Here is a 46,907-nt window from a genome sequence, read left to right on the forward strand (position 1 = left end):
ATCAGAATGTCATCGAACACCGCGCGTTCGACCTGATAGGTGGTGCCCCAGCCCGGCGAGTGCTTGTCGCGGAAGTCGAACGCCGACGACTGATCGCGATACACGAAATGCGCGCCGTTCTTGTACTGGAAGCCGGCTTCGACCACGGCCTGCAGCATGCCGGCCTCTTCGAGGTAAGCCATGCTTTGCGGCAGCAGGCTCTCGCCAATGGAGAAGCGCGGAAAATGCTGGCGCTCCAGCACCAGCACGGAGCGCCCGGCCTTGCGCAGCAACGCCGCCGCGACCGCGCCTGCCGGTCCGGCACCGATGATCACGACATCGACCGTCGTACGCTTTGACGAATGTGTACTCAAATTTGCCTCAATCGTTTGGCTTGCCCGGAGCAGCGATTCGCTGCATCCTTACATCTCGTTGCAATTACACTCTGACAACAAAAACACTATTTCGCCGGGGAGCCCAGCGTGTCGCCATCTGAATCATCCCGTGTCCCTTACGTGCCGGAAACGGCTTTCGGGAACTGGTTCCTGCGTACCTACACCTGGGAACACCATGTACTGCGGGTCGCGATCAACGACCTCAAACGTCTCATCGACACGCCCTCGCCCGAGGCGCCGGTAATCGTCGACGCCGGTTGCGGCCAGGGTCTGTCCTTCCGTCTGCTCGCCGACGCGTTCGCGCCGCGCCGCATCGTGGGCATCGACTTCCACGAGCCTTCGCTGACGCTCGCCGCGCACGCGGCCCGCGCCTGCCGCGACAAACTGGCCAATATCGAACTGCTGCATGGCGACTGCGCGAAGCTGCCGTTGCCCGACGCGAGCGCCGATATCGTGTTCTGCCATCAGACTTTCCATCATCTCGTCGAGCAGGAGCGCGCGCTCGCCGAGTTCCGCCGTGTGCTCAAACCCGGCGGCATTCTGCTGTTCGCCGAATCCACGGATGCGTACATCAAATCGTGGGTGATCCGGCTACTGTTCCGTCATCCCATGCAGGTGCAAAAAAGCGCTGACGGTTACCTCGACATGATCCGCCGCGGCGGCTTCAACTTTAGCGAGCGTAACGTCTCGCTGCCCTATCTCTGGTGGAGCCGCGCGAAAGACTTCGGTCTACTCGAACGGCTCGGCCTGTATCGTCCGCAACCCGGCAAGCGTCGTGAAACGCTGGTCAATGTCGCGGCGATCAAAGCCGGCTAAGCCTTACAACGCACCCGGCAGTTATGCAGCAAGGCACGAGCCCGGTGCTTTAAAACAGCGCGGAGCGGCGGCAACTGCGCCGCCTTCCCGCTTTTTCTCGCTACCTCTCGCGTGAGTTCATGCTGATGCGCACGGATCCGCGCTTACTTGCGCAACGTCACCACCTCACCCGTCAACGCCACGCCGGCGATCACCGCGCCCGCGCCACAGGTGTACTCGGTCGCGCTCTCACGCAATTCGTTCTTGTAATTGCTCTTGATGTTGATCACCGCATTGCCGCCTTCCTTGCGCGCGCGTTCCTGCAATTCGATCACCGCCGAGAGGAAAACGTGCTGGCACGCTTGCAAGTCGCTCTTGCCGAACGCGTTGGTCTTCTTGTTGGTGGCGAACTCGCCCATCGTCTTCGAGACGGCCGGATGGTGCTGACCCGCGAAATACAGCGCGATGTCGTCGCTCACCTTGCCGGGTTCGCTTTGCAAGGCCTGATCGAGCGGATAGTAGTTGACCGTGTCGCGAGCAAAAGCCGGCGCGGCACTCAACGTGGCAAACGATGCGAACAATGCGGCAAACAGCACATGGCGTTTCATTCAGACTCCCTGGTCGTTGTTGTTGCTCTGGTGAGTTTTATTGCGTTCTATCCGGATTCGGCTCAGTTCGCTTCCAGCACGACGAGTTGCCCCTTCACCGCAATCGCAGCCGCGCTAGGACTGACCCCGCAGGTGAAGTCGGTCGACGAATTGCTCTCGCTGCTATGGAAGCGTGTCGACACGTCGATCACGGCATTGGCGTGGCGTTCGTTTGCCGCCGCGCGCAGCTTCCGCACGGCTTCGGCGAGCGCTTCATGGCAGGCGTCGTCGGGACCGGCGACCTTGCGCGCGATCCGCACCGAGTACGACACGTCGCCCAATTGCGTCCTGACCGCCGGGTGAGGCTGCTGGCCGAAATACACCGGCACGTTGCCGCGCGATTCACCGCCGGCCGCCGCGAGCGGCAGCGACTTCACTTGCGTGGCGCATCCCGCCTGCGTCAACATCACCACTGCCAGCGCACCCAATACAGCTGTTCTTTTCATTTTTCTTGCCCTCGTTTTTTTAAAGTCGCGGCCGTCTCAGCCGCCCTGCCATGCTTCGAACATCAAGCTCGCGCAACTGCCGCCGAACCCGAATGAAACCGACATCGCCGTGCCGATGCGCGCCTCGCGCGTCGCACGCACGAGCGGCATGTCGGCGACTGCCGGCTCCGGCGTGTCGACTTCCGCCGTGCCCGCGATAAAGCCATCGCGCATCATCAGCAGCGTGTAGATCGCCTCGTGGGCGCCGCTCGCGCCGAGCGGATGCCCGGTCATGCCCTTCGTCGACGAAAACGCCGGCACGCCACGCTCGAACGCCGCGCCGAACACCTCGTTCAACGCGCGCAGCTCCTCGAGGTCGCCAAGCGGAGTAGACGGTGCGTGCGTGTTGACGTAGTCGGGCCGCTTGCCCGCTTCGTTCAGCGCGCCGCTCATGGCGCGGGCGATCCCCGCCGCGCGCGGCGCGACCATGCCCGCGCTATCCGTGCAGTCGCCGAATCCGGTGAGTTCCGCGTAGATGCGCGCGCCGCGTGCTAGTGCGTGATCGAGCGCTTCGAGCACCAGCACGCCGCCGCCCGAGGCGATCACGAAACCGTCGCGCTCCGTGTCATAGGGACGTGACGCGCGCTGGGGCGTGTCGTTGAAGCGGCGCGACAGCGCGCCCATTGCGTCGAACATCAACGTCGTGTTGTCGTGCAGCGACTCGCTGCCGCCGGCCAGTACGATCTGCTGGCGGCCGGTCTGAATCAGTTGCATCGCCTGGCCGATCGCGAGCGCCGACGTTGTGCACGCCGACGACGGCGAATAGCTGACCCCTTCGAGCCCGAACACCTGCGCGACATTGGCCGACGCGGTGCTGCTCATAACATGCGGCACCGTGTACGGCGGCACCTTGTCGACGCCGCGAGCTTGCGCGATCGCCACGGCCGCGTCGTAACTGGACATCGTGCCGACGCCCGAACCAATCACCGCGCCGGCGCGCGGCGAGCGCAATGCCGCGGCATCGAGCCCGGCGTCGCTGATCGCTTTGCGCGCGGCATGGCAGGCGAACCGCGCGGTCTCGCCCATGAAGCGTTCGAGCTTGCGCTCGAACAGGGGCTCGCGCGCAACCGACGCCACGCCCGCCACCTGCGAGGCAAAACCACGTTCACGCCATGCATCGATCCGCTCGATACGCGAGCGACCTGCGCGCAGCGCAGCGGACACTTCGTCGAGCGTATTGCCGAGACACGACACGATCCCCATGCCGGTCACGACCACGCGTTGCAGCGCCACGCTCATCGAACGCGCCTGAAAATCAGCGACGTGTTGATGCCGCCGAATGCGAAATTGTTGCTCATCACATGCTCGGCATCGATCTCCCGACCCGTGCCGACGATGTAATCCAGCGGTGCGCAAGCCGGATCGACGTTCGTCAGATTCAAGGTCGGCGCATACCAGTTGCGCTTCATCATCTCGATGGTCCACCACGCTTCGAGCGCGCCGCACGCGCCGAGCGTGTGGCCGACATAGCTCTTGAGCGAACTGATCGGCATGCGCGCGCCGAAGGTTTGCGCGGTCGCATGGCTTTCGGCGATATCGCCGCGATCCGTCGAGGTGCCATGCGCATTCACGTACGCGATCGCTTCCGGCGGCAGTTGGGCGTCCTTGAGCGCGAGTTGCATCGCGAGCGCCATGGTTTCCGCGGTGGGCTGCGTCATATGCGCGCCGTCCGAGTTGCAGCCGAAGCCGACAATCTCCGCGTGAATGCGCGCCCCACGCGCCACCGCATGCTCGTATTCTTCGAGCACCAGCGTGGCCGCGCCTTCGCCGACCACGAGGCCGTCGCGCGCGGCGTCGAACGGACGCGGCGTGAGATGCGGCTCGTCGTTGCGCGTGCTGGTGGCGTATAGCGTGTCGAACACGGCGACCGCCGGGCCCGACAGTTCCTCCGCGCCGCCCGCCAGCATCAGCGTCTGCTTGCCGGTCTGGATCGCTTCATACGCGTAGCCGATGGCCTGGCTGCCCGACGCGCACGCGCACGAGGTCGGAATGATTCGCCCCTTCAGATCCCAGAACAGGCTCACATTGACCGCGGTGGTGTGCGGCATCATCTGCACGTAGCTGTTCGACGTGACGTCGCCCATCGAGCCGGTTTCGAGCATCGTGCCGAACGCGCGGATCGGCTGCACCGAGCCCGACGACGAACCATAGGCGACACCCATGCGGCCGTCACTGATGAGCGCATTGTCGGCGAGGCCGGCGTCGGCGAGCGCCAGTTCGCTCGCGCGCACCGAGTACATCGAGACCGGGCCCATCGAGCGGGTCTTCTTGCGCGGATAGTGCGCGGGCGTCGTAAAGTCCGGCAGCGGGCACGCGAGGCGCGTATGCAGCGACTCGAAGTAATCCCACTCGGGCATGCGCCGCACGGCGTTCACGCCGCTCCTCAAACGCGTTTCGATGACGTCCCAGCTATCGCCCAACGCCGTGACGCCGCCCATGCCGGTAATGACGACGCGCTTCATCAGATCATCCCGCCGTTGACGCCGATCACCTGACGCGTGACATACGAGGCCGCATCCGACATCAGGAAGCTGACCACGGACGCCACCTCGGCAGGCTGGCCGACGCGGTTCATCGGCACCGTCTTCAACGCCTGTTCGAGCGGCATGTCGTCGAGCATGCCGGTTTCGATCAGACCCGGCGCGACGCAATTGACGGTGATGCTGCGCGACGCCAGTTCGACGGCGAGCGCCTTGGTCGCGCCGATCAGGCCGGCTTTCGCCGCGCTGTAGTTGACCTGGCCGCGATTGCCCATCACGCCGGACACCGAAGCGATCGTGACGATGCGGCCGCCCTTGCGGGCACGCACCATCGGCATGGTCAACGGATGGACGACGTTATAGAACGAATCGAGACCGGTTTCGATCACGATGTCCCAGTCTTCTTCCGTGAGCGCGGGGAACGCGGCATCGCGGGTCACGCCCGCGCTGCACACGATGCCGTAGTAAGGACCCTGTGCCGCGACGTCCGCTTCGAGCACTTCGCGGCATACGGCGCGCTCGCGCACATCGAATTGCAGCACGCGCGCCGTGCCGCCCTGCGCGGCGATGCCCGTCGCAACCGCGTCGGCTTCGGTGCGTCCCGTGCGGCAATGCACGGAGACCGCGAAGCCGTCGGCGGCCAACTTGTACGCAATCGCGCGGCCAATGCCGCGGCTTGCGCCGGTAACGAGAACACGCCGGCTCATGAACTGAAACTCCCTTCAATGAATGACTGAAAATCGGGCGGTTGAAAAACCTTGATGACCGCTTCGGCGCAATCCATGTCGCCGTGGCGGATCGTGCATTCGTATGCGCCGTGGCCTTCTTCGCTGCGCAGCAGTTCCGTGACGTGGATCGACAGGTGCGCGCCGGCCGCGAACGCCGGTTGCAATGCCTTGTAGCTGCGCGAGCCGAGCAGTACACCGGGACGCGCTCGGCCGCCGCCGCGCATGGCCAGCAATGCGACGTGCGCGGCGATGGCCTGCGCCATCAGCTCGATGCCGATCCACGCGGGCATCGCGCCGTCGGCATCGGCATACCACGCGTCGGCGCGGACCGTGGCGCGCGCGCTCAGCGTTTCTGCGCTGAACGTGTCCACGGCGTCGATCAGCAACATGGTGCCGCGATGCGGGATGATCGCTTCGATCGGCTGCTGGAGCAGTTCGTCAACGGTGGGCGGCGGATTCATCGCGTGACTCATCGGGCAACTCATCGGGCAAGAACGAGGCTGACGTTGCTGCCGCCGAAAGCAAATGAATTGCTCATCACGTATTGCGCGCCGCTTCGCGGCAGGAAACGTTCGCTCTCGACCAGATCCAGCAGCGGTAATAACGGATCGGCTTCGCCATCCCACAGATGCCGCGGCAACGCCACGTTCTCACGCGCCAGCGTCAGCCACGCGAAGCCGAGTTCGGTGGCGCCCGCCGCGCCGAGTTGGTGGCCGGTCAACGGCTTGGTGCCGCTCGTCGCCACGCCGCCGGGAAAAACGCGCGACATCAGGTTGGCTTCCATCTCGTCGTTCTTGCGCGTGGCAGTGGCATGCAGATTCACGTAGCCGATCGCCGACGCTTCGACGCCCGCCTCGGCAAGCGCCGCGCGCAGCGCGATCTCGCCGCCCACGCCCTGCGGGTCCGGGGAGGAAATGTGATGCGCGTCGCTCGATTCGCCCACGCCCGCGAGGCGCACTGCCGCTTCATCGCGGCTCATGAGGAACACCGCCGCGCCTTCGCCGACATTGATCCCGCAACGATTGCGGCTCATCGGATTGGTGCGCGTGGCGCTGGTCGATTCAAGCGAGGCGAAACCCTGCACCGTCAACTCGCACAGCGAATCGACTCCGCCCACCACGACGGCGTCGCACAGGTGCAATTGCAACAGCCGGCGCGCCGACGCAAACGCCTTCGCGCTCGACGTGCACGCGGTCGAAATGGTGAACGCCGGACCTCGCAGGCCGAGCGCGGCGGCGGCGAATGGCGCGGCCGTGCCGATCTCCATTTGCCGGTAGTTGAAGTTGGCCGGCAGATCGCCTGCCTGCGCCTGATAGACGAACGCGGCCTCGGCCGCTTCGATGCCCGACGTGCTGGTGCCGAGCACCACGCCGACGCGGTGCGCGCCGTAGCGCTCGCGGGCCGCGTCGATGGCCGGTGCGATCTGCGCCAGCGCGGCGAGCAGCAGGCGGTTATTGCGGCAGTCGTAGCGGGCGAGTTCGGCGCGCGGCGCCATCTCCAGCGGCGTGAACACGCTACCGACGAACGCCTCGCCGATTCCCGTATGCGCATTCGCCATACCCGGCGAATGACCGGCGGCGAGCGCCGGCACGATGCTGTCGAGGTCGCCGCCGAGCGCGTTGATCATGCCGAGCGCGTGCAAATAAACTGATGGCGCCTTCATGCGGCCCTCCTTGATTCCGATGGCATGCCTATCGGCGCGAGCAGCACCGAGACCGCGATGCCGAGCGCGAGCGTCGCGCCGAAACTCTTCAGCGCGGGCATCGCGCTCATGCCGAGCATGCCGAACGACAACAGCGTGGTGGCCGCAGACAACAACACCCCCGTCCACACCGCGCCGAGATCGGCGTCCGCGCGCTGGCAGCCTTCGCGCAGGAACACCGCATAGTTTGCACCCACGCCGAGCACGAGCATCAGCGCGAGCCAGTTGAACAGATTGAGCGGTACGCGCGCATAGCCGAATACGGCGAGCGTGACGCCCACGGCAAGCAGCACCGGCAAAGTCACGGCGATGCCGCCGCGCACGCGATAGCGCAGCATCAACAGAACGAGCACGAGAGCTAGCGCGCCGCCGAGCCACCAACCGCTATCCACGCGATACGCGCCGAACAGTTTCGACACGCTGGCGGCCTTGTCGACGAACACGATGCCGGGCAAGCTCTGCGCCGTCGCGATCAGCGCGGGTTCGTTCTGCGGCGTCACGCCTTGCGGAATGACAACAGCGGCATAGGCTTTCGTCGACGAGTCGACTTCGCCGAGCCAAAGGTGTTTGTACGGTTGCGACCACGGTGCCGCGAGCCACGTATCGACCGTCAGCGGGGCTTGCGGTTTCGCATACGCAGCGAGCCACGCGTCGGCAACTTCGTCCTTGAAGCCTGCTTGCAGGAGTGTGGCGCGCAATGCGGCGCGCTCGTCGAACACGTGTTGCGCGAGCAACGCGCGGTCTTCATTCTGCCGTTTCGCGGACGGCACGAATTGCGCGACCGACTGATAGCGGCCGACCTTGTTCGCCGTGCCGTTCAGCGCATCCAGTTTCGTGCCCAACGCTTCGGCGCGCTGCAGCACGAGCTCCGGCGTCTCGCCGCGCACCACGAAAAACTGCGCGCTGTTATCCACGCCGACCGCCGCGCGCACCTTGTCTTCCTGCGCGACGAGCGCCGGGTCGCGCTGGATCAGCAGATGGATATCGTCGTCGCTGGTTAGACGCAGCCAGCCGGGAATCGCCAGCAACAGCAGCAGCGCCGCCACTAACCACGCCCGCTTGCCGCCGATCGTGCGATGCCACACCGTCAGCACACGCGCCGCGCCCGCGAACACGCGCTTGGGGCTGCGTCTGGGCGCGCGAGTGAGCAGCGCGGGCAGCAACCACAGCACGGACGCGAAGGCCGTCGTGATGCCCGCCATCGCGAAACAGGCAATCTGCTTGAGCGCGGGAAACGGCACCCAGGCGAGGATCGCGTAGCCGAGCAGGCTTGTCGCGAGCGCCACGCTCAACGCGGGACGCACGGCGCGCGCGCCGCGCCGCGCGTCCCAATCGCGTTGCGCGCCGAGATACACCACGAAGTACTGGATCGAATAGTCGACGGCCTCACCAATCAGGCTCGCGCCGAACACCAGCGTCAACAGATGCAGTTTGCCGAACACCAGCATCGTCACCGCCAGCGCGCAGACAATGCCGAGCGCGGTCGAGACGAAGCCGAGCAGCAGCAGACGTGGCGAGCGGAACACCCACATCATCAGGAGTGCGACGCCGCACAGCGAAGCAATGCCGATCAGATGCACTTCATGTTCCGATGCACTGCGCGCCGCTTCCGCGTAAAACACGGCGCCGGTCCGCGCCACCGAGACGTCGGGGAACGACGGCTTCAACGCGCTTTCGCCCTGGGCCAGCGCCGCGAGCACGGCGTGCTGCGTCTTCGTTTCGTAGGCGGAACCCGGCAGCGTCGCGACGATCAGCACGCTGGTGGCGGCGCCCTGATGCGCGACCAGCATGTTGTCTTCGAGTTCGAGATTCGAGGTGGCGAGCGGCAGGCCACCGAGCCAGTGTTCGAGCCAGCCGAACGGATCGTCGGCGAGCGGTGTGGTCAGTCCGCCGCGCAGCGGGCTATAGATGCGCTGGGCGAGCGTGTCGCGCAATGTGGCGCCCGCCGCGCCACCGGCCAATGCCGCGCGGTCCGTCGGCGCCAGCAAGCCGAATCGATACGGCATATACAGCGCCGCGATCTGCGACAGATCGAACGGCGGCAACTCCGCCGTCACCGAACCGAACGCGCCGCTCTTTTGCAACGCCGCGCCCAGTTGTTTCGCCGCGGCTTTCGCGTGCGCGTCGTTGTTGCTGGTGACGAGAAAAACGGTGCGGTCGCCGAGCGCGCTCGCGAGCGTATCGACCGCCTTTTCCGCGACGGGATCGGCCTCGGTCGCGGGCAATAGCGCAAGCAGATTGGTTTGCAGCGGCGACGGTCCGGCGAACCGCCAACCGCAATACAGCGCCGCGACGAGCGCGAGCAGCAGCCACGCGGCGCGCATGCCCCACGCCTGTTTCGTGGACCGCTGTTGCAGCATGTCCATTAAGGCGCCCCGAGCAAGCCGCGTTCAGCCGCGGTGAGGTCGCTCACGGCCGCGCTCTTCGTGAAGTCGAGCTGGGTGATGTCGCCGTTCGCCAGCGTGATGCGCAAGCTCTGCAGATAGTCGCCGCCGCTCATCGCCAGACCTTTGATCGACTGGGCGATCTGCGGCTGGTTCGGCGTCAGTTGCATGCGCCACTGCGCGGCGCTGCCTTGGGCCTCTACGTCGAATTGCGAGTAGAGCGCCGACAGATCGCCGCCGAGCATGGCGCGCATCATCTTCGAAACTTGCGCGACGCCGCGCGTGCCCTGTGCGCTGTGAGTCGTGACGCGCTGGCCGTTGGCGTCGACTTCGGCGACGCCGGCATCGGTGATGACATAGGTGGCTTTGTAGGGCTTGTCGATCTGCCAGATCACGCCGCGCTCGCGGAAAAATAGCAGCGAGCCGGTGCTGACGAGCGGCTGCTTCATCGCGGCGAGCGTTTGCGTCTGCGTGAATTGCGCGCGCACGCCCTTGGCTTGCGCGAGATGCGCGGCGATCTGCGAAACGAGTGCGGGGTTGCCCGCGGCAGGCGCGGCCTGGGTCGTCGATGCTGCCAAGGCCGGCTGCGTCCACGCGCTCACAGCGAACAGGCAGAGGACGCCCGTCACGCTCAATGCGCTCAATGCTCCGACGAGCACGGCGCGCAATTTCATCGTCCCCATACGCGCTCCAGTTTCTCGAATACGACCGGCGGCGAGACGAACTGCAACTCCTGCGTGGCGGCGTCGACCGCGACCTGGATCGTGTAGCCCTTGGTCAATCGCGTGCCAGACACGCAATCGACGATTTCATAGCCTATTTTCAGGCGGTTTTCGTGTTCGAGCAGTTGCGTGCGCACTTCGATCTGCTGCCCGTAAGTGGCCGGCCGTACGTACTTCAGATGCGCTTCCACGATCGGCCACAAATAGCCCGAAGCCTGCATCTCGCGATAGTCGTAATCGAACGCGCGCAGAAGCGCCGCGCGGCCGATTTCGAAGTACTTCAGATAATGCCCGTGCCAGCACACGTTCATCGCGTCGACGTCATGGAACGGCACTTCCACCGTCGCGCTCGCACTCAGCACTTTGCCGGAAACGCTCATGCGTTCGATCCTCCGCGATAGTCCTGCAGCAGATCGCACGCGGCAATGCGCGCGGTCAGCGCGCGCAGCTCGTGTTCCAGTGCGCGATCTTCGTCGACGAATGGCGACTGCGCGCTCACGCTGTCCATAAACGTTCGCAGCGGCGAGGGGACCGGCGTTCCGCTGTCGATCTTCAAGCGCAACCGGGCGGCTTGCACCGTTGCGAGCGTATGCGCGGCGGCGACCTGCTCGGTCAACTCCAGCACGCGCAAACAATCGCGCGCGGCAATCGTGCCCATGCTGACCTTGTCCTGGTTGTGCGCCTCGGTGGAGCGCGAGAACACGCTCGCGGGCATGGTGTTTTTCAACGCTTCAGCGGTCCATGCGGACGACGAAATCTGCACCGCCTTGAACCCGTGATTGATCGGGGCGCGCGCGGAGGTGGCGCCCGACAGATTGCGCGGCAAGCCGTTATTGAAATTGACGTCGACGAGGAGCGCGAGTTGCCGGTCCATCAGATCGGCGAGATTGGCAACCGCAACCTTCAGCGAATCCATCGCGAACGCAATATGGCCGCCGTAGAAGTTGCCGCCGTGCAGCACGCGTTCATTGTCCGGGTCGATCAGCGGGTTGTCGTTCGCGCTGTTCAGTTCGTTCTCGACATCGCGGCGCACCCACGAGAGCGCGTCGCGCGCCACGCCGATCACATGCGGCGCGCAGCGAATCGAATAGCGATCCTGCAGACGGTGACCCGGCGTGTCGTCGCGCCCGGACAGATCGTCGCGGATCCATGCCGCCGCTTCGGCCTGGCCGGCGTGCGGCTTCACTTCGAAGAGCATCGCGTCGAAATGCGCGGCACGGCCGTCGAGTGCGACCGTGCACAGCGCCGTCAGCCGCGCGGTCAGCCGCGTGAGATGATCGGCGCGCGCAAACGCGAGACAGGCGAGACCGGTCATCACGGCGGTGCCGTTCATCAGCGCGAGCCCTTCTTTTGGCGCGAGCGTGAGCGGCGTGTGGCCGAGTTCGCTCCACACCTCGCGCACATTGCGCAACTGCCCTTCGAACATCACGTCGCGTTCGCCCGCGAGCGCGGCGGCCAAATACGAGAGCGGCGTGAGATCGCCGCTCGCGCCGACCGAGCCTTCCGACGGAATGCGCGGCAACACACGATGATTGACCAGATCGGCCAGACGTTCGAGCAACACCGGACGCACGCCGGAAAAACCATAAGCAAGCGAGTTGAGCCGCGCGGCGATCACCGCGAGCGTTTGCGCGTCGTCGAGATACTGGCCCATCCCGCAGCCGTGATAACGCGTGAGTTGCAGCGGCAACGCTTCGACCAGCTCCATCGGCACGTCGACCACGCAGGCGTCGCCGTAACCGGTGTTCACGCCGTACACGGTCGCGCCCGCGGCCAGATGCCGGCGCAGAAAATCCGCGCCGCGCTGGATGCGCGCGCGCCACGCCGGATCGGCGCTCAACGCAACCGGCGTGCGATGCTGCGCGATCGCGACGACCTCTTCGATCGTCAGCTTGCGACCGCCTATGACGACCGCCGCCTTGTTCACGTTGGCGCCCGCATTCGGCACATCGATCAGATCATGTTCGGCCATTTGCGCCTCGCTTGGGGCTGGCCCAGAAATCGAAGAAGTTGAACCATTGATAAGGTGCCTTGCGGCAATAATGTTCGAGCCGCACGGCATAGCGCTGCGCCCACGCGGCGAGATGCTGCGCGCGTTCGCGGCGCGGCAGCTCGATACGCTCGGCGAACGGTTCGAAATACAGGCGGTAACCGTCGTGCTCTTTCAGACAGAAGAACAGATAGACCGGGCAACCCAACGCATGCGCGAGCACATAGGGCCCTTGCGCGAACGGCGCGGTCGAGCCGAGAAATTGCGCCTCCGTCGTGCGGCCCGCTTCGTGCGCGGGCACGCGGTCGCCGACGATCACCAGCAATTCACCGGCGTCGACGCGCTCCTGCATCATCATCGCGGTCTCGGGTCCGAAGTCGCTGACTTCGAGCAGATGTTTCGCGAACTCGCTATTGGCCGAGGCCAGCACGCTATTGAAGCGGCGCGCGTGCTCCGTATAGACGACCGCCGTGACCTTCGCATAGGCGCCCTGCGCGGCGAGCGCGCGGGTCATCTCCAGATTGCCGAGATGCGCGCCGATCACGAGCGCGCCCTTGCCGCTCTTCACCAATGCTTCGAACGCCGAAGGATCTTCGAACTTGACGTCTGCATTGTTGACGCGGCCCGACCACGCGGCGAGCTTGTCGAAGCCCGATTGCGCGAACGCCAGCATATGGCGGTACGCGGACAACCAGCCGGGACGCGGCGTGTCGCCCTGCGGCGCGGTCTTGCCGAGATGCCTGAAGTAGTTGCTGGAGGCCTCGCGCGCGGCGCGGCCCGTCAGCAGAAAATACGCGACGATCGGGTGCAGCCAGAGCGCGGTGAAACGTCGGCCGAAGAGCTTGCAACTGAGCGCGAGCAACGACATGCCCAGATGGCTGCCGCGTTCGGCGATACGCCACCAGTCCTGGTCATTTTCTTTGCACTGCCCATCCGCAAGTGCCGCGCGACGCGGCATCAGCTTGTGCGCGAGCAGCACCGGCAGACGCCACAGCATGCCGCACACGAGCCGCGTATGGCTGCGGCTGATGCGCACGTTGTCCCACAGCACGTCGAAATGCGAGACGCCGTCGCTCGCGTAGGTGACGCGCGTCGGAATCGAACGGAACGCGGCGCGCCGCCAGTACAGACGCACGAGGATCTCGATGTCGAAGTCCATGCGCGTGGGCAGCCGCACGCTGTCGATCAGATTGCAGGCCAGCGCCAGCGGATAGAGCCGAAAGCCGCACATCGAATCGCGGATGGTCAGCGAAAGCGTTTCGATCCACACCCACACATGCGTGAGATAACGGCCGTAGAGACGCGCTTTCGGCACGCTCTCGTCATAGATTGGCCGGCCGAGAATCACCGCGCCCGGATCGGCGCGCGCAGCCTCGATGAAACGGGGCACGTCGGTCGCGTCGTGCTGGCCGTCGGCGTCGATCTGCAGCGCGTGCGTGTAGCCGGCCTCGCGCGCGGCGCGCAGCCCCGCCATCACCGCCGCGCCCTTGCCGCCGTTGACCGGCAGCCGCAGCAGCGTGAACCGCCCCGCGTATTGCTGCGCGAGCGCGGCGAGCACTTGCTGGGTGGCCTCGTCGCTACCGTCGTCGACGACGAAAAACGGCAGGCCGTGAACCGCGAGATGAGCGACGGTCGCGCCGATCGCGTCCTTATGGTTGTAGATCGGAATGACGATGCATGGGGAGAAGGTCATCACGCCGGCGCCCCGTAGACGATCACACCAGACGCGCATTCGCGACCGTTCGCGCGGTATGCAAACTGCAGGCGCCGACGAGCCGCGTCGTGAGCGAGCGTGAGCGCGAGCACAGCGCCTGGAGAAACCGGCGCCATGAACTTCAGACGGTCGATCGATGCCACCGCCCGCACGGCCGGCAAGTGGTCGGCGGCGAGGCGCACGGCCCAGTCGACCTGAACGACGCCGGGCAGAATCGGCAGGCCGGGAAAGTGGCCGGCGAAATGCGCGAGCGTGGGCGGCACGCGCAACTCGTAATGCAGTGTGTCGCCGCTGCGCGCTTCGGCCAGCACCTCGACGCCTTCGCTACGCGGTTCGAACGCGGCCGCCACGGCGGCCACCGGCAGTTTGCCGCGCGCGTCGAACGGCAGCGTGACCCGAAAACGCCAGTGGCGCGGCAGCACCACCACGTCGAAGTATTCGGCGAGATGTCGGCGCAGGATCTTGGCGAGCGCCACGCGGCCTTCGTCGCGCAGCGCCGCACCGCCCGCTTCCGTCAGCGCTACGACGGCGCCGACGCGCTCGCGCGAGGCGCCGGCGAGCGGCACGATCGCCGCTTGCGCCACATACGGATGCAGCGCGAGGCGCGCTTCCAGTTCCGGCAACGACACGCGCTTGCCGTCGAGCTTGAGCACGCGGTCGAGCCGGCCTTGCAGACGGAAACGGCCATCGGCGTCGAAGGCGATCCTGTCGTCGGTACGATGCCAGCCGGCGTGATCGAGATGCGGTGAGCGGACGTTCAGCGCACCGTCTTCGTCGCGGCGCACTGCGATGCCGGCTAGCGGTTGCCAGGCATCTGTCTGATCCTGGCGCCGCCACGCTATGCCACCGGTTTCCGTGCTGCCGTAGACTTCGAGCGGCGCGGCGCCATAAGCCGCGGCATATTCCTGCGCGGCTTCAAACGCCAGCGGGCCGCCCGATGAAAAGACCGCGCGCGGCGCCGGCGTCAAGTCCGCGAAGCCAGGCAAGGCGGGCCAGCGAGACAATTGCGCCGGTGTCGAGACGATCACCGCCGCGCCGCATTGTTCGATCTGCGTTTGCAGATGCAACGGCTCGATGCTGATCGCACGGTCGAACGCGCGGCCGGCAGCAAGCGGCCACAACACGCGAAATAGCAAACCGTAAATGTGGTGATGGGGCACGCTCGCGAGCATCGTCGCGTCGCCGATCAACGCGCCCCACTGCTGTTCCAGCGTGTGCACTTCGGCGTTGAACTGCGCGAGCGTCTTGCGGATCGGCTTGGGGCGGCCGCTGCTGCCGGAGGTGTAGAGCGTGAGCGGGGCTTGCGGGTCGATCGTGAGAGCGGCGCGAGACGTGTGCGCCGAGGCTGCCTGGGCGTTTGCAGTGCCGGTAGCGGCTGCGGCGTGCTCTGAGGCTGCCTGGGCGTTTCCAATGCCAGTGTCAGTGGCGACTCCGGCGTGCTCCGCCGCGGCTGCATTGACGCGGGCCAACGTATCGAGGTCGGTGTCGACTTCAGCTTCGGCGTTGACACCGAGGTTGGCTCCGGCCAAAAGCTCGAACAGCGGCAAATCCGCGTCCGTCAGCACCACGTCGTACGCATCGGCGAGATCGGCGAGATAGCCTGGCGTCGAGTTGGCCGGAATCACCGGCTCCTTGCCGCACGCGAGCAGCGCGAAAAGCGCGCAGGCGAAATCGAACGGATCGTCGATACAGAGTGCGTAGCGTTGCGCGCCCTGCGTTTGCACGAGCGCGATCAACACGGCGACGCGCGCGCGAAACGCCGCGCGATCGAAAACCTTGGCGCCATCGCGGCATACGGGCACCTGCAACGCGGCGCTCTCATGAACCACCGACAACAGATCATGCAACGCGATCATGCCGCCTCCGAACGCGCGGCACGCGGCAGCACGACCAGGTAACGCCAGATCACCTCGGCCACCAGCAGCACGCCGATCAGCCCATAAGCAATCGCTCCGTTATACAGCGACCAGTTCGCACGGCTCCAATACAGCGCGGTATAGGCGGAAAACACGCCGTTCAGCACGAAGAACGCACACCACACCTGTGTCACGCGCCGCGTATGGTGCACCGCGCCCGGTGGCAGATCCGGATTGCCGAGGCGCGCGAATTTTTCGATCATGGACGGCCCGCGCACGAGCGTCGCGCCAAACGCGATCAACAGGCCCAGATTGACGAGCGACGGATACAGACGCAACAGCAATTCGCTATTGGTCAGCACGATCGCCGCCGACGCACAGCTCAGCAGACCGACCACGCTCCAGTCGATCGTGGAGAGCCGCCGCAGCGAAGTCGCGACCGGGCCGCTACCGGCCCAGCGCTGCAGCCAGAGAATCGCAAACAGCATGCAGCCGACGTAGCGCGGCGTGTCCCAGCGCCACGCGCACAGGATCAGCGCGGGGTACGCGAGCTTCAACAGCACCTGCACGACGGTTTTGCCGAAGTGGCGCCCGGCGCCGGGCGAGGCTTCGTCGGCCCGCCGCGCCGCCGCTTGCGTTCGCGAGCGCGCGACGGACATCAGCCTTGTGCCGCGAGCAGGGACTCGACCGCGCCGATCACGTCGCCGACGGTGCGCACCGACTTGAACTCTTCCGGCTTGATGCGGCGTCCGGTCATTTCCTGCAGTTTGATCGCGAGGTCGACAGCGTCGATGCTGTCGAGATCGAGGTCCTCGAACAGATGCGCTTCGGGCGTGACACGCTCGGGCTCGATCGCGAAGTTCTCTTTGAAGATAGCGCGGATGCGCTCCAGAATCTCTGCCTCGGACACGATTTACTCCCCCTTTCTGGTTGTTTCGTTCACAGCGTGCGTCGCTTCGCGTTGGCTCGCCACCAGCGCGGCCAGCGTGCTGATCGAGCGGAAGTGTTCGCGCGTGCGTTCGTCGTTCGCTGCGATGGTCAGTTGGTATTGTTTGCGCAGCACGATGCCGATTTCGAGCGCGTCGATCGAATCGAGACCGATGCCGTCGGTATCGAACAACGGTGCATCGTCGTCGATATCGGCCGGGCTCAGGTCTTCCAGATCGAGCGCTTCGATCAGAAGCTGTTTAATTTCCAGTTTTAAAGAATCCATAATCGAACAGGTGCTGAGTAATGTGTGCTTCGACGGCGCTCGTCACGCTGCGCGCCGCGAGAGCCGGTGGAGTGTCATGGGCCGCGAGCTGATCGAGGCCGAGCGGCTCGAGCACGTTCACGCGCATTCTGAACGCGCGTGCCGGCACGTCGTACCAGCGCATCTGCTTGGTGAATGCGGGCGGGTCGCAATCCATCAGCACCGGGACGATGGGAGCGCCGACTTTCAGCGCCATGTGCGCGAAACCGCGCGAAAAAGCGTGCAGCCGGTTCGGCCCGGGACTGCGCGTGCCTTCCGGGAAAATGATCATCGTATAGCCTGCGGCCAGCTGCTTCGCGCCGGCCTCGACGAGCTCCGCGGGGTCGGCATTGCTGACGTACTCCGCCGAACGCACGATGCCCCAGAAACACGGGTTGCTCCAGTGCGCGTTTTTCACCACGCAGCAGGCATGCGGCGTGAGCGACAGGAGCACCATCACGTCGAGATAAGTCGGGTGGTTGGCGACCACGATCGCCGGCCCCTCTGCGCGCAACGCCTGCACGCCCGACACTTCGAGTTCCATCACGCCGATGCGCTGCAACACCGCGACCAGCGCGCGGAAAAACCAGTGAATCACGCTCGTCACCGCGAACTGGCGCGATGCACGGTGCGGCCACACCCACGCAAGCGGAAACACCACCACCGAGAACAGCACGCCGCATACGCCGAACATCACGAAGGCCATGCCGGTCGCGCAGAATCGCCAGCAATAATCAAGCCGCGCGATCATGCCAACTCCAATGCCACGTGGCGCAGGCGCCTTGCCACGCGGCGGGCAGGCCGGTTTCCAGACAGTGCTGCACGGCCTGGCTCTGGGTCGCGAAAACGGTCGGCGAGTTGCCCTCGCTTGCCGCAGGTTCGCTCGCCGGCGCGGATTCCCGCTCGCCCACTCGGCCTTCGGCCGCGGTGGTTTGACTCACCGGCGGGGATTCCCGCAGATCAGCGCGGGAAACGACACACGCCAATTCGCCCGTCACCGTTTCGCTATCGAGCAGGATCGCGATCGCGCCGCCCGGCACTTCGTCTTCGATCGTGCCGTAAGCCGGGTCGGCCGGTTCGTCCGCATAGACCAGCAGCATCGGCGAATCCGGCTGGGTGGCGTACTGTGCGTGCGCTTCCAGCAGCGCGTAACCGAGCGTTTCCGCGCCGGCCGAAATCGCACTCGCTGCCGACCGGTCGCCACGCGCAATACCGAACACGCCGGTCATGGCATTGAGCACCGACAGGCTGAAAGCGGTAGGCGACACCGGCTCGCCCGCACTAATGGCGCGCAGGATATCCGTGGTGCGACGCAGTTCGCCGTGGCGCGACGCGAAAACGACCCGCGCAGCGTTCTGGGCGACACAGTCGTGCGCCACCTTCAGCGCCACTCTGGACAGAGTGCTCAGACGGCGCCGCACGATCGGCTCGATGAAGCCGATATCGGGTGCGGCAGATGCGGCAGCAGGCCAGCTAGACCAGCGAGCGACCGGAACGGTCCAGTGCAGATCGGGCATATCGGTGTTCGCGCGTAGAAGCGAGGAGAGGCTGAAGCGCCTGACGGAATACGGCACCGTCACAGCGTGTACGCGCCGCGCGGACCGGCAATCTCCAGCCGGGGTCGATCCAATCGTCTGATCTTATATAGGGTTCAGCGATTTAACGGCACATGGCCCCGTTTATTTAGGCACCCTCGCCGATTTGTCTGGAGGATGGCCTCAGGCGCCCTAAGGTCGCCGAATCATACTGAATATTCTGGGATAAATCAGCCACAAAAGACGTATCCATCTGTATCCGTATCTATCGAGCGACGCCCCGCCAAAAACCCGTTGCGCGCGCCTGCGGCGCGATTTCCGGTTGCGCGGCCAGGTGCAAAAGCCGCTCGCGACACGGGTTGCGGTCGACACGAGCACAGAAGCATTTCGCGGAATTACATCATTACTTTCAACTAACTTTCTTAAACAATGTTTCAGATTGGAAGGTTTCCGTGTCGGCAACTGCCGACCTTATAACCGGTCGACGACGCCTGCCCTATCTCAAGCCCGCCATTTGGGAGATGCAATGGCGTCCGCGGCTGACGGAGTCGATTATCGGCTGGCGCCATGCCTGTTATACTCCGTCCCTCATTGGGGAGTAGCCGCCTCGCGGCACGTGCGCACCGCTGTCATCGGGTGCGTCGCACGTGTGGTTCGCGGGGGCGCCTGTCAACAGACTTGGCCTGCACGGCCATGGCAGCCGCAGCCTCTGGCCTGGCGAGACCGATGATCCACACACCGCCGCAACAGGGCCCGGCGTGTCGTGGGTCGTCGCTCGTTCATCTCTCGGCCCGGGGAATCGACACAACGTGGATCACGCTTTTCTCATTTCGACCGGAGCAGTCGCGCTCGCCGAGATCGGCGACAAGACGCAATTGCTTTCGCTCGTCCTCGCGGCACGCTATCGCAAGCCGCTGCCGATCATTCTCGGCGTGCTCGTCGCCACGCTCGTCAATCATGCCTGCGCGGGCGCACTCGGCGCCTGGCTCGGCTCTCTGCTCACGCCGACCATCATGCGCTGGGCACTGGCCGTATCGTTCATCGGCATGGGGCTGTGGATTCTCGTTCCGGACAAGCTCGACGACGACGAGGCCAATACCAGCCGCACGCACTTCGGCGTGTTCGGCGCGACCGTGGTGACGTTCTTTCTCGCGGAAATGGGCGACAAGACGCAGATCGCCACGGTGGCCCTCGCCGCGCGTTTTCACGACTTCTTCGGCGTGGTGGCGGGCACCACGCTCGGCATGATGATCGCCAACGTGCCCGCGATCCTGCTCGGCGACCGTTTCGCGCATCGGCTGCCGACCAAACTCGTGCACGGCATCGCGGCGGTGATGTTCGTGATTCTCGGGACGATGGCGCTGTTCGGCGTGGGCGTTTAGGTCGGCGCTTAGGTCGGCGCTTAGGTCGGCGTTCAGTCGGCGCCTGGTCGGTGTTCGTGGTGCGGCCGGCTGGCAGTTCCTGGCGCTTGGCGGGCGCTTCGCGCTTCGCAATTGGCTTGGCTTGGCATCAGCCAAACAAACGGCCCGGCAGGATGACCTGCCGGGCCGTTTGTCTTGTTCACTGCCGGCCTTCGCGCCGCCGCGCGCCGCCACTCGGCATGAACTACTGAATGACTTTCGCGCCAGACGCCGGAGCCGGCGCGGCCGCGGGCGCGGCGCCGGTAGCGGCGATTTCGTTCGATGCGCCGCCGTTCTTGTCGAGCGGAATCTTCACCGTGTGGACGGCGCCGTTACCGAGCGGAAAATCGGCCAGCGCGCTACGCGCCAGATACGGCATGGCCCGCACGAGCGACGACTCGCCTCCCGAATTGCGCGCCGTCACGTTGTACACCTCTTTGCCGGTTGCCCGCTCGGTGATCCGTATGCCCAGCAGATGCGTGAAGATCGGATAGCTCTGGTTCACATACGTAGTGGGAAACGGTCCCCACGGACCCCAAGGATCGAATGGCCGGCCCCAATACGGCGCGGGCCAGGGGTTGTAATACACCGGCTCCGCGACCGTCACCATATCCGAACGGATGCCGTACGACAGTCCGACCAGATAACGCGCCTGGCCGCTATCGACCTGGCGGAAAGCATGCGTGGCGAGTTCATTCGCGACAAACCGCTCGTAGGTGCTCAGTTCGAGATTGTTCTGCTGGTCCGCGGCGCGCGTGAATGCATAGGTGCGGGTGGCGTCGTTGCCGCTCCAGTCGGAGAAGGCCGTGACCTGAGTGGTCACGTAGGTCGTGCAGCCGGAAAGCAGCACCGTCAGCGCGGCTAGCAGCAGCGCGACGCGGCGGGTCCATCGATCGAATTTCATGGTCTACCTCGTGAAGCTTCTCAATGTCTCTGTATTGTCCGTCATGACCGGCCCCGTAGGCGCGCAGGCTTTTTCATCACGCGGGCGCCCGATAATACGCTGACCAGTAGATTCGGTAAAAAGTTCGCTCCGCACAATTTGCCGAGGCTTTGTACAATGGCTCGACATGCCCGGCTCGCACGCCAGAAGCGCGCCTGCCGACTCGAGTTCCAACACTACAGAACGCCATGGCCGATACCGCAACGCCCAATGTGATTCGCCGCGCCGACTACGCGCCGCCCGCCTTCCTGATCGACACCGTCGCACTGGAGTTCGATCTGGTTCCCGAACGCACGGTTGTCCGGAACACGATGCGCGTGCGTCGCAATCCGGAGGCGTCGCGCGCCGCGCATCTGGAACTGATGGGCGAACAGCTGGAGTTCGTCAGCGCCGCGATCGACGGCCAGCCGTTCACCAATGCGCACGCGCACGAACACGGCCTGCTGCTCGACAATGTGCCGGACCAATTCGAACTCACGCTCACCAGCATTTGCAATCCGGCTGAGAACACCACGCTGTCGGGCCTCTACGTGTCGGGCGGCAACTTCTTCACGCAGTGCGAGGCCGAGGGCTTCCGCCGCATCACTTACTTCCTCGACCGCCCGGACGTCATGGCGACCTTCACGGTCACGCTGCGCGCCAGCAAGGCCGATTATCCGGTGTTGCTGTCGAACGGCAACCTGCTCGAAGAAGGCGATTTGCCGGACGGCCGCCACTTCGCGCGCTGGGAAGATCCGTTCAGAAAGCCGAGTTACCTGTTCGCGCTGGTCGCCGGCAAGCTCGTCGCGCTGGAAGAACGCGTGAAGAGCGGCTCGGGCAAGGAAAAGCTGCTGCAGGTGTGGGTCGAGCCGCACGACCTGGACAAGACCCGTCACGCCATGGATTCGCTGATCCATTCGATCCGCTGGGACGAGGAACGCTTCGGGCTCGAACTCGATCTGGACCGCTTCATGATCGTCGCGGTGAGCGACTTCAACATGGGCGCGATGGAGAACAAGGGGCTCAACATCTTCAACACGAAGTACGTGCTGGCGAATCCCGAAACGGCAACCGACACCGACTTCGCGAACATCGAGGCCGTGGTCGGCCACGAGTATTTCCACAACTGGACCGGCAACCGCGTGACGTGCCGTGACTGGTTCCAGTTGAGCCTGAAAGAAGGCCTCACGGTATTCCGCGACCAGGAGTTCTCGGCCGACATGGCGGGCGGCGCAACGGACGAAGCCGCGCGCGCCACCAAGCGCATCGAAGACGTGCGCGTGCTGCGTCAGATGCAGTTCGCCGAAGACGCGGGCCCGATGGCGCACCCGGTGCGCCCGGAAAGCTACGTCGAGATCAACAACTTCTACACGATGACCGTCTACGAGAAAGGCTCGGAAGTCGTGCGGATGTATCAGACCCTGTTCGGCCGCGACGGCTTCCGCAAGGGCATGGATCTGTACTTCAAGCGCCATGATGGCCAGGCCGTGACCTGCGACGATTTCCGTCACGCGCTCGCCGACGCGAACGGCCGCGATCTCGCGCAATTCGAGCGCTGGTATAGCCAGGCCGGCACACCGCGCGTGTCCGTGCGCACGCAGTACGACGCCGCGCAGAAACGTTACAGCGTGACGCTCACGCAAGGCTACGGCGAAGGTGCGCCGGCCGCGCGCGAAACGCAAAAGGGTCCGCTGCTGATTCCGTTCGCGATCGGTTTGATCGGCAAGGACGGCCGCGACCTGCCGCTGCAACTGGAAGGCGAAGCGCAGGCCGGCCACGCGACCACGCGCGTGCTCGAATTCACGCAGACCGAACAGACCTTCACGTTCGTCAACGTGGCGCAAGAGCCGCTGCCCTCGCTGCTGCGCAATTTCTCTGCACCGGTGATCGTCGAATACGACTATTCGGCGGAACAGCTGGCGTTCCTGCTGGCGCACGACAGCGATCCGTTCAACCGTTGGGAAGCCGGCCAGCGGCTCGCCACGCGCGAACTGCTCACACTCGCCGGACGCGCCGCCACGGGCGTGCCGCTGCAACTCGACGATTCCGTGGTCGCCGCGTTCGCACGCGTGCTGACCGACGAAACGCTCTCGCCGTCGTTCCGCGAATTGGCATTGATGCTGCCTTCGGAAGCGTATCTGGCCGAACAGATGGCCGAATCGAATCCGGCCGCTGTGCATGCCGCGCGGCAGTTCGTGCGCAAGCGTCTCGCCACTGCGCTCAAGAGCGACTGGCTCAAGGTGTACGAGCAGCATCGCACGCCGGGCGCATACGAGGCCACGCCGGAAGCGTCCGGTCATCGCGCGTTGAAGAACCTCGCGCTCTCGTATCTCGCCGAACTCGACGATCCGGCCGAAGCCGTGCGTCTCGCGTCCGCGCAGTACGACTCGGCGAACAACATGACCGACCGTGCGGCGGCATTGTCCGCGTTGCTCAATGCGTCGGCGGCCAATGGCGGCAGCGCCGAGGCGCAGCAGGCGCTGGACGACTTCTATCGGCGCTTCGAAAAGGAACCGCTCGTGATCGACAAGTGGTTCGCGTTGCAGGCCACGCAGCGCGGCAGCGCGCAACGTCCGGTGATCGACATCGTGCGCAAGCTGATGGCCCACCCGGCCTTCAACCTGAAGAACCCGAATCGCGCGCGCTCGCTGATTTTCAGCTTCTGCGCGGCGAACCCGGCGCAGTTCCATGCCGAAGACGGTTCGGGCTATGCGTTCTGGGCCGATCAGGTGATCGCGCTCGACGCCATCAATCCGCAAGTGGCCGCCCGCCTCGCCCGCTCGCTGGAATTGTGGCGCCGCTTCACGCCGACGCTGCGCGACGGCATGCGTGCGGCACTGGAGAAAGTGGCCGCGCAGGTGAAATCGCGCGACGTGCGCGAGATCGTGGAGAAAGCGTTGGCATGATGCGCGCCTGAGCGCTGTTGTCGCTTCGAAAAGCCGGCACGTGTTGCCGGCTTTTTTTTCACCTTGCGCTCGCCGGCAAGGAGGCGCGTGGCTGCAACGTTGGCCATCCGGACGACTGGCCGGCTCGCGCCGGCGGGGTGAAAGTAAACGTATTCACTTAACGGTTTACGTTTAACGCATCGCGTTATATCATCCCATGATCACGACATTCGGCGACAAAGCTACGGCGAGAATTTTTCAGGGCAAGTTCGTGTACTCACTGCCGCTTCACATGCAAACGCTCGCCTACCGCAAGCTGCTCATGATCGACGCCGCAGAGTCCGTCCGCGACCTGCACGCGCCGCCGGGCAACCGGCTGGAAGCGCTGCAAGGCCAGCGCAGCGGGCAATGGAGTATCCGGATCAATGCGCAATGGCGCATCTGTTTTCATTTCGTCGACGGGGAGGCGCTCAATGTCGAGATTGTCGACTATCACTGACTATTGGGAGACCGGCATGGTCATCAAACGCTCCGATCTGGATAACATCGATTTCTCGGATATCGACACTGGCAAGAGCATCCCGGAAATCCATCCGGGCAAGATTCTGTACAGCGAGTTCCTCGAACCGCTCGGCATGTCCGTCAATGCGCTTGCGCTGGCGCTGCGCGTACCGGCGCCGCGCATCAACGACGTGGTGCGCGGCAGGCGCGCCGTCTCGGCCGACACGGCGCTGCGGCTCGAACGCTACTTCGGCGCCAGCGCGCAGTTCTGGCTCAACCTGCAAATCGCTTACGACCTGCGCGTCGCCACCGCCGCCGCCGGCGAACAGATCGAACGTGAAATCGAACCCATGCCGAAGGCGGACCGCCCGAAAATGCCCAAGGTGTCGAGCGAACACGCCCGGGCCGCGGCGCTTGCGGCGAGCGTAAGCGGCAAACTTACGGCCGGCAAAGCGCGCCGCAAAACCTGATTTTCGCCACGCATCGGTATGCCCAGCGGCTTGCCGCACACGGTTCGCGCGCAAAAGCACGGAGCCGACACAACGAACGGTTAAAATCGGAATATTCCCCAAGCCTTCCCGGAGTACAGCAATGGCTTTGCAACGTCGTACCACTCTCACGAAGTACCTGATCGAGCAGCAGCGCGAGACCAACAACCTGCCGGCCGATCTGCGCCTTTTGATCGAAGTCGTCGCGCGTGCGTGCAAGGCGATCAGCTATCACGTCAGCAAGGGCGCGCTGGGCGATGCGCTTGGCACGGCGGGCAGCGAGAACGTTCAAGGCGAAGTGCAGAAGAAGCTCGACATCCTGTCGAACGAAATCCTGCTCGAAGCAAATGAATGGGGCGGCAACCTCGCGGGCATGGCGTCCGAGGAAATGGAACAGTTCTTCCCGATCCCGGCGAACTATCCGAAGGGCGAATACCTGCTCGTGTTCGATCCGCTCGACGGCTCGTCGAACATCGACGTCAATGTTTCGATCGGCACCATCTTCTCCGTGTTGCGCTGCCCGGACGGCCAGCAGCCTACGGAACAGTCGTTCCTGCAACCGGGCACGCAGCAGGTCGCCGCGGGTTATGCGGTGTATGGTCCGCAAACCGTGCTGGTGCTGACCACGGGCAACGGCGTGAACTGCTTCACGCTCGACCGTGAGCTCGGGTCGTGGGTGCTCACGCAAAGCGACATGCGCATTCCGGTCGAAACGCGTGAATACGCGATCAACGCTTCGAACGAGCGTCACTGGTATCCGCCGGTCGAGCAATACATCGGCGAATTGAAGGCCGGCAAGGACGGCTCGCGTCAGAGCGACTTCAACATGCGCTGGATCGCGTCGATGGTGGCGGACGTGCACCGCATCCTGAACCGCGGCGGCATCTTCATGTATCCGGCCGACAAGCGCACGCCGGACAAGCCGGGCAAACTCCGCCTGATGTACGAGGCGAATCCGATGGCGTTCATCGTCGAGCAGGCAGGCGGCGCCGCGACCAATGGCGAGAAACGCATTCTGGACATCCAGCCGAAGAGCCTGCATGAGCGCGTGGCCGTATTCCTCGGCTCGAAGAACGAAGTGGACCGGGTCACCCGCTACCATCTCGAAGCAAAAAAGTGAGTTCAGGGGCTTGCCAAACTCCTAAAGAAGTCCATATAATCTCGTTTCTCCTGATGCCGGAATAGCTCAGACGGTAGAGCAGCGCATTCGTAATGCGAAGGTCGGGGGTTCGATTCCTCTTTCCGGCACCAACAAGATTCAAGCAAAAAGCCCAGTCCTCGTGACTGGGCTTTTTGTTTTTCAAGCCTGCTTTCCCGCCTCTGCCCGCACTATGGCGAAAGCACGCCCCACGCCGTCTCATCCTCAAAACCCCGACCGGTCGAATTGCGCCGTCACAAAAAGATTACGCGCCACGATCGAGTCTTCCGCACGCGCCGGCTCGGCCCGCTGGGGACCGTAAGCCGCGACCGCTTCCTGCGGCGCCGAAGAAAACCACAAAATCCGGCCGGCGCATTCGATTCCGACCTGACGACCTTTCCAGTACACAGCGTTTTCCATGGCGAAACTCTCCGAAGGGCGAAGACTGCCATCTTCCGCGCTGGCGGCGGCGCGTCCGTTATCCACCGCACCCTGCATCTCAGATAGCTGTTATCCATGATAGGCGGTGGATCCTGCTTAACGTAACGCGTGCGCCGCCCTTACCGTTCACTGGCATCATCACCAATTCGTCGGGCATGTTCCGTGCAATCTCTCAAGCGTTCGCCCGCCCCAGCATGCCTCGCTCATCCGCTATTCATCGATATGGACGCCATTCGCAACAAGCCTCGCCCGGCACCGCCCGCTTCCGGCTCAACCACATTCACTGGTTTCGTGCGCGTGCGCGGCGCTCGGGAACACAACCTGAAAAACGTCGACGTGCAAATTCCGCGTGACGCGCTGGTCGTGTTCACCGGCGTGTCCGGTTCGGGCAAATCGTCGCTGGCGTTCGGCACGTTGTACGCCGAGGCGCAACGGCGCTATTTCGAATCGGTCGCGCCGTATGCGCGGCGCCTGATCGAGCAGGTCGGCGTGCCCGAAGTCGACGCCATCGAGGGCCTACCGCCCGCAGTCGCGTTGCAGCAGCAGCGCGGCACGCCGAGCGCACGCTCGTCGGTGGGCAGTGTGACCACGCTGTCGAGCCTCGTGCGCATGCTGTATTCGCGCACTGGCGACTATCCGCCGAAGCAGCCCATGCTATTCGCCGAAGATTTCTCGCCGAACACGGTGCAAGGTGCCTGCCCGACTTGCCATGGACTTGGCCGCGTGTACGAAGTTACCGAAAAGTCGATGGTGCCCGACGACTCGCTGACCATTCGCGAGCGCGCGATTGCCGCGTGGCCGCCCGCATGGCATGGACAAAATCTGCGCGACATTCTGGTGACACTCGGCTACGACGTCGATACACCGTGGCGCGACTTGCCGAAGAAGGACCGCGACTGGATCCTCTTCACCGACGAACAGCCCACCGTGCCCGTCTACGCCGGCCTTACTCCCAAGGAAACCCGCGCCGCGCTCAAACGCAAAGACGAGCCGAGCTATCAGGGCACTTTCACCGGCGCGCGCCGCTACGTGCTGCACACGTTCGCGAACACCCAAAGCGCCCTGATGAAAAAGCGCGTGTCGCAGTTCATGGTCGGCAGCGTGTGCCCGACCTGCCATGGCAAGCGGCTCAAGAAAGAAGCGCTGTCGGTGAAGTTCGCCGGACTCGATATCGGCGAATTCTCACAATTGCCGCTCGCGCGGCTCGCCGCGATGCTCGAACCGATCGCGCGCGGCGAATGGCCGGAACCGGACGCCGCGAATGCTGGCAACAGCGCGAGCAAAACCACCGGTAAAGGCAGCGTGCTCAGCAAGAGCGCCATGCGCGATGCCGTCGATAAGCGGGTCGCGGCAGGCGGTTCCGCGCACAAAGCCTCGCCCGACGTACGACGCACGCCGAACCTGTCGGAGGAGAAGCGCGTCGCTGCCCAGCGCATCGCGGCCGAACTGCTTGAACGCCTGACGACGCTGGTCGATCTGGGCCTCGGTTACCTCGCGCTGGAGCGCAGCACGCCCACGCTGTCTTCCGGCGAATTGCAGCGCTTGCGACTCGCCACGCAGTTGTCGTCGCAATTGTTCGGCGTCGTGTACGTGCTCGATGAGCCATCGGCCGGCCTGCATCCCGCCGATGGTGAAGCGCTCTTCAGCGCGCTGCAGGGATTGAAGGCGGCGGGCAATTCGCTGTTTGTCGTCGAACACGATTTGCAGATGATGCGGCGCGCCGACTGGCTGGTCGACGTCGGCCCGGCGGCCGGCGAAGCCGGCGGCCATGTGGTGTACAGCGGGCCGCCCGCCGGACTCGCACAGGTCGAAGCGTCGCAAACGCGTCGTCATCTGTTCGCGCCGCCTGCACCGGTGGAACGCAGCCCGCGCGAACCCGGCGGCTGGCTGCGGCTCGCCGGCATCACGCGCAACAATCTGCATGGACTGGACGCCGCGTTTCCGCTCGGCTGCCTGACGGCCGTTGCGGGCGTGTCGGGCTCGGGCAAATCGAGTCTCGTCAGCCAGGCACTGCCCGAGCTGGTCGCAAGCCGCCTTGGACGCGTCTTCGACAATCCGGACGACGACGAGCAAGACCCGCTGCTCGCCGCGACCAACGTGCCGACCGGCGGCCATATCGCCGAAGGCATGGATGCGGTACGGCGGCTCGTGCGCGTCGACCAGAAACCGATCGGCCGCACGCCGCGCTCCAACCTCGCCACCTACACTGGCCTGTTCGACCACGTGCGCAAGCTGTTCGCCGACACGCCGCTCGCCCGCAAGCGCCACTACAGCGCGGGGCGCTTTTCGTTCAACGTCGCGCAAGGCCGTTGCCCGACTTGCGAAGGCGAAGGCTTTGTCAGCGTCGAACTGCTTTTTCTGCCGAGCGTCTATGCGCCCTGCTCGACATGTCACGGCACGCGCTACAACACGCAGACGCTCGAAATCACATGGCGCGATAAAAACATCGCCGAGGTGCTCGGCCTGACCGTCGACGCCGCCTGCGACTTCTTCGCCGACGAAGGCAGCGTGATGCGCGCGTTAAACGTGCTGCGTGACATCGGCCTCGGCTATCTGCGGCTTGGCCAGCCGGCCACCGAATTGTCCGGCGGCGAAGCGCAGCGCATCAAACTCGCCACCGAACTGCAACGCGCGCAACGCGGCGACACGCTGTACATCCTCGATGAACCGACCACCGGCCTGCATCCCGCCGACGTCGACCGGCTCATGGTCCAGTTGCAGGGACTCGTGGATGCGGGCAATACGGTGGTGGTCGTCGAGCACGACATGCGGGTCGCCGCGCAGAGCGACTGGGTCATCGACGTCGGCCCGGGCGCCGGCGACGCCGGCGGCAAGATCGTGGCGAGCGGCACACCGGCCCAGGTCGTGCAGGTCAAAGAAAGCCGCACAGCCGACTATCTGCGGCAGCAACTCGTAGCGTGATTGCAAAGGAAGCGTGCGCGCTAGCGAGCGCCGCGCTTTTCGTTCAGCCAAGTTCAAGTCGACTTCACCGGCAAACCAGCCGCCTACCCGGTGCCGGTGAAAACTCCCACGCCTAACGCACATGAAAAGCGAACGACAAAAGCCCACCGTTCGCACTGCGCCGCTGGGCCGATTTATTCACGCACAAATCAAGAAAAGTGTTTTTCTCGTCAACGAAACCCGCAAACCGATCGTTTACGAAACAATGAGGGCTGAATGTGCCCGGACTGAAGCGCTCGGTAATTAACGAACGTTCGGCCCATTAAGAAGAAAATCCTGCCGATGCGGCAGCGCACAAAATCCGCGACTACTGGCTGATATAACTCAGTAGAAAGTGAGTGCCGCACAAAAACCGCGGCTATGCGCTCAATCGCCCGTGGGACAAGGCTGGGAAGGACGTCGAAGAATTAGCGGACTGGTGTGACCGACAACGAACCAATCGGTGCATCAACAATGAACCGATAAATTCTATTCAAACATTCCGTTCCATTGTTGGCCTGTGCCGTTAAAGCAACAAACAAGATGTGACCCGCATCAGGCTCTAGTGCAAAACGGGGACCGAGGCAGATAATCGGTTTGTAAAGGAGAAAGATCATGGATGCCAAACCACCGAAAGTTCCGACCCCGGATAAAGTCTTTTGCCCGGATCCGGAACCCGCTGGCGTCGAGTTTCTGGGTGCAGAACTGCCTGAGCACGTTCGCGCCTTTTTCGACGAACAACGCAAGTCGTGCGATTCGAAGTAACTGTGCAGTTGCGCGATGCAGCATCGGAATCCGCGCGCTCGGCGCGCGGCGAATGCTTGCACGCGTCCAGTTTCTCGTGTTTTGCCCGATATCGAGACGCGGGGAAATCCGCCTGATTGGCACGAGCCTGGTCGAGCGGCTCGCGCATGTTTTTGCTCGCCTTCTGGATGCCAGGCGGAAGTATTGTCGGCATTGCCGGCGTCGTTTGCTTTCGGCGCCGTTAGCTTTGCGTGAAAACGAAGAGACGCCGTACGAGCGGCGCATCGTCTATTCTTCTGGTTTTTCCTCCGCGGCCGTTCGGCCACTGCCATCTTCCATGAATCGTTCGTACCGCTTCGGCGCGTCATGCGCGCTCGCGCTCTTCGCTACCCTCGCATTCACGCCAGTTCCCGCTCTTGCGGATGGCGACGACACTGCGCTCACCAATCTGATTGCGCTCGCTTCGCAGCGTCTCGCGCTCGCGGAACCGGTGGCGCGCTGGAAGTGGGCGAATCACCAGGACATCACTGACACGCCGCGCGAGAATGCGCTCCTCGCCGATGTCGAAAAGCGCGCAGTCGCGGCAAACGTCGACCCTACATTTGCCCGCGCCTTCTTCCAGGATCAGATCGACGCCAGCAAGGAGGTGCAAAACGCCCTGTTCGCGTCGTGGCGCAGCACGCAAGCGCCGCAAGGCCCCGCGCCCGATCTGGCGAGCAGCACGAGACCGCAGCTGGACCGGCTGACGCAATCGCTCGTGGCCGGCCTTGCACGCGTGCAACCGCTGCGCGCTGCTCCGGATTGTCCGTCGCGCGTTGCGCAATCGCTAGCCAACTGGAAGTCGCTGACGCGCTACGATTCGCTTCGTTCGAGCGCCTTGACTCGCGCCCTTGGTCACGTGTGTGAAACGGGCGGAGTGGGCGCGACGGGCTAATGGGTGGCGGCGTGGAGCGCGCAGCCTGAAGCTTGACAGTCTGGCGCAGCGGCCGCGTGTACTTGTCCGTCCTGAACGGCCGGAGATCTATAGGCTGGAAACCAAGCGAGGTACAACGAAGCCGCCCAATTCCCAACCGGCTGACTCTGTCAAGCTACATTCGCCACGGGCGTCACGCTCGATACGCCCAGCGGCATCACACGCAAGCCGCGGGCAAGATGGCTTTGCAAAATGCGGTACGTCGACAGTTCAAATGCTCCCTCAGCGTTCGACGCATGCAATTCGGCGGCCTCTGCGAGCGACGCCGCATGGCCCACATAGCGCCACCGGTCGACGACATGAAACGCGCGCGCCTGCGACGCCTCCTCCCGCTCCTCGAAGACGATCGGCCCCTCGAACGGCCAGGGCGCATCCGCCGGATCGCTCTTTGCGACACGCGGCAACCTGTTATGGCCGGGGCGCAACTTCGCGATCCATTGCGCCTCGGCCAGCATGGCGCCCAATTCGCCGCCGGTTGCCCGCCACTCGACACGCCGCACCTGTTGCGCAAGCCGGATATCTTTGGACGAGCGCCGCTCGCCGGTCAGGTGTGAACGCAGTCGCTGACGCACGCGCACACTTCGTCCGACATACAGCGGCAGGTCCTGGTCTCCGTAGAATGCATACACGCCACAACCTGCAGGCGCGGTGTCGAGCAGATCTTCCGTGATGTCGCCGGCAAGCCGATACCGCCGCGTGGTGCGCTCGATCTGGGCGCGCAGTACGTCGAGCGGCACGAGGCCGTGCAGACGCTGCCAGAATTGCCAGATCAGATCGGCGTCGGCGAGTGCCCGGTGACGATCAGACGGCACGAGCGTGTGGCGTTCGACCAGAGCGTCGAGACCGTGGCGTTTCTCGGCCGGGAACAATGCGCGCGACAAACGCACGGTGCACAGCACATCGGGATCGAACGCCAATCCTGCCCGGCGAAACTCGCCGCGCAGAAAACCACGATCGAAACTGGCATTATGCGCGACGAACAGTTTGCCGTTCAGACGCTCAAAAAGAGCAGGGGCGATAGCCTCGAAAGTCGGCGCCCCCCGCACCATCGCGTTCGTGATGCCAGTGAGCTGCTGGATGAACGAGGGAATCGGTTGTTGAGGGTCGACCAGACTGCTCCAGCGCGACACGCCGGCAGGTCCGACTTCGACCACGCCGACCTCGGTGATGCGATGCTCGGCAGTCGAGCCGCCAGTAGTTTCAAGGTCGACGAATACGATCGGACCATTCAGGGCCGGTTCCGGCAAAAACTGTTCAGACATGGAAAAGGATACTTTGGACGCGTGGCTTTGCGGCAAGTATGCACCAGTTGGCCGCGGCGGACCCGGATGGCATCGTATTACGGTCGCCGCGCGAGGCGCGAAGACCCTGTTTTCGCGCGAGTGAGCGACAGCACTAAAACGACCACTCGTCATGTTTCTTCGCGGCGAACCTCCAGGGACTGCACCGAAGGTATTGAGTGATTCTCTGTGCTATTCAATTCATTCCGGACCACATAGGTAAATCAGTCTTCCGCGGAAAGACAATAAACGACATAAAAAACCCTCGCGTTTTGCGAGGGCCTGCGCGCACTGCGCTGTTAGGCGAAACATGGACCAGCAGAGCCGGTTATTACAGCGGCTGGATGTTCGCTGCCTGCTTGCCCTTCGGGCCCGCCTTGACGTCGAACGAGACGCGCTGGTTTTCTTTCAGCGATTTGAAACCGTCAGCGCGAATCTCCGAAAAGTGCGCGAAGAGATCTTCGCCGCCCGAATCCGACGTGATGAAGCCAAAGCCCTTAGCATCGTTGAACCATTTGACGATACCCGTTTCCATTTTCCAGTTTCCCTCAATGATTTTTTAAAATCGGGCATTGCCCTCATGCCGAATATCGCCAGCTCGTGCGACAAGCTCTGTCAGGCGATATTTGGAATTGCCGTTATACGGGGAACCAAGAAATCCCGTCAAGCGAATTCTGCATATACGTTTATCGCGCTGCTCGATAAAGCCGACTCATTTCATAAAATCCCTCATTGAATTATTCAGTAACAACAGAATAACCACATGTCAATATTACTTGACTGGTTGCGAGGTATCTCCCAAGCGGGAAAAACTTCCGTAGTGTGCGAGTCATGTAACAAAACATGTTTTCAGTAAGTGTTTGTCCGACTTGCTGCATTGCATTCACGACGGGATGATTGAGAACAGTAGTCAGTAGTAACGCGCTTTAGGAGATTGCCATGCTGTTCAACGAAATTCGTCGTCTCGTGACCTGGCTGACCCACTCGCACGCGAACACGCCTTCCGGCGCATCCGCGCCGCTCGCCGAAACACCGTCCGCATTCGAATTCGATCCCATGTGGCACGGCGATCATTGGCAGAACCTCCTGTCGTCGCCCATGGACGCGCGCCGCTATGTCATGGAGGACTGGAGCGTCTCCACCACGGACAACTGGAACGAACAGGACGGTACTGCGCCGGCACACTGATCGCATTCGCCAATTAGCGAGTGCGGCGGCCGGACGAAAAAAAAGCGCGACTGGGAAGTCGCGCCGACAAAGGTTTGGAGATCTTTCTCGTCAACGAAAAAGTCTGCTTCGGAAAGCAGAACTTTCAGTATAGCGTTTCAGCCCATTTCGATTATTCACACAAATAACAATCATCTATTTCGATAACAACAATAATCCTATTTTTACGAATTATTGCGTTGTTTTTTTGCATCGATTACTGTCGCAAATCAGCAACGCAAGTTCATCCCCACGCAATTTCCATCCCTTCGAAAGTGTCGGAAGCCTTTGTTTATAAGGCTTAAACTGCATTCGCATATCGTTTCCGAACGCGTAATACTTTATTGCGCAAATCGGAACGTCCAATTCGCGAAGTGTCTCTCTACACTCTGCCTAACCGGAAACCGGCGCGATTTGGTTCACCGCGCTTCTCACTCGGATTACGCCTCTCGCAGCGCCCGCGTGAAGGTCTCCTTAAGCCTGGGTTCATGCCCACTCTCGCTCTCGGAGTTACAAAATGAAAAAGACACTCATGGTCGCGGCCCTCACGGGGGTTTTCGCAACGGCTGCTCACGCCCAAAGCAGCGTCACGCTGTATGGCTTGATCGACGCCGGCATCACCTATACGAACAACCAGCACGGTCACAGCAACTGGCAGGAAACGAGCGGCTCGGTGAACGGCAGCCGCTGGGGCCTGCGCGGTTCCGAAGATCTTGGCGGTGGTCTGAAGGCCATTTTCACGTTGGAAAACGGCTTCGGCATTAATGACGGCACGCTCAAGCAAGGTGGCCGTGAATTCGGTCGTCAAGCGTTCGTGGGTCTGACGAGCGATCAGTTCGGCTCCGTCACCCTGGGCCGTCAATATGACAGCATGGTCGACTACGTCGGCCCGCTGGCACTGACCGGTACGCAATACGGCGGCACGCAGTTCGCACACCCGTTCGACAATGACAACCTGAACAACTCGTTTCGCGTCAACAACTCGGTCAAGTACCAAAGCGTGAACTACGGCGGCTTCAAGTTCGGCGCGTTGTATGGCTTCTCGAACCAGGCCGATGGCTTCGCGAACAACCGCGCCTACAGCGCGGGCGCGTCGTACAACTGGGGCGGCCTGAACCTTGCCGCTGCTTACCTGCAACTGAACAGTAACGGCGCGACCAGCGCGGCTGCGGCGTTCAACTCGGGTGGCGCGGTGTCGAGCGACAACACGTTCTTCGCGGGTCGTCAGCAAACGTGGGGCGCGGGTGCGAACTACTCGTTCGGCCCGGCAACGGTCGGCCTGGTGTACTCGCAAACCAACCTGTCGAGCCTGGCCGGTATCGGCGCTAGCGCATCCGGTCAAACGGGCGGTATCGGCTTCGCTAACAACAGCGCTCACTTCCAGAACTTCGAAGCGAACGCTCGTTACGCGCTGACGCCGGCGGTCAGCATTGCCGGTTCGTACACGTACACCCGCGCAAGCCTGGCTGGCACGCGCCCGCACTGGAACCAGTTCAACCTGCAAACCGCGTACGCGCTGTCCAAGCGTACCGACGTGTATCTGCAAGGCGAGTACCAGCAAGTCAACGAAAACGCTATCGTCGATGCCGACATCAACGGTCTGGCCGCTTCGAGCAACAACAAGCAAATTGCTGTGACCGCAGGTTTGCGTCACCGCTTCTAAAGCTGCGTAGCGTAGCCGCAGTGTCGAAGGCGCCGTTCGCGGCGCCTTTTTTTATGCCGCGTCGCCCGCGGTTCCTGGTGAGAACACGATAGACCGCGCATTGGAGCCCGGCCTAACCGCCGGCATCTGGCGGAGGATATTTGACGTCCAGTATGTCGATCGGCTGCGGGCCGGCAGGGGTATACAACGTCACCGTATCGCCGATCTTTGCCTTGAGCAGCGCTCGCGCAATCGGCGAAATCCAGCTCACGTGGCCGATATCGAGATCGACTTCGTCGACACCGACAATCGTCACCGTGTGCACCTCGCCATCTTCGGTCGCGTACTCGACAGCCGCGCCGAAGAACACCTGGTCGACGTTCTCCTGCTTACTGCTGTCGACGATTTCAGCAAGATCGAGGCGCTTGGTGAGAAAACGGATGCGCCGGTCGATCTCGCGCAAGCGGCGTTTGCCGTAGATGTAATCGCCATTTTCGGAGCGATCGCCGTTTGAGGCGGCCCACGAGACCAGCTTGACCACTTCCGGCCGCGCGACGTCGATCAGATGCAGCAGTTCGTCGCGCATGCGCCGGTAGCCGGCGGGCGTGATGTAGTTTTTTGTACCAGCGGGCACGTCCGGCTGGGCGACGTCGAGATCGTCGTCATTCTCTTCGCTCGACTCTTTGACAAAGGCCTTGTTCATGATGGTCCGGTAACTGCAGCAAGCGACTGCCTATCAAGGGTACACGATCACGACTATGAGACAAATCGCAGTTACATGCTTCCCTTTTTCAAAACCTTTGCTATAATCTCGTTTCTGCGTGCGGCTGTAGCTCAGTTGGATAGAGTACTTGGCTACGAACCAAGGGGTCGTGGGTTCGAATCCTGCCAGCCGCACCACTTATTCGAGGGCCTTCCTCCTGGAAGGCCCTTACGTTTTACCCAGTTTCAGTGCAGTAAGTAAGCGTCACCCGTTTAGCGTGCGGCTGTAGCTCAGTTGGATAGAGTACTTGGCTACGAACCAAGGGGTCGTGGGTTCGAATCCTGCCAGCCGCACCACTTATTCGAGGGCCTTCCTCCTGGAAGGCCCTTACGTTTTACCCAGTTTCAGTGCAGTAAGTAAGCGTCACCCGTTTAGCGTGCGGCTGTAGCTCAGTTGGATAGAGTACTTGGCTACGAACCAAGGGGTCGTGGGTTCGAATCCTGCCAGCCGCACCACCTATAGAGGGCCTTCCAATCGGAAGGCCCTTTGTTTTTGCCGCTCAGCTTTTTGTCCCTCAGCTTTTTGTCCCTCAGCTTTTTGTCCCTCAGCCTTTTTTCCCCGCAGCACCGCCCTCGCAGCTTCCCGCCGCGGCGCAGCATGCGCCATTAGCGTGGCGGCGACTGAATATCCCCGATCTGCCCGTCCGGGCTGGGGGCATCCCCAAACGAATGTCCCGCCACGTGATCGCCGGCGATTTCCCGCTCGCCGATCGGCTGCGCCCGGCCGCCGGTCAGCGCCTGCGCCTCGTGCAGCACATCGCCGACGGTATCGCCGAAACGGCTTTCGACGAACGCCCGCAAGAGCGCGACCCGCAACGAGTCGCCCCGCCCTTCCACCGTGCGGTGCCCGCCTTCGAATTCCGCGATGCAGTGTGCCGCGCCGCGGTGGGTTCTCTCGCGCACCTCGAGCCGCTGCGCGCGCTCCAGTACTGCCGCCGCAGCCTCCCACGACGTGGACGGCGTGAAACGGCCATCCCACGGACGCCCGCGGTCATTGCCGCGAATCGAAACGGTTTCGCCGCTATCGGTAAAGTGGATTTCGCGCACGAAGTCGTGCAGGCTGCGGGCGACCCAATAATCAAGCGCCAGTCCGGTGAGGTCAGCTACATTCACAAGCGTTCTCCCTGAGTGTCGGGTGAGACTCGCGCGTAGCCGGTGCGTTCAGATTCGAACGAAGAGATTGGACGCGCCCCGAAGCCGACTCAGGGCAACTGCCGCCGATCAGTAATCCGCCCGCTCGCGGTCGATCCGCATCCCGCCGTCGTGACGGTGATGCCCTTCTTCGCTCGGTCGCTCCCGTGCAATGCGCATGACGTCCGGGTTTGTCCGCACCCGGCGCATGACATTGGCCAGATGAACGCGATCGCTGACCTGGATCACGAAGCGCAATACGGTGGATTCCTGCGACAGATCCTCGTCCATTGCAATGTGGACGATGTTGGCGTCCGCCGACGTGATATCCGCCGCCACGCGGGCAAATACACCCTTGGTGTTCTTGACCAGCACTTTCACGGCGACGTCGAACAGACGGCCCGGTTGCGGCGCCCATGCAACGTCGATCCAGCGACCCGGATCGCGCCGGTGGATACGCTGCGCGACACGGCAATCCGTAGTGTGGATCGCCATGCCGAGGCCAATGCCGATATAGCCCATGATGTCGTCGCCCGGAATCGGACGGCAGCACGCGGACAGCTGCACCGACATCCCCTCGGTCCCGGTGATGACGACCGGCGGCGCATGCGGGGCATTGCTGTCGGAGCGCGAGCCGTCGTCGTCGGCGTCGCGGCCGCTCATCAGCACTTCGATGCGCTTGGCCATGACCGCCGCGACACGCCGGCCGAGACCGATGTCCGCGAAAATTTCCTGACGGTTCTTGTTGCCGGTCCACTGCACGAGCTTTTCCCACGCTTCCGGCGTGACATCCGAAAGCGCCAGCCCATAGCCCTTCAGCGACTGATCGACCAGACGCTCGCCGAGCTGAACGGATTCGTTCAGCCGCATGGTCTTCAGGTAATGGCGGATCGCCGAGCGCGCCTTGCCGGTGCGCACGAAACCGAGCCATGCCGGATTCGGCTTCGAATACGGGGCGGTGATAACTTCGACGATATCGCCGCTCTTCAACTCGGTACGCAGCGGCAGCAATTCATTGTTGATCTTCACCGCGACGCACTGGTTGCCCAGGTCGCTGTGGATCGAATACGCGAAGTCGAGCGCCGTGGCGCCGCGCGGCAGCGCCATGATCTTCGACTTCGGCGTGAATACGTAGACCGCGTCCGGGAACAGATCGATCTTGACGTGCTCGAGGAATTCGCTCGAGTCGCCCGCTTCGCTTTGAATGTCGAGCAGCGACTTGAGCCATTGATGCGCGCGCTTCTGCACATCGTTCAGATCCGCGCCGCCGTTCTTGTACAGCCAGTGCGCGGCCACGCCCGCTTCGGCGATTTCGTGCATCTTGCGCGTGCGCACCTGAAACTCGATCGGCGCACCGAACGGGCCGACCAGCGTGGTGTGCAGCGACTGATAGCCGTTCACCTTCGGGATCGCGATGTAATCCTTGAACTTGCCCGGCACGGGCTTGTACAGCGCATGCAACGCGCCGATGCAGGTGTAGCACTCCAGCGCGCTATCCACGACCACGCGGAAGCCGTACACGTCGAGCACCTGCGAGAACGACAACTGCTTGTCGCGCATCTTCTTGTAGATACTGAAGATGGTTTTCTCGCGACCAGTGACTTCGGCGTCGAGCTTCGCATCGGCAATGGCGCGCTGCACCGACTCGAGAATCTTGCCAACCACTTCACGCCGGTTGCCACGCGCCGCCTTGACGGCTTTTTCGAGCGTGGCGTACCGATGCGGATTGAAGTTCGCGAAGCTCAGGTCCTGCAGCTCGCGATAGGTATTGTTCAGGCCGAGCCGGTGAGCGATCGGCGCGTAGATATCCAGCGTTTCGCGCGCCACGCGGCGGCGTTTCTCCGGCGGCACCGCGCCCAGCGTGCGCATGTTGTGCAGCCGGTCGGCGAGCTTCACCAGGATCACGCGGACGTCGCGCGCCATGGCGAGCAGCATCTTGCGGAAGTTTTCCGCCTGCGCCTCTTCGCGATTGCGAAACTCCATCTTGTCCAGCTTGGACAACCCATCGACCAGTTCCGCGACCTTCGCGCCGAAACGCTCGGCGAGTTCGGCCTTGGTCACGCCCTGGTCTTCCATCACGTCATGCAGCAGCGCCGCCATGATCGACTGGGCGTCGAGATTCCAGCCGGCGCAGATTTCCGCGACGGCGACCGGATGCGTGATGTACGGCTCGCCGCTCTGGCGGTATTGGCCGAGGTGGGCTTCGTCGCTGAAATGGAAGGCCGCCTTGACGTCCTTGATCTCTTCCGGCTGCAGATAGCCGGACAAGGCGGAGGTCAGCTTGGCAATGGAGACGACGTCATGCCGGCGCGGTTGCTCCGGCGTGGCGGTCGGGCCGAACAGATGGCGAAACGACTGTTCGAGGACCGCGTCGATGTACTTGCGTGCAGACGAGGGTGAGTCGACGTCGTGTTCCGCTTCGGTGGCGGTGGGCGGGGTAGCACTCATGTTCGCCTCCGTAGCGGTTAGGGTTGGACGCCGGTCTGCACGTGGATCAATTACAGGTGTGGCAATGCGCAATCGAAAACGGAACAGTGCGCCTTAAACAGGCACCTTCTTCAGCATTTCGACGCCGACCTGACCCGCCGCGATTTCGCGCAGCGCGACGACCGTGGGCTTGTCGCGGCTTTCGATCTTCGGCGTGTGGCCTTGCGCGAGCTGACGCGCGCGATAGGTTGCGGCAAGCGCGAGTTCGAAACGGTTCGGGATCTGTTTGAGGCAGTCTTCGACGGTAATGCGGGCCATGTTGGGTTCCTTCTCAGTATGTTGCTTATTCTACCTTATGTGCTGGCGTCACCGCCGCGCTCACGCGTGTGGCAGGTGAATGCCGAGCTGCACGAAAAGCTGCGTGTGGCGCGCGTATTGCGAGGCGAAGCGCGAACGCGTCGCCGCCACGAGACATTGCAGTTCGCTGAGCGCGCGATCGAACTTCTCGTTGATCACCACGTACTCCGCTTCCGCCGCGTGCGCCATCTCACTGCCGGCCGCGAGCAGCCGCCGCGTGATCACGTTCGGCTCGTCCTGGCCGCGCTTCTTCAGACGCTCTTCGAGCGCTTCGAGCGAGGGCGGCAAGATGAAGATTTCGACCGCGTTGTGAAACTGCTTTTTCACCTGCTGCGCGCCTTGCCAATCGATTTCGAGCAGCACGTCATGGCCGCTTTTCATCTGGTCCTCGATCCACACGCGCGAGGTGCCGTAGTAATTGCCATGCACTTCCGCGCTTTCCAGAAACTCACCGGCGTCGTGCCGCCTCATGAAATCGTCGACGGTCGTGAAGTGATAGTGCTCGCCGTCCTGCTCTTTCGGACGCGGCGGGCGCGTCGTGTACGAGATCGACAGACGGATCGCGTCGTCGCCGGCGAGCAGCGCGTTCACGAGCGTCGACTTGCCCGCGCCCGAGGGCGCGACGACCATGAACAGGTTGCCAGGGTAAGCACCGGCGTACGGATTGCGCGGCGTTTCGCGGGTGTGGTGGTCGGTCATTTGTGTGGTGCTCCAGCCTTATTCCAGATTCTGTACTTGCTCGCGCATCTGCTCGATGAGCAGCTTCAGGGTCATCGACGAATCCGCCAGTTCCTTCGCGGCCGCCTTCGAACCGAGCGTGTTCGCTTCGCGGTTGAGTTCCTGCATCATGAAGTCGAGGCGCTTGCCGACCTTGCCGCCCTTCTGGATCACGTGACGCGTTTCGTTCAGGTGAGCCGTGAGGCGCGACAGTTCTTCCGCGATGTCGATACGGATGCCGTACATCGTCACTTCCTGGCGAATCCGTTCGTTGATTTCTTCGCGCGAGACGCTCGTCGCCGCCGTATCCGGCGCGGCGATGCCCAGCGCTTCCTGCAAGCGTTCGACAATCTTCTGCTGATGCTTGGCGATCAGTTCCGGCACGAGCGGCGTGATCTTCGTGACGATTGCTTCCATTTCGGTGACGTTGGCGAGCAGCATGGTCGCCAGTTGCGCGCCTTCGCGGGCGCGCACGTCGATCAGGTCGGTGATGGCCTGCTTGCCGCAGGCGAGCACGGCGTCGCGCAGCACTTCGGGCGCCACGCCGGTTTCAGCCAGAATGCCAGGCCAGCGCAGAATTTCGCCGGTGCGCAGGCGCCCTGCTTCCGGAAACGTGGAGAGCACCGTGCGTTCGAGCAGCGCGAGTTGCGCAAGCGCGTCGCGATTGATCGATCCCGCGTTGGCGGACTGTTCGCTGCGTTGCAGATTGATACGGATATCGACCTTGCCGCGCGACAGCTTGTTCATCAACATTTCGCGCAGCGTGGGTTCGCACACGCGCACGTCTTCCGGCATACGAAAGTTCAGGTCGAGAAAGCGCGAGTTCACGGTGCGCAGTTCGACCGATACGCTCACGCCGCCTGTGCCCGAGGCCGGGACGAGTTCGCGCGTGGCGCTCGCATAGCCAGTCATGCTGTAGATCATCGTATTTCTCGCGATTGTGGCCATGCGTTCGACGATGGCCGGAGAGTCGAATCGCCCGGCGTGTACGAGACGCGGGGCGGGGAAACATCATTATCCCATTTTTGGCGATGAGCCCCTTGGAGAGCCAAGGCACATGCGGGCAGCCGCCCCGCCCGATCGGCTGTAAAATCGCGCTTTCCCTCCTGCTTTTCTTCCTGACCGATTCCAACATGACCAACAACACCCAACGCCCCAGCGGCCGCCAGGCCAATCAGCTGCGCGACGTGCGCATTACGCGCCACTATACGAAGCACGCGGAGGGTTCCGTGCTGGTCGAATTTGGCGATACGAAAGTGATCTGCACGGCGAGCATCGCCGAGAGCGTGCCGTCGTTTCTGCGCGACCGCGGCCAAGGCTGGCTCACTGCCGAATACGGCATGCTGCCGCGCGCCACGCACACCCGCAGCGACCGCGAAGCCGCCCGCGGCAAGCAGACTGGCCGCACCCAGGAAATCCAGCGCCTGATCGGCCGCGCGCTGCGCTCGGTGTTCGATCTCGAGAAGCTCGGCGCGCGCACGCTGCATATCGATTGCGACGTAATCCAGGCCGACGGCGGGACGCGCACGGCCAGCATCACCGGCGCGTTCGTGGCGGCGCATGACGCGGTGGCCAAACTGCTGGCCTCGGGCCGCATCGAAAGCTCGCCGATCACCGACTACGTCGCGGCGATTTCGGTGGGCGTGTACGACGGACTGCCGGTGCTTGACCTCGACTACGATGAAGACTCGCAGTGCGACACCGACATGAACGTGGTGATGACGGGCGCGGGCGGCTTCGTCGAGATTCAGGGCACCGCCGAAGGCGTGCCCTTCTCGCGCGACGAAATGAACGCGCTGCTGGATCTGGCAAGCGACGGCATCAATACGCTGATCGCGAAGCAAAAAGCGGCGCTGGAGCAAAAGGGTGAATGAGGTGAGTCAAAACAATGGCGCAGCCGCATCCGCTTCGCCGTTGAAGAAAGTCGTGCTGGCGTCGAACAACGCGGGCAAGCTGCGCGAATTCGCAGCCTTGCTCGGCGCGGCCGGCATCGACCTGATTCCGCAAGGCGAGCTGAACGTGCCGGAGGCTGAGGAGCCGCATCCCACGTTCGTCGAAAACGCGCTGGCCAAGGCGCGCCACGCTGCGAAGCTGACCGGCCTGCCCGCGCTCGCCGACGACTCGGGCCTCTGCGTGCGCGCGCTGCGTGGCGCGCCGGGCGTCTATTCGGCGCGCTACGCACAACTCGCCGGCGGCGAAAAGAGCGACGCGGCGAATAATGCCCATCTCATGTCGGCGTTGCGAGGCGAAACCGACAGGCGCGCGTATTACTTCTGTGTGCTGGCTTTGGTGCGTCACGCGGACGATCCCGAGCCACTGATCGCCGAAGGCCGCTGGCATGGCGAAATGCTGGACGCGCCGCGCGGCGCACATGGCTTCGGCTACGACCCGTACTTCTTTTTGCCCGCGCTGAATGCGAGCGCCGCCGAACTCGAACCGGCGGTGAAGAACGCCAGCAGTCATCGCGCGATTGCGTTGCGGCAACTGCTCGCGCGCCTGACGGAGGAAGCGTGATTCCGATCAAACCCGTGCCGGCCGATATCGGGAACGGCGTCATCAAGGCATTCACGTCGCCGGGCAGCATCCGGTTGACGTCGCTGCCACCGCTGGCGCTGTATGTGCATTTTCCGTGGTGCGTGCGCAAGTGTCCGTATTGCGACTTCAACTCGCACGAATGGAAAGGCGATACCTTCCCTGAAAACGAGTATCTCGACGCCTTGCGCGCGGATCTCGAGATGGCGTTGCCGCTCGTCTGGGGACGGCAGGTGCATACGGTGTTCATCGGCGGAGGCACACCCAGCCTGCTTTCGGCGGCCGGGCTCGATCGGCTGCTATCGGACGTGCGCGCGCTGCTGCCGCTCGACGCCGATGCGGAAATCACGCTCGAAGCCAACCCCGGCACGTTCGAAGCCGACAAATTCGCGCAGTTTCGCGCGAGCGGCGTGAACCGGCTCTCGGTGGGCATTCAGAGTTTCAACGAAGCGCATCTGAAGGCGCTCGGCCGCATTCACGATTCAGCGCAGGCGCGCCATGCCGTCGAAGTGGCCTCGACCAACTTCGACAACTTCAATCTCGACCTGATGTTCGCGTTGCCGGGGCAGACGCTCGCCGAATGCCAGGCCGATGTCGAGACGGCGCTGTCGTTCGCGCCGCCGCATTTGTCGCTCTATCACCTGACGCTCGAACCGAACACGCTGTTTGCAAAGTTCCCGCCCGCGCTGCCCGACGACGATGCATCCGCCGACATGCAGGACTGGATTCATGAGCGCACAACGGCCGCGGGTTACGCGCGTTATGAGGTGTCGGCGTATGCGCAGCCGCACAGGCAGAGCAAGCACAATCTGAACTACTGGCGTTTCGGCGATTATCTCGGCATCGGTGCGGGCGCGCATACCAAGCTGTCGTTTCCGAATCGCGTGCTGCGCCAGGCGCGCTACAAGCATCCCACCACGTTCATCGAGCAGGCGAAGGCCGGCACGGCGGTGCAGGAAGAGCATGAAGTCGGCACGCGCGACCTGCCCTTCGAGTTCATGCTGAACGCGCTGCGACTGGTGGAAGGGTTTCCGGTGCATCGGTTCATCGAGCGCACGGGCATGTCGATGACGTCGATCGAACCGGCTTTGCAGGAAGCCGAACGGCGCAAGCTGATCACGCGCGACCACGAAAAAATTGCGCCGACGCCGCTCGGCCAGGCTTTCCTGAACGATTTGCAGGAGCTGTTTCTGAAAGATCCGCAGTGATTGCGGATCGACGGCATGCCGCAACGAGGTTTTTTCAGGTTACAATTTAGGGCTTGGAGGTGTGGCCGAGTGGTTTAAGGCACCGGTCTTGAAAACCGGCGAAGGAGCAATCTTTCCGTGAGTTCGAATCTCACCGCCTCCGCCAGAACATCAATGAATACGGGCCTTTGGGCCCGTTTTCATTTGTACCGCATCTGCGCGGTCCTGGCTGATCAGCCTTCGTTGCACGAGCGCTGCATGCGCGACAAGCGCCACCAGAAGGTCTAGACTTCACAAAATCCGATTTGCCCTCCAGCCCGCCTTGAGCGGGCTTTCGCACATTCAGCTATCGAAATTGAGGTGCGAAATGGCAGGTACAGCGCGGCGCCGGGCAGACCGGGCGCGAATCATGAAAAATCGGCGCTTCTATTGGTGGGGACGTTGCCTGACTTCCGAGGAACTCGGTAAGGTCGTCGATACACCTACCCCATGCAGTTGCTGGATGTGCGGCAATCCGCGGCGTCATCTGAAAAAAGACAAGCTCTCCGTATGGGAGAAACGATGGTTTCAGGAGGTTGAGGACGTGTCTTAGCAAACAGAAATCCGATCCTTGGGATAACCACTGCGAACACGGAAGCCGCAGGGAAAGCTAGATGGCGGTTTGAACAGGGCCTTTCCTATAACGCCACAACGACGCCACGACGCAACTGAAGTTGAACAGTGATGTGACGTGAACTAGCCTTAACGTCTACCCGGAAGCAAGACTGCCGCGTCGAACCTGCGCAAGAGGTCCGAGCCCTCGCAGCGAACGTTCGACCCACGTGGTCTCAGCCCGCGCTCCGGGACGCTGACAAAGGAAATCCATTCGATTCAGGATGTCCGCAGTGCCGCGCTCCCCTGGATTCCTTCGCGCCGGCACTTCAGCAGGCGAGGTCGTCACCTTGATGGCGAGATAACGGAGGCAGCATGTCACTGGACAACATCAAGACCATCATCGTCGTGATGATGGAGAATAGGTCGTTCGACCATGTTCTCGGCTACCTGAGCCTCAAGGGAAAGGACGTCAACGGACTCTCGGCCGATCCCGCCTGGCAGCAGAATTTCACGAACCTCTACGACGGCAAGACCTACCCCATCCATGCTCTTTCACCGTCGACCCAACTCATCCCCGACCCTCCGCATGACCGCACGCCGATTTCGACACAAATAAACACCCCCTGCGCGAACGGAGGCTGCCCGGAACTGGGCGGATTCGTCGCGAGCTACGCGACACGAAATCCTCTGCCACCCGACCTTTCGATGGTAATGGGCTACTACGCCGCCGACGCACTGCCTGTTTTCGATTTCTTCGCCAGGAATTTCATGGTGTGCGATAGCTGGTTTGCGCCGCTTCCCACGGGAACCCAGGCAAATCGCCTGATGGCAATGTCGGGAGAGAGCGCGATTAGCGACAACGTTTCGGGTTTTCTTCCTGAGCAGTCCCTGGTTTATGACTGGCTGACCGCACACGCTGCGAGTTGGTGCGTCTACCAGTCGGGAGGGTTTTTCCCGTTCTTCAGCCTGATGCCCAAGTGGCTACCTGAAATCGTGACTTCTCTCGCCTTGCCGCTAAACGGCAACGGAGGCAGGTTCAGGCGATACTCGCGCTTCAAGGCAGACTGGACGAACGGTGCGAACATGCCTCAGGTCATTTTCATCGAGCCGGAATACACCGACGGCCCGCATCTCGCACCGAATGACGATCACTCACCTACCGGCGTCGCCCCAGGGCAAGCGTTCCTTGCGGGCATTTATCAAACCATCTCCGCGTCCAAACGCTGGGATGAGACGCTGATGATTGTCACGTATGACGAGCATGGGGGATTTTTCGATCACGTCAGTCCCCTTGCGATTCCCACCGACGTCGCCGGCTATCAGTTCCAAACCACCGGGCTGCGGGTACCGGCGTTCCTGATCTCGCCCTACGTGACACCGGGCGGCGTCTATTCCGGCAACCTGGACCATACGTCGATACTTCAGCTTCTCGCGGACAAATTCAATGCGGGTGGCACGTATTCCGCTCCGGTCAGCGCGCGCACACAGCTTTCGAAACTCAGCTCCGCGCTTTCTGAAGTGAAAACGCCGGGCCCTGCCCCCAAACTGAATCTGCCGACACCAAAGAGCTCGCCTGTCGCGCCGCCCGTCACGCGGCCAGCCGACCTCTCGGCATGTGCCCAAGCCTTTCGCAGCGTCGCGCTGAAGGTTCAACAGGACCATCCGGAGCTGCTGTCTTCGCCGAACTGGGGAGACCTTGCGGGCGTTGTTGCAACCTATAAAGGCGGGTCGTGAAAGAAGCTGGCGCCGACTGTTGCTTGACCACACGGAGAAACCTAGTCCCGTGGATGGCGATGACAGTTTGCCGCAATGCGCGCAACCAATGGCGCCACGCGAGGATTGAATACCGGGATTGAACTGCCACGACATTCAGCGCGTGCAACGATGGCATCGATGGTGACTCGTGCGACCGCACGTTGCGCCCGTCTCGCGAAGTGCTTCAAGCGACGGTCGCTGACCGGATACCGCGCCCACACCAGCGCAGCGAACCAACCGAT

44 protein-coding genes, 5 tRNA genes and 1 riboswitch (1 of these 50 only partly in view) are annotated in these 46,907 nt (G+C 63.1%); of the genes, 20 read left to right on the forward strand and 29 right to left on the reverse strand.

Going from position 1 to position 46,907, the window contains the following annotated elements; translation table 11 throughout:
* Window positions 1-353 carry the 5' portion of an NAD(P)/FAD-dependent oxidoreductase gene (locus tag P0D70_RS16845; RefSeq protein WP_408185346.1) on the reverse strand. The gene continues 892 nt to the left of window position 1, outside the view, so only the first 353 of its 1,245 coding nucleotides appear in the window; its start codon is at window positions 351-353; its stop codon lies off the left edge, out of view.
* Between the two features lie 108 nt (window positions 354-461).
* On the opposite strand from P0D70_RS16845, the gene P0D70_RS16850 reads away from it, so the two are divergent.
* Window positions 462-1,190 (forward strand): class I SAM-dependent methyltransferase, encoded by a 729-nt coding sequence (locus P0D70_RS16850; RefSeq protein WP_408185347.1) that lies wholly within the window; start codon window positions 462-464, stop codon window positions 1,188-1,190.
* A gap of 143 nt (window positions 1,191-1,333) precedes the next feature.
* Here the strand turns inward: P0D70_RS16850 and P0D70_RS16855 are convergent, their stop codons facing one another.
* The 18 genes from P0D70_RS16855 to P0D70_RS16940 form a co-directional block, all read right to left on the reverse strand.
* Entirely contained in the window at window positions 1,334-1,777 is a 444-nt protein-coding gene (locus P0D70_RS16855) for an excinuclease ABC subunit A (RefSeq protein ID WP_408185348.1), read from the reverse strand.
* A gap of 62 nt (window positions 1,778-1,839) precedes the next feature.
* Window positions 1,840-2,262, reverse strand: a complete 423-nt coding sequence (locus tag P0D70_RS16860; RefSeq protein WP_091799937.1) for a signal peptidase — start codon at window positions 2,260-2,262, stop codon at window positions 1,840-1,842.
* Window positions 2,263-2,298: 36 nt separating this feature from the next.
* Window positions 2,299-3,540, reverse strand: coding sequence for a beta-ketoacyl-[acyl-carrier-protein] synthase family protein (locus tag P0D70_RS16865; protein WP_408185349.1), 1,242 nt, complete (start codon window positions 3,538-3,540; stop codon window positions 2,299-2,301).
* Window positions 3,537-4,763 (reverse strand): beta-ketoacyl-ACP synthase, encoded by a 1,227-nt coding sequence (locus P0D70_RS16870; protein WP_408185350.1) that lies wholly within the window; start codon window positions 4,761-4,763, stop codon window positions 3,537-3,539. The genes P0D70_RS16865 and P0D70_RS16870 overlap by 4 nt, the downstream gene beginning before the upstream one ends.
* A complete protein-coding gene (locus tag P0D70_RS16875) occupies window positions 4,763-5,488 on the reverse strand; it encodes a 3-ketoacyl-ACP reductase FabG2 (RefSeq protein WP_408185351.1) in 726 nt (241 codons plus the stop codon). The genes P0D70_RS16870 and P0D70_RS16875 overlap by 1 nt, the downstream gene beginning before the upstream one ends.
* A complete protein-coding gene (locus P0D70_RS16880) occupies window positions 5,485-5,970 on the reverse strand; it encodes a hotdog family protein (RefSeq protein ID WP_459252446.1) in 486 nt (161 codons plus the stop codon). The genes P0D70_RS16875 and P0D70_RS16880 overlap by 4 nt, the downstream gene beginning before the upstream one ends.
* Before the next feature lie 20 nt (window positions 5,971-5,990).
* Entirely contained in the window at window positions 5,991-7,172 is a 1,182-nt protein-coding gene (locus P0D70_RS16885) for a beta-ketoacyl-[acyl-carrier-protein] synthase family protein (protein WP_408185353.1), read from the reverse strand.
* Window positions 7,169-9,577, reverse strand: coding sequence for an MMPL family transporter (locus tag P0D70_RS16890; protein WP_408185354.1), 2,409 nt, complete (start codon window positions 9,575-9,577; stop codon window positions 7,169-7,171). Before P0D70_RS16890 ends, P0D70_RS16885 begins: the two co-directional genes overlap by 4 nt.
* Complete coding sequence (locus P0D70_RS16895; RefSeq protein WP_408185355.1) at window positions 9,577-10,278, reverse strand: LolA family protein; 702 nt, start codon at window positions 10,276-10,278, stop codon at window positions 9,577-9,579. The genes P0D70_RS16890 and P0D70_RS16895 overlap by 1 nt, the downstream gene beginning before the upstream one ends.
* Window positions 10,266-10,697 (reverse strand): acyl-CoA thioesterase, encoded by a 432-nt coding sequence (locus P0D70_RS16900; RefSeq protein WP_408185356.1) that lies wholly within the window; start codon window positions 10,695-10,697, stop codon window positions 10,266-10,268. Before P0D70_RS16900 ends, P0D70_RS16895 begins: the two co-directional genes overlap by 13 nt.
* The gene (locus P0D70_RS16905; RefSeq protein WP_408185357.1) at window positions 10,694-12,289 is read right to left on the reverse strand and encodes an HAL/PAL/TAL family ammonia-lyase; all 1,596 of its coding nucleotides are present in this window, start codon (window positions 12,287-12,289) and stop codon (window positions 10,694-10,696) included. Before P0D70_RS16905 ends, P0D70_RS16900 begins: the two co-directional genes overlap by 4 nt.
* A complete protein-coding gene (locus P0D70_RS16910; protein WP_408185358.1) occupies window positions 12,276-14,000 on the reverse strand; it encodes a glycosyltransferase family 2 protein in 1,725 nt (574 codons plus the stop codon). Before P0D70_RS16910 ends, P0D70_RS16905 begins: the two co-directional genes overlap by 14 nt.
* Window positions 14,000-15,877: an ApeI family dehydratase gene (locus P0D70_RS16915; protein ID WP_408185359.1), complete on the reverse strand. Its 1,878-nt coding sequence runs from the start codon at window positions 15,875-15,877 to the stop codon at window positions 14,000-14,002. The genes P0D70_RS16910 and P0D70_RS16915 overlap by 1 nt, the downstream gene beginning before the upstream one ends.
* On the reverse strand, window positions 15,874-16,536 hold the full coding sequence (locus P0D70_RS16920; RefSeq protein WP_408185360.1) for a COG4648 family protein: 663 nt from the start codon (window positions 16,534-16,536) through the stop codon (window positions 15,874-15,876). Before P0D70_RS16920 ends, P0D70_RS16915 begins: the two co-directional genes overlap by 4 nt.
* Window positions 16,536-16,787: an acyl carrier protein gene (locus P0D70_RS16925; RefSeq protein WP_007180827.1), complete on the reverse strand. Its 252-nt coding sequence runs from the start codon at window positions 16,785-16,787 to the stop codon at window positions 16,536-16,538. Before P0D70_RS16925 ends, P0D70_RS16920 begins: the two co-directional genes overlap by 1 nt.
* A gap of 3 nt (window positions 16,788-16,790) precedes the next feature.
* Window positions 16,791-17,090: a phosphopantetheine-binding protein gene (locus tag P0D70_RS16930; protein WP_091799903.1), complete on the reverse strand. Its 300-nt coding sequence runs from the start codon at window positions 17,088-17,090 to the stop codon at window positions 16,791-16,793.
* On the reverse strand, window positions 17,065-17,859 hold the full coding sequence (locus P0D70_RS16935) for a lysophospholipid acyltransferase family protein (protein ID WP_408185361.1): 795 nt from the start codon (window positions 17,857-17,859) through the stop codon (window positions 17,065-17,067). The genes P0D70_RS16930 and P0D70_RS16935 overlap by 26 nt, the downstream gene beginning before the upstream one ends.
* On the reverse strand, window positions 17,843-18,625 hold the full coding sequence (locus P0D70_RS16940; RefSeq protein WP_408185362.1) for a beta-ketoacyl synthase chain length factor: 783 nt from the start codon (window positions 18,623-18,625) through the stop codon (window positions 17,843-17,845). The genes P0D70_RS16935 and P0D70_RS16940 overlap by 17 nt, the downstream gene beginning before the upstream one ends.
* Before the next feature lie 599 nt (window positions 18,626-19,224).
* Window positions 19,225-19,441, forward strand: a riboswitch (yybP-ykoY riboswitch).
* A gap of 11 nt (window positions 19,442-19,452) precedes the next feature.
* On the opposite strand from P0D70_RS16940, the gene P0D70_RS16945 reads away from it, so the two are divergent.
* Entirely contained in the window at window positions 19,453-20,025 is a 573-nt protein-coding gene (locus tag P0D70_RS16945) for a TMEM165/GDT1 family protein (protein ID WP_091799897.1), read from the forward strand.
* 223 nt (window positions 20,026-20,248) lie between these two features.
* On the opposite strand, the gene P0D70_RS16950 is transcribed toward P0D70_RS16945, so the two are convergent.
* The gene (locus P0D70_RS16950; protein ID WP_408185363.1) at window positions 20,249-20,947 is read right to left on the reverse strand and encodes a DUF4136 domain-containing protein; all 699 of its coding nucleotides are present in this window, start codon (window positions 20,945-20,947) and stop codon (window positions 20,249-20,251) included.
* 227 nt (window positions 20,948-21,174) lie between these two features.
* On the opposite strand from P0D70_RS16950, the gene pepN reads away from it, so the two are divergent.
* From pepN to P0D70_RS16975, 5 genes are all read left to right on the forward strand, one after another.
* Window positions 21,175-23,871, forward strand: coding sequence for an aminopeptidase N (gene pepN / locus P0D70_RS16955; protein WP_408185364.1), 2,697 nt, complete (start codon window positions 21,175-21,177; stop codon window positions 23,869-23,871).
* Window positions 23,872-24,067: 196 nt separating this feature from the next.
* Window positions 24,068-24,349: a type II toxin-antitoxin system RelE/ParE family toxin gene (locus P0D70_RS16960; protein WP_091799887.1), complete on the forward strand. Its 282-nt coding sequence runs from the start codon at window positions 24,068-24,070 to the stop codon at window positions 24,347-24,349.
* A 16-nt stretch (window positions 24,350-24,365) separates the two neighbouring features.
* Window positions 24,366-24,821, forward strand: coding sequence for a HigA family addiction module antitoxin (locus tag P0D70_RS16965; RefSeq protein ID WP_091799884.1), 456 nt, complete (start codon window positions 24,366-24,368; stop codon window positions 24,819-24,821).
* Between the two features lie 121 nt (window positions 24,822-24,942).
* Window positions 24,943-25,959 carry a class 1 fructose-bisphosphatase gene (locus tag P0D70_RS16970; RefSeq protein WP_091799881.1) on the forward strand — a complete coding sequence of 339 codons (1,017 nt, stop codon included), beginning with the start codon at window positions 24,943-24,945 and terminating at the stop codon, window positions 25,957-25,959.
* Window positions 25,960-26,014: 55 nt separating this feature from the next.
* Window positions 26,015-26,090, forward strand: a tRNA-Thr gene (locus P0D70_RS16975).
* A 112-nt stretch (window positions 26,091-26,202) separates the two neighbouring features.
* Here P0D70_RS16975 and P0D70_RS16980 read toward each other — a convergent pair.
* Window positions 26,203-26,475 carry a hypothetical protein gene (locus tag P0D70_RS16980; RefSeq protein ID WP_408185365.1) on the reverse strand — a complete coding sequence of 91 codons (273 nt, stop codon included), beginning with the start codon at window positions 26,473-26,475 and terminating at the stop codon, window positions 26,203-26,205.
* A 165-nt stretch (window positions 26,476-26,640) separates the two neighbouring features.
* Here P0D70_RS16980 and P0D70_RS16985 point away from each other — a divergent pair, with 165 nt between their 5' ends.
* The 3 genes from P0D70_RS16985 (at window position 26,641) to P0D70_RS16995 (ending at window position 31,036) form a co-directional block, all read left to right on the forward strand.
* Window positions 26,641-29,340, forward strand: a complete 2,700-nt coding sequence (locus tag P0D70_RS16985; RefSeq protein WP_408185375.1) for an excinuclease ABC subunit UvrA — start codon at window positions 26,641-26,643, stop codon at window positions 29,338-29,340.
* Window positions 29,341-29,973: 633 nt separating this feature from the next.
* The gene (locus P0D70_RS16990) at window positions 29,974-30,123 is read left to right on the forward strand and encodes a hypothetical protein (protein ID WP_007180815.1); all 150 of its coding nucleotides are present in this window, start codon (window positions 29,974-29,976) and stop codon (window positions 30,121-30,123) included.
* 316 nt (window positions 30,124-30,439) lie between these two features.
* Window positions 30,440-31,036 (forward strand): chorismate mutase, encoded by a 597-nt coding sequence (locus P0D70_RS16995; protein WP_408185366.1) that lies wholly within the window; start codon window positions 30,440-30,442, stop codon window positions 31,034-31,036.
* Window positions 31,037-31,185: 149 nt separating this feature from the next.
* Here P0D70_RS16995 and P0D70_RS17000 read toward each other — a convergent pair whose 3' ends face one another.
* Both P0D70_RS17000 and P0D70_RS17005 read right to left on the reverse strand, forming a co-directional pair.
* Entirely contained in the window at window positions 31,186-32,337 is a 1,152-nt protein-coding gene (locus P0D70_RS17000; protein ID WP_408185367.1) for an exonuclease domain-containing protein, read from the reverse strand.
* 349 nt (window positions 32,338-32,686) lie between these two features.
* Complete coding sequence (locus P0D70_RS17005) at window positions 32,687-32,890, reverse strand: cold-shock protein (RefSeq protein WP_007180812.1); 204 nt, start codon at window positions 32,888-32,890, stop codon at window positions 32,687-32,689.
* Between the two features lie 404 nt (window positions 32,891-33,294).
* Between P0D70_RS17005 and P0D70_RS17010 the strand changes: the two genes are divergently transcribed.
* Entirely contained in the window at window positions 33,295-33,543 is a 249-nt protein-coding gene (locus tag P0D70_RS17010; protein ID WP_091799866.1) for a hypothetical protein, read from the forward strand.
* Window positions 33,544-34,078: 535 nt separating this feature from the next.
* A complete protein-coding gene (locus P0D70_RS17015) occupies window positions 34,079-35,224 on the forward strand; it encodes a porin (protein ID WP_408185368.1) in 1,146 nt (381 codons plus the stop codon).
* A 112-nt stretch (window positions 35,225-35,336) separates the two neighbouring features.
* On the opposite strand, the gene greB is transcribed toward P0D70_RS17015, so the two are convergent.
* Window positions 35,337-35,906: a transcription elongation factor GreB gene (gene greB, locus P0D70_RS17020; protein ID WP_408185369.1), complete on the reverse strand. Its 570-nt coding sequence runs from the start codon at window positions 35,904-35,906 to the stop codon at window positions 35,337-35,339.
* Window positions 35,907-36,026: 120 nt separating this feature from the next.
* On the opposite strand from greB, the gene P0D70_RS17025 reads away from it, so the two are divergent.
* The 3 genes from P0D70_RS17025 to P0D70_RS17035 all read left to right on the forward strand — a co-directional run bounded on the left by P0D70_RS17025 (window position 36,027) and on the right by P0D70_RS17035 (window position 36,421).
* A tRNA-Arg gene (locus tag P0D70_RS17025) sits at window positions 36,027-36,103 on the forward strand.
* A gap of 82 nt (window positions 36,104-36,185) precedes the next feature.
* Window positions 36,186-36,262: transfer RNA gene (locus tag P0D70_RS17030), tRNA-Arg, on the forward strand.
* An 82-nt stretch (window positions 36,263-36,344) separates the two neighbouring features.
* A tRNA-Arg gene (locus P0D70_RS17035) sits at window positions 36,345-36,421 on the forward strand.
* A 150-nt stretch (window positions 36,422-36,571) separates the two neighbouring features.
* Here P0D70_RS17035 and P0D70_RS17040 read toward each other — a convergent pair.
* The 5 genes from P0D70_RS17040 to P0D70_RS17060 all read right to left on the reverse strand — a co-directional run bounded on the left by P0D70_RS17040 (window position 36,572) and on the right by P0D70_RS17060 (window position 41,521).
* Window positions 36,572-37,078, reverse strand: a complete 507-nt coding sequence (locus tag P0D70_RS17040; protein WP_091799857.1) for a phage protein NinX family protein — start codon at window positions 37,076-37,078, stop codon at window positions 36,572-36,574.
* A gap of 108 nt (window positions 37,079-37,186) precedes the next feature.
* Window positions 37,187-39,544, reverse strand: coding sequence for a RelA/SpoT family protein (locus P0D70_RS17045; protein WP_091799855.1), 2,358 nt, complete (start codon window positions 39,542-39,544; stop codon window positions 37,187-37,189).
* Between the two features lie 93 nt (window positions 39,545-39,637).
* Window positions 39,638-39,841 carry a DNA-directed RNA polymerase subunit omega gene (gene rpoZ / locus P0D70_RS17050; protein ID WP_006025620.1) on the reverse strand — a complete coding sequence of 68 codons (204 nt, stop codon included), beginning with the start codon at window positions 39,839-39,841 and terminating at the stop codon, window positions 39,638-39,640.
* A 60-nt stretch (window positions 39,842-39,901) separates the two neighbouring features.
* Entirely contained in the window at window positions 39,902-40,579 is a 678-nt protein-coding gene (gene gmk, locus P0D70_RS17055; protein WP_091799852.1) for a guanylate kinase, read from the reverse strand.
* A gap of 18 nt (window positions 40,580-40,597) precedes the next feature.
* Window positions 40,598-41,521 carry a YicC/YloC family endoribonuclease gene (locus tag P0D70_RS17060; RefSeq protein WP_091799848.1) on the reverse strand — a complete coding sequence of 308 codons (924 nt, stop codon included), beginning with the start codon at window positions 41,519-41,521 and terminating at the stop codon, window positions 40,598-40,600.
* A gap of 209 nt (window positions 41,522-41,730) precedes the next feature.
* Between P0D70_RS17060 and rph the strand changes: the two genes are divergently transcribed.
* The 5 genes from rph (at window position 41,731) to P0D70_RS17085 (ending at window position 46,644) form a co-directional block, all read left to right on the forward strand.
* Entirely contained in the window at window positions 41,731-42,471 is a 741-nt protein-coding gene (gene rph, locus P0D70_RS17065) for a ribonuclease PH (RefSeq protein WP_408185370.1), read from the forward strand.
* Window positions 42,464-43,111, forward strand: coding sequence for an RdgB/HAM1 family non-canonical purine NTP pyrophosphatase (rdgB, locus tag P0D70_RS17070; RefSeq protein ID WP_408185371.1), 648 nt, complete (start codon window positions 42,464-42,466; stop codon window positions 43,109-43,111). Before rph ends, rdgB begins: the two co-directional genes overlap by 8 nt.
* A complete protein-coding gene (gene hemW / locus P0D70_RS17075) occupies window positions 43,108-44,337 on the forward strand; it encodes a radical SAM family heme chaperone HemW (protein ID WP_408185372.1) in 1,230 nt (409 codons plus the stop codon). The genes rdgB and hemW overlap by 4 nt, the downstream gene beginning before the upstream one ends.
* A gap of 55 nt (window positions 44,338-44,392) precedes the next feature.
* Window positions 44,393-44,482 (forward strand) — tRNA-Ser (locus tag P0D70_RS17080).
* A gap of 800 nt (window positions 44,483-45,282) precedes the next feature.
* Window positions 45,283-46,644 (forward strand): alkaline phosphatase family protein, encoded by a 1,362-nt coding sequence (locus P0D70_RS17085; protein ID WP_408185373.1) that lies wholly within the window; start codon window positions 45,283-45,285, stop codon window positions 46,642-46,644.
* The last annotated feature ends 263 nt before the right edge of the window (window positions 46,645-46,907 follow it).

The organism is Paraburkholderia sp. RL17-381-BIF-C, from assembly GCF_046026435.1.
Taxonomy (GTDB): Bacteria; Pseudomonadota; Gammaproteobacteria; order Burkholderiales; family Burkholderiaceae; genus Paraburkholderia.

Excerpts from the sequence above, each read along its gene's own strand:
- P0D70_RS16855 (WP_408185348.1), bottom strand. The coding sequence starts at position 1,777 with ATGAAACGCCATGTGCTGTTTGCCGCATTGTTCGCATCGTTTGCCACG.
- P0D70_RS16860 (WP_091799937.1), bottom strand. The coding sequence starts at position 2,262 with ATGAAAAGAACAGCTGTATTGGGTGCGCTGGCAGTGGTGATGTTGACG.
- P0D70_RS16865 (WP_408185349.1), bottom strand. The coding sequence starts at position 3,540 with ATGAGCGTGGCGCTGCAACGCGTGGTCGTGACCGGCATGGGGATCGTG.
- P0D70_RS16870 (WP_408185350.1), bottom strand. The coding sequence starts at position 4,763 with ATGAAGCGCGTCGTCATTACCGGCATGGGCGGCGTCACGGCGTTGGGC.
- P0D70_RS16875 (WP_408185351.1), bottom strand. The coding sequence starts at position 5,488 with ATGAGCCGGCGTGTTCTCGTTACCGGCGCAAGCCGCGGCATTGGCCGC.
- P0D70_RS16880 (WP_459252446.1), bottom strand. The coding sequence starts at position 5,970 with ATGAATCCGCCGCCCACCGTTGACGAACTGCTCCAGCAGCCGATCGAA.
- P0D70_RS16885 (WP_408185353.1), bottom strand. The coding sequence starts at position 7,172 with ATGAAGGCGCCATCAGTTTATTTGCACGCGCTCGGCATGATCAACGCG.
- P0D70_RS16890 (WP_408185354.1), bottom strand. The coding sequence starts at position 9,577 with ATGGACATGCTGCAACAGCGGTCCACGAAACAGGCGTGGGGCATGCGC.
- P0D70_RS16895 (WP_408185355.1), bottom strand. The coding sequence starts at position 10,278 with ATGGGGACGATGAAATTGCGCGCCGTGCTCGTCGGAGCATTGAGCGCA.
- P0D70_RS16900 (WP_408185356.1), bottom strand. The coding sequence starts at position 10,697 with ATGAGCGTTTCCGGCAAAGTGCTGAGTGCGAGCGCGACGGTGGAAGTG.
- P0D70_RS16905 (WP_408185357.1), bottom strand. The coding sequence starts at position 12,289 with ATGGCCGAACATGATCTGATCGATGTGCCGAATGCGGGCGCCAACGTG.
- P0D70_RS16910 (WP_408185358.1), bottom strand. The coding sequence starts at position 14,000 with ATGACCTTCTCCCCATGCATCGTCATTCCGATCTACAACCATAAGGAC.
- P0D70_RS16915 (WP_408185359.1), bottom strand. The coding sequence starts at position 15,877 with ATGATCGCGTTGCATGATCTGTTGTCGGTGGTTCATGAGAGCGCCGCG.
- P0D70_RS16920 (WP_408185360.1), bottom strand. The coding sequence starts at position 16,536 with ATGTCCGTCGCGCGCTCGCGAACGCAAGCGGCGGCGCGGCGGGCCGAC.
- P0D70_RS16930 (WP_091799903.1), bottom strand. The coding sequence starts at position 17,090 with ATGGATTCTTTAAAACTGGAAATTAAACAGCTTCTGATCGAAGCGCTC.
- P0D70_RS16935 (WP_408185361.1), bottom strand. The coding sequence starts at position 17,859 with ATGATCGCGCGGCTTGATTATTGCTGGCGATTCTGCGCGACCGGCATG.
- P0D70_RS16940 (WP_408185362.1), bottom strand. The coding sequence starts at position 18,625 with ATGCCCGATCTGCACTGGACCGTTCCGGTCGCTCGCTGGTCTAGCTGG.
- P0D70_RS16950 (WP_408185363.1), bottom strand. The coding sequence starts at position 20,947 with ATGAAATTCGATCGATGGACCCGCCGCGTCGCGCTGCTGCTAGCCGCG.
- pepN (WP_408185364.1), top strand. The coding sequence starts at position 21,175 with ATGGCCGATACCGCAACGCCCAATGTGATTCGCCGCGCCGACTACGCG.
- P0D70_RS16960 (WP_091799887.1), top strand. The coding sequence starts at position 24,068 with ATGATCACGACATTCGGCGACAAAGCTACGGCGAGAATTTTTCAGGGC.
- P0D70_RS16965 (WP_091799884.1), top strand. The coding sequence starts at position 24,366 with ATGGTCATCAAACGCTCCGATCTGGATAACATCGATTTCTCGGATATC.
- P0D70_RS16970 (WP_091799881.1), top strand. The coding sequence starts at position 24,943 with ATGGCTTTGCAACGTCGTACCACTCTCACGAAGTACCTGATCGAGCAG.
- P0D70_RS16980 (WP_408185365.1), bottom strand. The coding sequence starts at position 26,475 with ATGCAGGGTGCGGTGGATAACGGACGCGCCGCCGCCAGCGCGGAAGAT.
- P0D70_RS16985 (WP_408185375.1), top strand. The coding sequence starts at position 26,641 with ATGGACGCCATTCGCAACAAGCCTCGCCCGGCACCGCCCGCTTCCGGC.
- P0D70_RS16990 (WP_007180815.1), top strand. The coding sequence starts at position 29,974 with ATGGATGCCAAACCACCGAAAGTTCCGACCCCGGATAAAGTCTTTTGC.
- P0D70_RS16995 (WP_408185366.1), top strand. The coding sequence starts at position 30,440 with ATGAATCGTTCGTACCGCTTCGGCGCGTCATGCGCGCTCGCGCTCTTC.
- P0D70_RS17000 (WP_408185367.1), bottom strand. The coding sequence starts at position 32,337 with ATGTCTGAACAGTTTTTGCCGGAACCGGCCCTGAATGGTCCGATCGTA.
- P0D70_RS17005 (WP_007180812.1), bottom strand. The coding sequence starts at position 32,890 with ATGGAAACGGGTATCGTCAAATGGTTCAACGATGCTAAGGGCTTTGGC.
- P0D70_RS17010 (WP_091799866.1), top strand. The coding sequence starts at position 33,295 with ATGCTGTTCAACGAAATTCGTCGTCTCGTGACCTGGCTGACCCACTCG.
- P0D70_RS17015 (WP_408185368.1), top strand. The coding sequence starts at position 34,079 with ATGAAAAAGACACTCATGGTCGCGGCCCTCACGGGGGTTTTCGCAACG.
- greB (WP_408185369.1), bottom strand. The coding sequence starts at position 35,906 with ATGAACAAGGCCTTTGTCAAAGAGTCGAGCGAAGAGAATGACGACGAT.
- P0D70_RS17045 (WP_091799855.1), bottom strand. The coding sequence starts at position 39,544 with ATGAGTGCTACCCCGCCCACCGCCACCGAAGCGGAACACGACGTCGAC.
- rpoZ (WP_006025620.1), bottom strand. The coding sequence starts at position 39,841 with ATGGCCCGCATTACCGTCGAAGACTGCCTCAAACAGATCCCGAACCGT.
- gmk (WP_091799852.1), bottom strand. The coding sequence starts at position 40,579 with ATGACCGACCACCACACCCGCGAAACGCCGCGCAATCCGTACGCCGGT.
- P0D70_RS17060 (WP_091799848.1), bottom strand. The coding sequence starts at position 41,521 with ATGATCTACAGCATGACTGGCTATGCGAGCGCCACGCGCGAACTCGTC.
- rph (WP_408185370.1), top strand. The coding sequence starts at position 41,731 with ATGACCAACAACACCCAACGCCCCAGCGGCCGCCAGGCCAATCAGCTG.
- P0D70_RS17085 (WP_408185373.1), top strand. The coding sequence starts at position 45,283 with ATGTCACTGGACAACATCAAGACCATCATCGTCGTGATGATGGAGAAT.